The sequence below is a fragment of the Streptomyces sp. NPDC060232 genome, from assembly GCF_042726555.1.
Taxonomy (GTDB): Bacteria; Actinomycetota; Actinomycetes; order Streptomycetales; family Streptomycetaceae; genus Streptomyces.
Genome location: NZ_JBHXAG010000004.1, coordinates 9874 through 65889 on the forward strand (window position 1 = coordinate 9874; position 56016 = coordinate 65889).

Annotated in this window: 51 protein-coding genes, 1 tRNA gene and 1 pseudogene (1 of these 53 only partly in view); 28 read left to right on the forward strand and 25 right to left on the reverse strand. The window is 71.6% G+C overall.

Features of this window, described 5'->3' with window-relative positions; genetic code table 11:
* Positions 1–182: 182 nt before the first annotated feature.
* The 4 genes from ACFWFZ_RS08400 to ACFWFZ_RS08415 all read right to left on the reverse strand — a co-directional run bounded on the left by ACFWFZ_RS08400 (position 183) and on the right by ACFWFZ_RS08415 (position 2546).
* On the reverse strand, positions 183–569 hold the full coding sequence (locus ACFWFZ_RS08400; RefSeq protein ID WP_387118454.1) for a hypothetical protein: 387 nt from the start codon (positions 567–569) through the stop codon (positions 183–185).
* Between the two features lie 137 nt (positions 570–706).
* Positions 707–1351, reverse strand: a complete 645-nt coding sequence (locus ACFWFZ_RS08405; protein ID WP_387118457.1) for a uracil-DNA glycosylase — start codon at positions 1349–1351, stop codon at positions 707–709.
* 177 nt (positions 1352–1528) lie between these two features.
* Positions 1529–2254, reverse strand: coding sequence for a hypothetical protein (locus tag ACFWFZ_RS08410; protein ID WP_387118460.1), 726 nt, complete (start codon positions 2252–2254; stop codon positions 1529–1531).
* Between the two features lie 221 nt (positions 2255–2475).
* Positions 2476–2546, reverse strand: a tRNA-Gly gene (locus tag ACFWFZ_RS08415).
* 180 nt (positions 2547–2726) lie between these two features.
* Here ACFWFZ_RS08415 and ACFWFZ_RS08420 point away from each other — a divergent pair.
* From ACFWFZ_RS08420 to ACFWFZ_RS08430, 3 genes are all read left to right on the forward strand, one after another.
* Positions 2727–2939 (forward strand): hypothetical protein, encoded by a 213-nt coding sequence (locus ACFWFZ_RS08420; RefSeq protein WP_078658298.1) that lies wholly within the window; start codon positions 2727–2729, stop codon positions 2937–2939.
* 85 nt (positions 2940–3024) lie between these two features.
* Complete coding sequence (gene dcd / locus ACFWFZ_RS08425) at positions 3025–3612, forward strand: dCTP deaminase (RefSeq protein ID WP_045321620.1); 588 nt, start codon at positions 3025–3027, stop codon at positions 3610–3612.
* Positions 3609–4109: a phosphoribosyltransferase gene (locus ACFWFZ_RS08430; RefSeq protein ID WP_386189037.1), complete on the forward strand. Its 501-nt coding sequence runs from the start codon at positions 3609–3611 to the stop codon at positions 4107–4109. Before dcd ends, ACFWFZ_RS08430 begins: the two co-directional genes overlap by 4 nt.
* 96 nt (positions 4110–4205) lie before the next feature.
* Here ACFWFZ_RS08430 and ACFWFZ_RS08435 read toward each other — a convergent pair whose 3' ends face one another.
* The 3 genes and pseudogenes from ACFWFZ_RS08435 to ACFWFZ_RS08445 all read right to left on the reverse strand — a co-directional run bounded on the left by ACFWFZ_RS08435 (position 4206) and on the right by ACFWFZ_RS08445 (position 8883).
* Complete coding sequence (locus ACFWFZ_RS08435; RefSeq protein ID WP_387118465.1) at positions 4206–5114, reverse strand: Yip1 family protein; 909 nt, start codon at positions 5112–5114, stop codon at positions 4206–4208.
* Between the two features lie 893 nt (positions 5115–6007).
* Positions 6008–8215 (reverse strand): annotated as a pseudogene (locus ACFWFZ_RS08440) ((Fe-S)-binding protein); the annotation flags it as partial.
* 110 nt (positions 8216–8325) lie between these two features.
* Positions 8326–8883: a sugar transferase gene (locus ACFWFZ_RS08445; protein WP_387118468.1), complete on the reverse strand. Its 558-nt coding sequence runs from the start codon at positions 8881–8883 to the stop codon at positions 8326–8328.
* Positions 8884–9090: 207 nt separating this feature from the next.
* Between ACFWFZ_RS08445 and dnaK the strand changes: the two genes are divergently transcribed.
* The 4 genes from dnaK to ACFWFZ_RS08465 are packed head-to-tail and all read left to right on the forward strand — an operon-like array spanning position 9091 to position 13293.
* Positions 9091–10938 (forward strand): molecular chaperone DnaK, encoded by a 1848-nt coding sequence (gene dnaK / locus ACFWFZ_RS08450; protein ID WP_387118472.1) that lies wholly within the window; start codon positions 9091–9093, stop codon positions 10936–10938.
* A complete protein-coding gene (gene grpE, locus ACFWFZ_RS08455; RefSeq protein ID WP_387118475.1) occupies positions 10938–11597 on the forward strand; it encodes a nucleotide exchange factor GrpE in 660 nt (219 codons plus the stop codon). Before dnaK ends, grpE begins: the two co-directional genes overlap by 1 nt.
* 39 nt (positions 11598–11636) lie before the next feature.
* Positions 11637–12818 (forward strand): molecular chaperone DnaJ, encoded by a 1182-nt coding sequence (gene dnaJ, locus ACFWFZ_RS08460; protein ID WP_387118478.1) that lies wholly within the window; start codon positions 11637–11639, stop codon positions 12816–12818.
* 1 nt (position 12819) lies between these two features.
* Positions 12820–13293 carry a heat shock protein transcriptional repressor HspR gene (locus ACFWFZ_RS08465; protein WP_046777781.1) on the forward strand — a complete coding sequence of 158 codons (474 nt, stop codon included), beginning with the start codon at positions 12820–12822 and terminating at the stop codon, positions 13291–13293.
* 79 nt (positions 13294–13372) lie between these two features.
* On the opposite strand, the gene ACFWFZ_RS08470 is transcribed toward ACFWFZ_RS08465, so the two are convergent.
* Positions 13373–14446 (reverse strand): helix-turn-helix transcriptional regulator, encoded by a 1074-nt coding sequence (locus ACFWFZ_RS08470; RefSeq protein ID WP_387118481.1) that lies wholly within the window; start codon positions 14444–14446, stop codon positions 13373–13375.
* An 84-nt stretch (positions 14447–14530) separates the two neighbouring features.
* On the opposite strand from ACFWFZ_RS08470, the gene ACFWFZ_RS08475 reads away from it, so the two are divergent.
* On the forward strand, positions 14531–14806 hold the full coding sequence (locus ACFWFZ_RS08475) for a hypothetical protein (RefSeq protein WP_030026719.1): 276 nt from the start codon (positions 14531–14533) through the stop codon (positions 14804–14806).
* Entirely contained in the window at positions 14803–15117 is a 315-nt protein-coding gene (locus ACFWFZ_RS08480) for a hypothetical protein (protein WP_030026718.1), read from the forward strand. Before ACFWFZ_RS08475 ends, ACFWFZ_RS08480 begins: the two co-directional genes overlap by 4 nt.
* 134 nt (positions 15118–15251) lie before the next feature.
* Here ACFWFZ_RS08480 and ACFWFZ_RS08485 read toward each other — a convergent pair whose 3' ends face one another.
* A complete protein-coding gene (locus ACFWFZ_RS08485) occupies positions 15252–15665 on the reverse strand; it encodes a pyridoxamine 5'-phosphate oxidase family protein (protein WP_387118485.1) in 414 nt (137 codons plus the stop codon).
* A gap of 178 nt (positions 15666–15843) precedes the next feature.
* Between ACFWFZ_RS08485 and clpB the strand changes: the two genes are divergently transcribed.
* Together clpB and ACFWFZ_RS08495 are read left to right on the forward strand one after the other, a co-directional pair.
* The gene (clpB, locus tag ACFWFZ_RS08490; RefSeq protein WP_387118488.1) at positions 15844–18435 is read left to right on the forward strand and encodes an ATP-dependent chaperone ClpB; all 2592 of its coding nucleotides are present in this window, start codon (positions 15844–15846) and stop codon (positions 18433–18435) included.
* Between the two features lie 152 nt (positions 18436–18587).
* Positions 18588–19127 (forward strand): YbjN domain-containing protein, encoded by a 540-nt coding sequence (locus ACFWFZ_RS08495; protein ID WP_387118491.1) that lies wholly within the window; start codon positions 18588–18590, stop codon positions 19125–19127.
* A 16-nt stretch (positions 19128–19143) separates the two neighbouring features.
* Here the strand turns inward: ACFWFZ_RS08495 and ACFWFZ_RS08500 are convergent, their stop codons facing one another.
* On the reverse strand, positions 19144–20232 hold the full coding sequence (locus ACFWFZ_RS08500; RefSeq protein ID WP_387118494.1) for a hypothetical protein: 1089 nt from the start codon (positions 20230–20232) through the stop codon (positions 19144–19146).
* A 270-nt stretch (positions 20233–20502) separates the two neighbouring features.
* Between ACFWFZ_RS08500 and ACFWFZ_RS08505 the strand changes: the two genes are divergently transcribed.
* Positions 20503–22602: a hypothetical protein gene (locus ACFWFZ_RS08505; RefSeq protein ID WP_387118497.1), complete on the forward strand. Its 2100-nt coding sequence runs from the start codon at positions 20503–20505 to the stop codon at positions 22600–22602.
* Between the two features lie 50 nt (positions 22603–22652).
* On the opposite strand, the gene ACFWFZ_RS08510 is transcribed toward ACFWFZ_RS08505, so the two are convergent.
* The gene (locus tag ACFWFZ_RS08510) at positions 22653–23849 is read right to left on the reverse strand and encodes a pyridoxal phosphate-dependent aminotransferase (protein ID WP_387118500.1); all 1197 of its coding nucleotides are present in this window, start codon (positions 23847–23849) and stop codon (positions 22653–22655) included.
* Positions 23850–24517: 668 nt separating this feature from the next.
* Between ACFWFZ_RS08510 and ACFWFZ_RS08515 the strand changes: the two genes are divergently transcribed.
* The 11 genes from ACFWFZ_RS08515 to ACFWFZ_RS08565 all read left to right on the forward strand — a co-directional run bounded on the left by ACFWFZ_RS08515 (position 24518) and on the right by ACFWFZ_RS08565 (position 36749).
* Complete coding sequence (locus tag ACFWFZ_RS08515) at positions 24518–25063, forward strand: DUF2617 family protein (protein ID WP_387118502.1); 546 nt, start codon at positions 24518–24520, stop codon at positions 25061–25063.
* 157 nt (positions 25064–25220) lie between these two features.
* Positions 25221–26864: a polyamine aminopropyltransferase gene (locus tag ACFWFZ_RS08520; protein ID WP_387118505.1), complete on the forward strand. Its 1644-nt coding sequence runs from the start codon at positions 25221–25223 to the stop codon at positions 26862–26864.
* A 32-nt stretch (positions 26865–26896) separates the two neighbouring features.
* Positions 26897–27736 (forward strand): SRPBCC family protein, encoded by an 840-nt coding sequence (locus ACFWFZ_RS08525; RefSeq protein ID WP_387118508.1) that lies wholly within the window; start codon positions 26897–26899, stop codon positions 27734–27736.
* A 46-nt stretch (positions 27737–27782) separates the two neighbouring features.
* Positions 27783–28565, forward strand: a complete 783-nt coding sequence (locus ACFWFZ_RS08530) for an aldose 1-epimerase (protein WP_387118511.1) — start codon at positions 27783–27785, stop codon at positions 28563–28565.
* Between the two features lie 186 nt (positions 28566–28751).
* Positions 28752–29291: an orotate phosphoribosyltransferase gene (pyrE, locus tag ACFWFZ_RS08535; protein WP_030817422.1), complete on the forward strand. Its 540-nt coding sequence runs from the start codon at positions 28752–28754 to the stop codon at positions 29289–29291.
* 238 nt (positions 29292–29529) lie between these two features.
* Positions 29530–30552, forward strand: a complete 1023-nt coding sequence (fbaA, locus tag ACFWFZ_RS08540; protein ID WP_387118514.1) for a class II fructose-bisphosphate aldolase — start codon at positions 29530–29532, stop codon at positions 30550–30552.
* A gap of 698 nt (positions 30553–31250) precedes the next feature.
* Complete coding sequence (locus tag ACFWFZ_RS08545; protein ID WP_257856221.1) at positions 31251–31664, forward strand: DUF3151 domain-containing protein; 414 nt, start codon at positions 31251–31253, stop codon at positions 31662–31664.
* Positions 31665–31830: 166 nt separating this feature from the next.
* Positions 31831–32676 (forward strand): tryptophan 2,3-dioxygenase family protein, encoded by an 846-nt coding sequence (locus ACFWFZ_RS08550; protein WP_387118517.1) that lies wholly within the window; start codon positions 31831–31833, stop codon positions 32674–32676.
* The gene (gene kynU / locus ACFWFZ_RS08555; protein WP_387118520.1) at positions 32669–33901 is read left to right on the forward strand and encodes a kynureninase; all 1233 of its coding nucleotides are present in this window, start codon (positions 32669–32671) and stop codon (positions 33899–33901) included. Before ACFWFZ_RS08550 ends, kynU begins: the two co-directional genes overlap by 8 nt.
* Positions 33902–34072: 171 nt before the next feature.
* Entirely contained in the window at positions 34073–34951 is an 879-nt protein-coding gene (locus ACFWFZ_RS08560; protein ID WP_387118523.1) for an alpha/beta hydrolase, read from the forward strand.
* Between the two features lie 211 nt (positions 34952–35162).
* The gene (locus ACFWFZ_RS08565) at positions 35163–36749 is read left to right on the forward strand and encodes a PKD domain-containing protein (RefSeq protein WP_387118526.1); all 1587 of its coding nucleotides are present in this window, start codon (positions 35163–35165) and stop codon (positions 36747–36749) included.
* A 55-nt stretch (positions 36750–36804) separates the two neighbouring features.
* Here the strand turns inward: ACFWFZ_RS08565 and ACFWFZ_RS08570 are convergent, their stop codons facing one another.
* From ACFWFZ_RS08570 to ACFWFZ_RS08580, 3 genes are all read right to left on the reverse strand, one after another.
* The gene (locus ACFWFZ_RS08570) at positions 36805–37776 is read right to left on the reverse strand and encodes an MASE1 domain-containing protein (protein WP_387118529.1); all 972 of its coding nucleotides are present in this window, start codon (positions 37774–37776) and stop codon (positions 36805–36807) included.
* A gap of 47 nt (positions 37777–37823) precedes the next feature.
* Positions 37824–38765: a PP2C family protein-serine/threonine phosphatase gene (locus ACFWFZ_RS08575; RefSeq protein WP_387118532.1), complete on the reverse strand. Its 942-nt coding sequence runs from the start codon at positions 38763–38765 to the stop codon at positions 37824–37826.
* Between the two features lie 161 nt (positions 38766–38926).
* Positions 38927–40210 carry an adenylosuccinate synthase gene (locus tag ACFWFZ_RS08580; RefSeq protein WP_030838794.1) on the reverse strand — a complete coding sequence of 428 codons (1284 nt, stop codon included), beginning with the start codon at positions 40208–40210 and terminating at the stop codon, positions 38927–38929.
* Positions 40211–40393: 183 nt separating this feature from the next.
* Here ACFWFZ_RS08580 and ACFWFZ_RS08585 point away from each other — a divergent pair, with 183 nt between their 5' ends.
* Positions 40394–41233: a diacylglycerol kinase gene (locus ACFWFZ_RS08585; RefSeq protein ID WP_387119224.1), complete on the forward strand. Its 840-nt coding sequence runs from the start codon at positions 40394–40396 to the stop codon at positions 41231–41233.
* A gap of 121 nt (positions 41234–41354) precedes the next feature.
* Here the strand turns inward: ACFWFZ_RS08585 and ACFWFZ_RS08590 are convergent, their stop codons facing one another.
* The 7 genes from ACFWFZ_RS08590 to ACFWFZ_RS08620 form a co-directional block, all read right to left on the reverse strand.
* On the reverse strand, positions 41355–42563 hold the full coding sequence (locus ACFWFZ_RS08590; RefSeq protein ID WP_387118535.1) for a cytochrome P450: 1209 nt from the start codon (positions 42561–42563) through the stop codon (positions 41355–41357).
* A gap of 39 nt (positions 42564–42602) precedes the next feature.
* Positions 42603–43262 carry a response regulator transcription factor gene (locus ACFWFZ_RS08595; protein WP_030648014.1) on the reverse strand — a complete coding sequence of 220 codons (660 nt, stop codon included), beginning with the start codon at positions 43260–43262 and terminating at the stop codon, positions 42603–42605.
* Positions 43259–44596: a sensor histidine kinase gene (locus ACFWFZ_RS08600; protein WP_387118539.1), complete on the reverse strand. Its 1338-nt coding sequence runs from the start codon at positions 44594–44596 to the stop codon at positions 43259–43261. The genes ACFWFZ_RS08595 and ACFWFZ_RS08600 overlap by 4 nt, the downstream gene beginning before the upstream one ends.
* A gap of 88 nt (positions 44597–44684) precedes the next feature.
* Positions 44685–45356: a response regulator gene (locus tag ACFWFZ_RS08605; protein ID WP_387118542.1), complete on the reverse strand. Its 672-nt coding sequence runs from the start codon at positions 45354–45356 to the stop codon at positions 44685–44687.
* Positions 45353–46702, reverse strand: coding sequence for a sensor histidine kinase (locus ACFWFZ_RS08610; RefSeq protein ID WP_387118545.1), 1350 nt, complete (start codon positions 46700–46702; stop codon positions 45353–45355). The genes ACFWFZ_RS08605 and ACFWFZ_RS08610 overlap by 4 nt, the downstream gene beginning before the upstream one ends.
* 10 nt (positions 46703–46712) lie before the next feature.
* Complete coding sequence (locus ACFWFZ_RS08615; protein WP_387118549.1) at positions 46713–47903, reverse strand: acyltransferase; 1191 nt, start codon at positions 47901–47903, stop codon at positions 46713–46715.
* Entirely contained in the window at positions 47896–48957 is a 1062-nt protein-coding gene (locus ACFWFZ_RS08620; protein WP_387118552.1) for an alpha/beta hydrolase, read from the reverse strand. The genes ACFWFZ_RS08615 and ACFWFZ_RS08620 overlap by 8 nt, the downstream gene beginning before the upstream one ends.
* Before the next feature lie 227 nt (positions 48958–49184).
* Here ACFWFZ_RS08620 and ACFWFZ_RS08625 point away from each other — a divergent pair, with 227 nt between their 5' ends.
* Complete coding sequence (locus ACFWFZ_RS08625) at positions 49185–49676, forward strand: HIT family protein (protein WP_387118555.1); 492 nt, start codon at positions 49185–49187, stop codon at positions 49674–49676.
* 304 nt (positions 49677–49980) lie between these two features.
* Here the strand turns inward: ACFWFZ_RS08625 and ACFWFZ_RS08630 are convergent, their stop codons facing one another.
* The 4 genes from ACFWFZ_RS08630 to ACFWFZ_RS08645 form a co-directional block, all read right to left on the reverse strand.
* Positions 49981–50109 (reverse strand): hypothetical protein, encoded by a 129-nt coding sequence (locus ACFWFZ_RS08630; RefSeq protein ID WP_387118558.1) that lies wholly within the window; start codon positions 50107–50109, stop codon positions 49981–49983.
* Between the two features lie 88 nt (positions 50110–50197).
* Positions 50198–51787, reverse strand: coding sequence for a serine/threonine-protein kinase (locus ACFWFZ_RS08635; RefSeq protein ID WP_387118560.1), 1590 nt, complete (start codon positions 51785–51787; stop codon positions 50198–50200).
* A gap of 156 nt (positions 51788–51943) precedes the next feature.
* Entirely contained in the window at positions 51944–52447 is a 504-nt protein-coding gene (locus ACFWFZ_RS08640) for a MarR family winged helix-turn-helix transcriptional regulator (RefSeq protein ID WP_387118563.1), read from the reverse strand.
* Positions 52440–53072, reverse strand: coding sequence for a DJ-1/PfpI family protein (locus tag ACFWFZ_RS08645; protein ID WP_387118566.1), 633 nt, complete (start codon positions 53070–53072; stop codon positions 52440–52442). Before ACFWFZ_RS08645 ends, ACFWFZ_RS08640 begins: the two co-directional genes overlap by 8 nt.
* Positions 53073–53370: 298 nt before the next feature.
* On the opposite strand from ACFWFZ_RS08645, the gene ACFWFZ_RS08650 reads away from it, so the two are divergent.
* The 3 genes from ACFWFZ_RS08650 to ACFWFZ_RS08660 all read left to right on the forward strand — a co-directional run.
* The gene (locus ACFWFZ_RS08650; protein ID WP_387118569.1) at positions 53371–54738 is read left to right on the forward strand and encodes an aspartate aminotransferase family protein; all 1368 of its coding nucleotides are present in this window, start codon (positions 53371–53373) and stop codon (positions 54736–54738) included.
* Positions 54739–54950: 212 nt separating this feature from the next.
* Complete coding sequence (locus ACFWFZ_RS08655; RefSeq protein ID WP_387118572.1) at positions 54951–55616, forward strand: GntR family transcriptional regulator; 666 nt, start codon at positions 54951–54953, stop codon at positions 55614–55616.
* A 103-nt stretch (positions 55617–55719) separates the two neighbouring features.
* Positions 55720–56016 carry the beginning of a hypothetical protein gene (locus ACFWFZ_RS08660; RefSeq protein WP_046777816.1) on the forward strand. It continues 354 nt past the right edge of the window, so only the first 297 of its 651 coding nucleotides appear in the window; it begins with the start codon at positions 55720–55722; its stop codon lies off the right edge, out of view.

The following is a 56016-nucleotide window of genomic DNA, read 5'->3' on the forward strand; positions in this document are numbered from 1 at the left end:
CCGCGCCCCCCCGCCCCCGCCCGCGCGCCCCCCCGCCCCCCCCCCGCCCCCGCCCCCCCCCCCCCCCCGCCCCGGCCCGGCCCCCGCGGCCGGGGGGGGGGGGGGGGGGGGGGTGGGTTGGGGGGGGGGGCGGCCCCCCCCCCCGCCCCCCCCCACCCCTGCGTTTCAGCGATCGATCCCAGCTACCTGGCGCCGTCGAGGAGATCTCCGAATCCCGAGCCCGAACAGTAGGTGGCCGCCCGCGCCTCTGCGTCTGCATTGCGGTCTATGACCGCTTTTTCAGTGTCATCGAAGATGTGGCCGGAGGCATGGTCAAGGTTTTCTCGATCAAGGATCTTGGCCGCATTGATTGCCTCGGAACCTGCTTCTTCAGCGCGGTCGTACTCCGGCCATTCGATGTTCCGCCAATCGCTTGCGTGGACGCTGCCAGCGCTCGACAGCATCGCGTTTCTGGCACGCTGCCACACCGCAAGCTTGACGCAGTAGTCCCGCTGCCACGCTGAAGCCTGTGCTGGATCGTACGAGGAGCAACTGGTCGCCAGCGTCGACGCGGCGAGGACGGGGAGCAACGCAGAAATCCTCCGGAGTGCCTTGCTGCATCCGCAGCCGTCCCACCACATAGATCAATTCCCCCCAGAACACCGGCCGATCGTGGAGCACCGATAAGGGCGACGATGACCATAGGCCGCGCGAGTGCGACCGAGCTCTATGACGGCCCGCCCAGGCCACGGAGCACGTCACCGACGCTCTGGCAGGAGTCGACCCTGTGCTGGGCGCGGCGCGCGCGTTCCTCGGGGTCTCGCACGAAGAGCGCCTGGCGCCCTGGGTGGTATGTGCTCACGGCCTTCACGCTCCGCTCACGGACCGCTCCGGGGTGCGTCTTGAGCAGCCGGCGCCACGCGTCCTGGGCTTCGCTGCCCTGCAGAAGCACGACCTCGATCTTCGGCATCAGCTCCAGCAGCTGATTCAGCACCTCGACGCCGGCTTTGAGCTCGGCCGCCTTCGGCGAGCGGTTGATGTACCAGGGGTAGGCGTTCCAGGGAGTGACGTCTCGCGGCGCGATCCCCGCCCCGTCGAAGAGCTGGACCTGCAGCTCCGCAGTCGGGTCGTCGTTCTCCACACAAAGGAATCCGGAGCCGACCCCTTCCTGCGTCTTGGGACCCGGATCCCGCAGGATCGACAGGGCGCGCGCGTCCACTCCCCCGTGCCAGGGGGCGACGTGCGGCATCCAGCCACGCCCGTCCTGGTCGCGCAATGCGTCGACCATCTCATTGATCGGCCGTACGTGGGGGGCGTAGCGCCCCTGTTCCTGCTCTATTCGGAACGCCTCGTCCCGCATTCGTCTCGCCATGTCTCCTCCAGCACCCACTCGCACGATCGCGGGGAAATCGGGAACCTCTGACAACAGCACGGATCGCTCGGCCGATCCCGCAGACAGAGAGAACTACTCGCCGCGCGCCACAGCTCCATGGAGGCAGGGCGCAGGAGGTCCGGGCTGCCGGCGAGGGCAAGCCGCGTCTGGCGGGTCCTATGGGAACAGTGTGCCGCCGGGCACGCGTTCCACGTCGGTGACCTTCAGTTCGGCAATGTCCGCGATGGTGCCGTTGGACACCCCGTTCGGGACGATCAGCTGCTCCGGCTGGCGGTTGGTCTTGTCGGGGCCGAGTCGTTCGGCGTGGGCCTCGGTCTCGCCGAGGAAGTCGCCGTCCTTGTCGTATGCCTCGATGGTGACGCGGTAGTCGGCCGCGTCCTTGCCGAGATTGGTGATCGAGAGGTCGTACAGGTACACCGGCCCGCCACCGAAGTCAGGGTCGGCGTGCCCGTTGGAGATCTTGACATGCTTCAGCAGCTCCTCGCGGGCGCCCGGCTCGATGCCGCACAGCTTGTCCCAGGCGTCCAGGACCTCAGTGAACTGCTCCGGGGTGGCCTTCTGTCCGGTCGGGGAGCTCTTCAACGACCGCTCGCGGTCCTTGCGGCGCCCCGAGCACTCGGTTGCGTACGTCTCCGTCATGGCCTTGAGGTCTTGTGCGGACATCGCGGCTATCTCGGCCCGCTTGGGCGTGTACTTCCACACGACGGCCAGGAATTGCTTCTGCCCCTCGTCCAGCAGCCGGTCGTTGTACGTGGCTGACGGGGACGGCGCCGTGCTGCCAGCGGCAGTGGTCTTGGCTTTGTCGCTGTTGTCGCCGTCGCAGGCGGCCAAGGCCAGAACCAAGCCCGCGGCGAGGACGGTCGCGACGGAAGTGCGATTCAAGCTGCTTCCCCTCACTGGGCTGCCCGGTCGGCCCGCACCTCCGGGTAGGTCCGTGGATCGTACCGGCCGCCGGAGGGTGTACGGCGGGCCATTCCATGGGAAGGAGGGGGCTCAATCTGACGCCCCGTTGGGGCAGTTATGGCACGCGAATGGCAGGCGGGGCCCAGATAGGTCTAGACAACGAAGAAGGCCCAGGTCGCTGACCTGGGCCTTCTTGCAAGAGCGGATGACGGGAATCGAACCCGCGCTATAAGCTTGGGAAGCTCATGTTCTACCATTAAACTACATCCGCGCAGCGGTCCAGCTGACTGGATCTCTACCGTTCCATACTCTACCCCATGATCGACCCCCGGTGTATTTGCCGCGGCGTCGCCGTTGCCTGTCGTGTGCACGGAGGCGTGTGGGGGCGGGAGTTGGGGCGTACCGTGTCGTGCGGAGCGCGGCGGCTGGAGCCGTTGCGGATCATCCCCTAATGTGGCGATTCGTCGCAGAATGGCTCGTTGGGGAAAGGGACTCGATGGAGCACACCGTCGTCCGTTGTGCCGAAGGGCACGTTTTCAGTACCGCCTCCTTCCCGCTGCAGCACCTCGGTGCCGGCCGGATCGGACCCGGGCGGCTGCTGCGGTGTCCGCGGTGCGCGCGCCTGCGGCAGGCCGTGCCCGTGGGCGGTGCGCCCAAGCGCTGAGCGCGGGGTGTGAGACGTACGGCCGGGCGCGCGGGCGTTCCCTCTCGATTGGGGGTGGCCCGCACGCTCTGCGTATCCTCGGGGCGTGCTTCTCTCTGACAAAGACATCCGGGCCGAGATCGACAGCGGACGGGTTCGCATCGACCCGTTCGACGAGGCGATGGTGCAGCCCTCCAGCATCGATGTGCGTCTCGACCGGTTCTTCCGGGTGTTCGAGAACCACCGCTACGCCCACATCGATCCCGCGGTCGAGCAGCCGGACCTGACGCGGATGGTCGAGCCCGAAGGGGACGAGGCGTTCATCCTGCATCCCGGTGAGTTCGTCCTGGCGTCGACCTACGAGGTCATCTCGCTGCCCGACGACATCGCCTCCCGGCTGGAGGGGAAGTCCAGCCTGGGCCGGCTCGGGCTCGTGACGCATTCGACCGCCGGGTTCATCGACCCCGGGTTCTCGGGCCACGTGACCCTTGAGCTGTCGAACCTCGCCACGCTGCCGATCAAGCTCTGGCCCGGCATGAAGATCGGGCAGCTGTGCATGTTCCGGCTCAGCTCGCCCGCGGAGTTCCCGTACGGCAGCGAACGGTACGGCTCCAGGTACCAGGGGCAGCGCGGGCCGACCGCCTCGCGTTCCTTCCAGAACTTCCACCGCACCCAGGTGAGGCACGAGGCATGAGCGACGCAGTACGCGAGAACCTGACCTACGAGGGCTTCGGCGCCGCCGTGCGCGAGTTGGCGCAGACCATCGCCGACGACGGCTACGAGCCGGACATCATCCTGAGCATCGCCCGCGGCGGCGTGTTCGTCGCCGGCGGCCTGGCGTACGCCCTGGACTGCAAGAACATCCACCTGGTGAACGTGGAGTTCTACACCGGCGTCGGCACCACGCTGGAGATGCCGGTCATGCTGGCGCCCGTGCCCGAGGCGATCGACTTCACCGACAAGAAGGTCCTCATCGCCGACGACGTCGCCGACACCGGCAAGACGCTGAAGCTGGTGCACGACTTCTGCCTGGGCCACGTCGCCGAGGTGCGCTCCGCCGTCGTCTACGAGAAGTCCCACTCCCTCGTGAAGTGCGAGTACGTGTGGAAGAAGACCGACGAGTGGATCAACTTCCCGTGGTCGGTCGAGCCGCCGGTCGTCAAGCGAGAGGGCCAGGTCCTCGACGCCTGATCCGCGGCTGTCCGGCGGGACATGCGCGAGGGGCCCCCGGCCGTTGCCGGGGGCCCCTCGCGTCTCTGCGTGTGCGTGCCGTCCGTGCCGTCCGTGCTAGATGGTGCCCAGCTTGATGATCGACAGCAGGGCGATCAGCTGGATCGCGGAGGCGCCGAGCGCCTTCGGCCACGGGAGGTCGTGCGACTTGCTGACCAGCGAGGTGAACAGCGCGCCCGCGGCGACCCACGTGGCCCAGCCCAGCACCTGGACGATCATGTTGTCGCCGCCGAGGAACACGGCGAAGAGCAGGCGCGGCGCGTCCGTGATGGACATGACCAGCATCGACAGGCCCACGGTGGGCTGCCAGTTGCCGTCGCCGCCCATCTGGCGGGCCAGGGTGTGCGTGACCGCGCCCAGGAGCAGACCGCAGATGACGAAGGCCACGCCGGCGGACAGCACGATCGGGACGGCCTTCGACAGGGTCGCGTTGATCACGTCCTCGCGGGCGTCGTCGAGGCCGAAGACCGCGAGGAGCCCGTAGAGGAAGGTCACGATCAGCGCCGGACCCCAGACGGGGTAGTCGCGCATCTGGAGGAAGGTCTGCCCCGGCCGCGTCACGATGCCGCGGAGCAGTTCCTTCCACGGCAGCCGCGGCCCGGACGGCGCCGCCGCGGCAGCGCCCGCGTGGTAGGTCGCGCCCTGGCTGTACGGGTCCTCGCCGACGGCGAAGACCTGCGTGTGCCCGGGGTTGTCGTTGTTGTAGTTCCCGCCGCCTCCGTGGCCGTACGGGGGCTGCTGCGGGTGCGGGTGCTGCTGCCCGTACGGGTCGAAGTACTCCGGCTCGCCGTGGCCCCCGGCGTTCGGCTGCGGCCACTGCTGCTGCGGTGGCGGCCCGCCGACGGGAGGGTAGGGCGGCTGGCCGTACGGCGGCGGTTGCTGCTGACCGTACGACTGCTGCTGCTGCGGGGGTTGTTGCGGAGCGCGGTTGTTGTCCCGGCCGCGTCCGATCCTGAATCCAGCCACGTGATCGAACGTACCTGGTCCGGCGGGATCCGGTGGCCGGGCAGCCGGAACCGGCACCCTTTGCGGCTGACCTGTGACATCCCTTAGGGGATCCCCGGGGGGCTGACCCCACCCCCGGAACCCATGGGCCGCGTGTCCGGTTTACGCAGAGAAGTGCACGGTCGACACGCCGAAGAAGGCGGGCCACCTCCGGGTCGGGGCGAGCGGCGGCGCAGTGGTGGTGGCAGCGGTGGCATGGCGTCGGCGGGTGCCGCCGGGCGCGGCTTCGTTCGTTCTGCCGGCCACCACCCTGCGGGTGGTGGCCGGGGTTGACCCCGGAAAGCCGGAACGGCCGGTCCCCAAGCGGGGACCGGCCGTTCCGGTGCGTGGGCCCTTTGCCTGGCGGCTACCGGCCCGGGTGCCTACGTGGCGTCCTCGGCCTTCGCCTTCGGCTCGGCCGGGCTCGCCTTCTCGGCCTCGCCCGCGGCGTCGGCCTGCGGCGCCGCCTCGGCTTCCGCCTTGGGCTCGGCCGCGGCCGGTGCCTCGGCGCCAGCCTCAGCCGGAGCCTCCGACTCGGCCTCGGCCTTCGCCTCGGTCTTCGCGTCGGTCTTCGCGTCGGCCGCGGCTCCCGCCTCCGGCGCAGCCTCGGCCTTCGGCTCGGACGCTGCCTCGGCCTTCGCGTCAGCCTCCGACTTCACCTCGGCTTCCGCCTCCGCCTTCGCAGCCGCCTCGGCTTCAGCCTCGGCGTCCGCCTTGGCCTTCGCTTCGGCTTCAGCCTCCGCCTTGGCCTTCGCCTCCTCGGCTGCCTTCGCCTTGGCCGCCGCTTCCGCTTCCGCCTTCGCCGCAGCGGCTGCCGCAGCGGCCTCCGCCTCGGCCTCGGCCGCCAGGGCGGCCAGTTCCGCCTCCGTCGGGCCCGGGGTCTTGACCGACTCCAGCAGCAGCTGCGCCACGTCCACGACCTGCACGGACTCCTTCGCCTGGCCCTCATTCTTCTTGCCGTTGACCGAGTCGGTCAGCATGACCAGGCAGAACGGGCAGGCGGTCGAGACGATGTCGGGGTTCAGGGACAGGGCCTCGTCGACGCGCTCGTTGTTGATGCGCTTGCCGATCCGCTCCTCCATCCACATCCGCGCGCCACCGGCGCCACAGCAGAAGCCCCGCTCCTTGTGGCGGTGCATCTCCTGCTGGCGCAGCCCCGGCACGGCCGACATGATCTCGCGCGGCGGCGTGTAGACCTTGTTGTGCCGGCCCAGGTAGCACGGGTCGTGGTAGGTGATCAGGCCGTCGACCGGCGTCACCGGCGTCAGCCGGCCCTCGTCGATCAGGTGCTGGAGCAGCTGCGTGTGGTGGATGACCTCGTACTCGCCGCCGAGCTGCGGGTACTCGTTCGCGATGGTGTTGAAGCAGTGCGGGCAGGTCGAGACGATCCGCTTCGCCGACTTCGGCTTCTTCGTCTCCGGGTCGTCGTCGTCCTCGCCGAACGCCATGTTCAGCATGGCCACGTTCTCCTGGCCCAGCTGCTGGAACAGCGGCTCGTTGCCCAGGCGGCGCGGCGAGTCACCGGTGCACTTCTCGTCGCCGCCCATGATCGCGAACTTGACGCCCGCGATGTTCAGCAGCTCCGCGAAGGCCTTCGTGGTCTTCTTGGCCCGGTCCTCCAGTGCGCCGGCGCAGCCGACCCAGTAGAGGTAGTCGAACTCGGAGAGGTCCTCCGCGTCCTTGCCGATGATCGGGACCTCGAAGTCCACCTCCTTCGTCCACTCGACGCGCTGCTTCTTCGCCAGGCCCCAGGGGTTGCCCTTCTTCTCCAGGTTCTTGAGCATCGTGCCCGCCTCGGACGGGAACGCGGACTCGATCATCACCTGGTAGCGGCGCATGTCGACGATGTGGTCGATGTGCTCGATGTCGACCGGGCACTGCTCCACGCACGCACCGCAGGTCGTGCAGGACCACAGCACGTCCGGGTCGATGACGCCGTTCTCCTCGACGGTGCCGATCAGCGGGCGCTCGGCCTCCGCCAGCGCCGTGGCGGGGACACCGGCGAGCTGCTCCGCCGTGGCCTTCTCGTTGCCCTCCATGTCCTTGCCGCCGCCTGCCAGCAGGTACGGGGCCTTGGCGTGCGCGTGGTCGCGTAGCGACATGATCAGGAGCTTCGGGGAGAGCGGCTTGCCCGTGTTCCAGGCGGGGCACTGCGACTGGCAGCGGCCGCACTCGGTGCACGTGGAGAAGTCGAGGATGCCCTTCCAGGAGAACTGCTCGACCTGCGAGACGCCGAAGTTGTCGTCCTCGCCCGGGTCCTCGAAGTCGATCTCCTTGCCGCCGCTGGTCATCGGCTGGAGCGCACCCAGCGCGGTCGCGCCGTCGGCGTTCCGCTTGAACCAGATGTTCGGGAAGCCGAGGAAGCGGTGCCACGCGACACCCATGTTGGTGTTGAGGGAGACCACGATCATCCAGATCAGCGAGGTGCCGATCTTGATCATCGCGGTGAAGTAGATGGCGTTCTGCAGAGCGCTCGCCGACAGCCCGTCGAAGGCCATGACCAGCGGGTACGAGATGGCGTACGCCGGCTCCCAGCTGTCCACGTGGTGGATCGCGCCCTCAAGGCCGCGCAGGCACAGGATCGCGAGGCCGATGGTGAGGATGATGTACTCGACGAAGTACGCCTGCCAGGCCTTCGACCCGGCGAAGCGCGACTTGCGGCCGGCCCGCGAGGGCAGGCTGAGCAGGCGGATCACGATCAGGACCAGGATGCCGACGACCGTCATCAGGCCGATGAACTCGATGTAGAGCTCGAACGGCAGGAAGCCGCCCAGGACCGGAAGCGTCCAGTCGGCCTGGAAGAGCTGGCCGTAGGCCTGGGCCAGGGTCGGCGGGAGCGTCAGGAAGCCGATCGCGACGAACCAGTGGGCGAAGCCGACGATGCCCCAGCGGTTCATGCGGCTGTGGCCGAGGAACTCCCGGACGAGGGTGAGCGTTCGAGCCTTCGGGTCGTCCGTGCGGCTGCCGGCCGGCACGGGCTGTCCGATCTTCACGAAGCGGTAGATCTGCGCCACGGCTCGTGCGAGCAGCGCGACGCCGACCACGGTCAGGACCAGCGACACGATGATCGCGGCGAGTTGCATGGGAGGGCTCCTCGGGCGGCACTTACTAAGCGGTAACTTATGAAGTCAAGGCTTGAGGTTACCCATTCCCGACGCCGCAATGTAGCTGAGCGTGCGGTGATCTGTGTCGCTCAGGCGAGCCTTTGTCGACAGGCCGCCCGCGGGGTCCGCGCCAGGATTGCCAGGTCCATCCCGAGCCAGTGGTTCTCCACATAATGCCGGTCGAGCAGCGCCATCTCCTCCCAGGGTAGGTCGGAGCGTGCGCTGACCTGCCACAAACCGGTCATTCCGGGGCGTACGAGGAGCCGGTCCGGGCGGTCCGTACGGGCCTCCGGACGCGGGCCGACCAGCGACATCTCGCCGCGGACCACATTGAGCAGCTGGGGGAGCCCGTCGAGGGCGCACCGCTCCAGGAGCGCGCCCGTCCGCCCCGCCGCGGCCGTGTCGAACCGCCAGGTCCGCAGCGGCCGCCCGGCGAGCCCGGCGGCGGCCTCCCGTGCGAAGGGGTGCCCGCGGGTGGCCGCGTACAGCAGTGCGGTGGTCGCGGCCAGGACCGGCGCGAGCAGGGTCAGCAGGATCACCGCCCCGGCGAGGTCGAGCACCCGCTTCGCCGGCGGGGCCGCTGGGAGCTGAATCCGCCGCATCCGCATCCGCGTCCGCGGCCGGGGGGCGGTGGGCGTGAGGGGCATGCCAGCACGCTGCCGCACGGGTGTCGCGGCCCCGGCGCGCCGCGCGGCGCGGGTCCCCCGTCCGGCCGTCCCGTCCCCGGGAAAGGCGAAGGTTGCGCGTAAGTGGCAGCTAAAGGTTGAGCCGACCCGACTCAGTTCTGTTGACGCGAGCGCGGCCGGTACGGCATGGTTGAGTCTGTTCCACTCAAGTCAGCTGGAGGAATCGAAATGGCACGTGCGGTCGGCATCGACCTGGGCACCACTAACTCCGTCGTCAGCGTTCTGGAAGGCGGCGAGCCCACCGTCATCACCAACGCCGAGGGCGCCAGGACCACGCCGTCCGTCGTCGCCTTCGCCAAGAACGGCGAGGTCCTCGTCGGCGAGGTGGCCAAGCGCCAGGCGGTCACGAACGTTGACCGGACCATCCGCTCCGTCAAGCGCCACATGGGCACTGACTGGAAGATCAACCTGGATGGCAAGGACTTCAACCCGCAGCAGATGAGCGCCTTCATCCTGCAGAAGCTGAAGCGCGACGCCGAGGCCTACCTGGGCGAGAAGGTCACGGACGCGGTCATCACCGTCCCGGCCTACTTCAACGACTCCGAGCGCCAGGCGACCAAGGAGGCCGGCGAGATCGCCGGTCTGAACGTCCTGCGCATCGTCAACGAGCCGACGGCCGCCGCCCTGGCCTACGGTCTCGACAAGGACGACCAGACCATTCTCGTCTTCGACCTCGGTGGCGGCACCTTCGACGTGTCGCTCCTGGAGATCGGCGACGGTGTCGTCGAGGTCAAGGCCACCAACGGTGACAACCACCTCGGTGGTGACGACTGGGACCAGCGCGTCGTCGACTACCTGGTGAAGCAGTTCGCCAACGGCCACGGCGTCGACCTGTCCAAGGACAAGATGGCGCTCCAGCGTCTGCGCGAGGCCGCCGAGAAGGCGAAGATCGAGCTGTCCTCCTCCACGGAGACCTCGATCAACCTGCCGTACATCACGGCGTCCGCCGAGGGCCCGCTGCACCTGGACGAGAAGCTCACGCGCTCGCAGTTCCAGCAGCTCACCGCTGACCTGCTCGACCGCTGCAAGACCCCGTTCCACAACGTCATCAAGGACGCCGGCATCCAGCTGTCCGAGATCGACCACGTGGTCCTGGTCGGCGGCTCCACCCGCATGCCGGCCGTCGCCGAGCTCGTCAAGGAGCTCACCGGCGGTCAGGACGCCAACAAGGGCGTCAACCCGGACGAGGTCGTCGCCATCGGCGCCACCCTCCAGGCCGGTGTCCTCAAGGGTGAGGTCAAGGACGTCCTGCTCCTCGACGTGACCCCGCTGTCCCTCGGCATCGAGACCAAGGGCGGCATCATGACCAAGCTCATCGAGCGCAACACCACGATCCCGACCAAGCGGTCCGAGATCTTCACGACGGCCGAGGACAACCAGCCGTCCGTGCAGATCCAGGTCTACCAGGGCGAGCGCGAGATCGCGGCGTACAACAAGAAGCTCGGCATGTTCGAGCTGACCGGCCTGCCGCCGGCCCCGCGTGGCGTCCCGCAGATCGAGGTCTCCTTCGACATCGACGCGAACGGCATCATGCACGTCACGGCCAAGGACCTCGGCACGGGCAAGGAGCAGAAGATGACCGTCACCGGCGGCTCTTCGCTCGGCAAGGACGAGGTCGACCGCATGCGCCAGGAGGCGGAGCAGTACGCGGAGGAGGACCTGCGCCGCAAGGAGGCCGCCGAGTCCCGCAACCAGGGCGAGCAGCTCGTCTACCAGACGGAGAAGTTCGTCAAGGACAACGAGGACAAGGTCCCGGCCGAGGTCAAGACCGAGGTCGAGTCGGCCGTCGCCGAGCTGAAGGAGAAGCTCAAGGGCGAGGACACCGGCGAGATCCGCAGCGCGACCGAGAAGCTCGCCGCGGTCAGCCAGAAGCTCGGCCAGGCGCTCTACGCCGACGCGCAGGCCGCCCAGGGTGCCGCCGGCGCGGCCGGTGACGCGGGCCAGGCCAAGGCCGACGACGACGTCGTCGACGCCGAGATCGTCGACGACGAGAAGCCGAAGGGTGGCGCTGCCTGATGTCGGAGGAGACCCCGGGCTTCGACGAGAAGCCCGAAGTCCCCGCCGACGCCGCTCAGGACGACGCCGAGCCGAAGGCCGCCGACTCCGCCGACACGGCGGAGGGGGCGGCCCCGGCCGGGGACAGCGCACAGGATGTGGCCCTGCTGGCGCAGCTGGACCAGGCCCGTACCGCGCTCGGTGAGCGCACCGCGGACCTCCAGCGGCTCCAGGCGGAGTACCAGAACTACCGCCGCCGGGTGGAGCGGGACCGGATCACCGTCAAGGAGATCGCGGTCGCGTCCCTCCTGACGGAGCTCCTGCCGACGCTCGACGACATCGGCCGGGCGCGGGAGCACGGCGAGCTGGTCGGCGGCTTCAAGTCGGTGGCCGAATCGCTGGAGACGGTCGTCGCCAAGATGGGCCTGCAGCAGTTCGGCAAGGAGGGCGAGCCCTTCGACCCGACGGTCCACGAGGCCCTGATGCACTCGTACGCGCCGGACGTCACCGAGACGACCTGCGTGGCGATCCTGCAGCCGGGGTACCGGATCGGCGAGCGTACGATCCGTCCCGCACGGGTCGCGGTGGCCGAGCCCCAGCCGGGTGCGGCCCCCAAGTCCGAGTCCGCGGAGGGCGACAAGCCGTCCGGCGAGGACGCGGATGCAGCCGACCAGGGCTGACGCAGTACACGTAGAGGCACGGGAGGAGGGACACCGGGGATGAGCACGAAGGACTTCGTGGAGAAGGACTACTACAAGGTCCTCGGTGTCCCGAAGGACGCCACCGAGGCCGAGATCAAGAAGGCGTACCGGAAGCTCGCGCGCGAGTTCCACCCGGACGCCAACAAGGGCGACGCCTCCGCCGAGGCGCGCTTCAAGGAGATCTCCGAGGCGAACGACGTCCTCGGGGACGCCAAGAAGCGCAAGGAGTACGACGAGGCGCGCGCGCTGTTCGGCAACGGCGGCTTCCGCCCCGGGCCGGGCGGCGGCGGCGGATCGTTCAACTTCGACCTGGGCGACCTCTTCGGGGGCACCCAGCAGGGCGGTCAGGCCGGCGGCTTCGGCGGCGGCCTGGGAGACGTCTTCGGCGGGCTCTTCAACCGCGGCGCCGGCCCGGGTGCGGGCACCCGTACCCAGCCGCGCCGCGGCCAGGACATCGAGTCGGAGGTCACCCTCTCCTTCACGGAGGCGGTGGACGGGGCCACGGTCCCGCTCCGGATGTCCTCGCAGGCGCCCTGCAAGGCCTGTTCGGGCACCGGCGACAAGAACGGCACGCCCCGGGTGTGCCCGACCTGCGTCGGCACCGGCCAGGTCTCGCGGGGCAGCGGCGGCGGCTTCTCGCTGACCGATCCCTGCGCGGACTGCAAGGGCCGCGGCCTGATCGCGGAGACCCCCTGCGACGTCTGCAAGGGCAGCGGCCGTGCCCGCAGCTCCCGCACCATGCAGGTCCGGATCCCGGCGGGGGTCCTGGACGGCCAGCGGATCCGGCTGCGCGGCAAGGGCGCTCCCGGCGAGCGCGGCGGCCCCGCCGGCGACCTCTACGTGGTGGTCCACGTCGGGACCCACCCGGTGTTCGGCCGCAAGGACGACAACCTGACCGTGACCGTCCCGGTGACGTTCGCCGAGGCGGCGCTGGGTGCCGACATCAAGGTCCCGACGCTGAACGGCCCCTCGGTGACGCTGAAACTGCCCCCGGGCACCCCGAACGGGCGTACGATGCGGGCCCGCGGCAAGGGAGCGGTCCGCAAGGACGGCACCCGCGGGGACCTGCTGGTCACCGTGGAGGTCGCGGTTCCGACCGAGCTGTCCGACAAGGCACGCGAGGCGCTGGAGATGTACCGCGAGGCGACGGAGTCGCAGGACCCGCGCTCCGCGCTGTTCGAGTCCGCGAAGGGAGCATGACATGGACGGCCGCCGACGACAGTCCTCCCGTCTGGGGAGCGGTGCCTATCCACTCACCGACGAGACCCCGGTCTACGTGATCTCGGTGGCCGCCCAGCTCTCGGGCCTGCATCCGCAGACCCTCCGCCAGTACGACCGTCTCGGCCTGGTCTCCCCGGACCGTACGGCCGGCCGCGGCCGGCGCTACTCCGCCCGGGACATCGAACTGCTCCGCACGGTGCAGACGCTGTCCCAGGACGAGGGCATCAACCTGGCGGGCATCAAGCGGATCATCGAACTGGAGAACCAGGTGGCGGCGCTCCAGCAGCGCGTCGCCGAGCTCTCGGCGGCGGTGGACGGCGCGGCCGCCACGCTGCGGGCCCGCGAGGCCCAGGTGCACGCCTCGTACCGCCGCGACCTGGTCCCCTACCAGCCGCCGCAGCCGGGCAGCGCCCTGGTGGTCTGGCGCCCCAGCCCCAAGCGCCCGATGGACTGACGCGCGCCCGGCACGCCGTCCGGCCCCCGGAAGCACACCTGCAGGCCCCGCCCCTCCCAGGGCGGGGCCTGAGGGCTTTTCAGAGGCCTTCCGGGTCCGGGCGCGGGTCGTGGTCCGGGCCGTGGTCCTCGCACTCCTCGGGGGCCGAGGGGCGGCCCAGGATGCCCGACCGGGCGATGAGGTAGCCGAGCTGGGCGCGGCTGCCGCTGCCCAGGGTGGTGGCGAGCTTGGCGATGTGGGCGCGGCAGGTGCGTACGTTCATACCGAGGCGGCGGGCGATGGCCTCGTCCACGTGCCCCTCGATGAGGAGCTGGGCGATGGTGCGCTGCACGCCGGTGATGCCGCCGGGGGTGCTGCGGTACGTCACCTCCTCGGTGAGCGGCACGGCGCGGTGCCAGAGCTGCTCGAACACCTTGATGAGGTAGTCGACGAGGCCGGGGTGGCGCAGTTCCAGCGCGACGCGGCGGTCGTCGCTCACCGGGATGAAGGCGACGGTGCGGTCGAAGATGATCAGGCGCTCTATCAGCTCTTCGAGGGTGCGGATCTCGACCTTGCCCGTGGAGATCCGGTCCACGTAGGCGAGGGTGCCCTGGCTGTGCCGTGCGGTGTGCTGGTAGAGGGTCCGTATGCTGACCCCGCGGTCGATCAGCGGCTGGTCGCGCTCCAGGGCCTGTGTGAGGGCCTCGGAGGGCCGCGCTCCGCCCGGCTGGACCGTCAGTACCTCGGTGTGGCATTCGGCCGTCGCGAGGTTCAGTGCGGCGTTGATCCGTTCGAAACCCTCCAGCACCGTGATGGCGTGGGTGTTGGCCGGGCTCTGTGCGCTGATGGCCAGGAAAGGCTCGAAAGTGTCGGTGAGATCTACAGCGCTGCGTCGGCGGTCCTGGATCTCGCGTTCAATCGGGTGGAGCCGTTGAGCCAAAGCCACGGACGGGGGAACCGGGCGGAGCTGGTTGGCGTCATCCGGGTCGGGCTGCAGAAGGGCGAGTTCCAGCAGGCAGGGGGCGTTCTGGATCTCTCCCCGGGCTATCCGGCCGGTGCTCAGGGCAGCCGCGTAGAGCCGGGTTCCCTCGGCGCACATGGACGTGACGGGGTGGGGATGTGTCGCCTTTGTCTCTTTTCGCGTCAAATCTCCACCCCCCAGGGTCCTGAACATGCAAGAACATGATGCATCGTCCCTGTGGCATTGACGTGCCTGAATGAGCCATCGTCTGTCACGCGGGGGAGAGGATTCCATCAAGTGAGGACGAAGCCGACCATGTACAAGAGAATGCTTCGCTCGGTGCTTGCCATAGGTTTCTCCGCCGTTGCGGTTTTTGGGGCAGTCAGCGCCGTCGAAAGTGACGCGGGGAGCGCTAGGGACGGTCAGGGCACGAGCCTGACGAGCACGGAGTTCGACACCGGCTGGACCACGGCGCCCGTGGGCAAGTACGCGGACACCGGCTGGACCGCCGCCGAGCTGGGCGGTAAGGACGACACGGGCTGGACCGAGGCTCCTGCGACGGTGTCCGCATGACCCCCGACGACCGCGGCTTCCGCCGCGAGATGGCGTCGGCCTACCGCTCGGGCTGGCAGTTCATCGACCTCGCCACGGCCATCCCCCACCCCGGCGACTCGTTGATGGTCACCCTGTTCGGCCAGCCCATCGTCATCGTGCGCGAGGAGGACGAGGACGTCCGTGCCTACCGGTGCCTGCGCCGCCCGCGCGGCGCGCCGCAGCCCGTCCGCTGCGAGGTGCGCTACGGAATGGTCTTCGTCAATCTCGATCAGCGGGACCACCAGCTCTTCGAGCCCGACATCACCACCGCCACCCCCCGCAGTGCCTGAAGCGATTCCCCCGTCGTTCCAGATCGCTCAGGCGCTACCCCCACACAACGGCGCCGTCGTGGACCTGACCACGATGGCGCCGTTGTGATGCCCGCGTCCAGTGCGTGAACCGGACAAGATGAAGAATCAACGGCTCATGCGCGACCCATGGCCCGGTCCAGGGTGATCTCCATGACCACGCGGTCGGGATTGGGCGACGGGGTCCGCCCGTACCGCTCCGCGTAGCGCGCCACCGCCTCGGCGACCGACGCCTCGTCCGTGCGGATCACCGCACGGCCCTCCAGCGTGGCCCAGCGGCGTCCCTCCATCTGGCAGACCGCCACCCGCGCCCCGCCGCCCTGCGCCGCCTGCGCCGCCAGGACGTTGCGGACCTTCTTGCTGTGCTTGTTGCTGATCACCCGGGCCAGGCCGGCCTCCGGGTCGTACGTCACGCCCACCGGCACCACGTGCGGGGTCCCGTCGGGGCGCGGCGTGGTCAGCGTGCAGACGTGTCGCTCCCGCCAGAAGGCGAGGTACTCGGGCGTCGGGTTGAGTACGTCATGGGACATGGGCCGAAGGCTACGGGGAAAGCGTTCCCCTCAACTGCCTTGAGTGGAATAGACTCAACTTTGCATACGCTGACTCTGTCAGATCCAGACCCCGATGCAGATCCAGGCCCAGATCCAGACACCTGGACCCGGACCCGGGCCGACCTGGTTGTGTTTCCCTCGGAGAGGAGAAGGCGCAGTGGACGCCGAGCTGACCAACAAGAGCCGCGACGCGCTGAACGCGGCCACCGGCAGGGCCGTCAAGGAAGGCCACGCGGACCTGACCCCCGCACACCTGCTGCTGGCCCTGCTCGCCGGCGAGGACAACGAGAACGTGATCGACCTGCTGGTCGCCACGGACGCGGACCAGGCCGCCGTGCGCAGCGGCGCCGAACGCCTGCTCGCCGCACTGCCCAGCGTCACCGGCTCCACGGTCGCACCCCCGCAGCCCACCCGCGAGCTGCTCGCCGTGCTCGCCGAGGCCGACAGTGAGGCCGGCAAGCTCGGCGACGAGTACCTCTCCACCGAACACCTGCTCATCGCCGTCGCCGCCAAGGGCGGCGCGGCCGGTGAGGTCCTTTCCGCCCAGGGCGCGACGGCGAAGAAGCTGCTGGACGCCTTCCAGAACGCACGAGGAGCACGGCGGGTGACCACCCCCGACCCCGAGGGCCAGTACAAGGCCCTGGAGAAGTTCGGCACCGACTTCACGGCGGCCGCCCGCGACGGCAAGCTCGACCCGGTCATCGGCCGCGACCACGAGATCCGGCGCGTCGTGCAGGTCCTGTCGCGCCGTACGAAGAACAACCCGGTGCTCATCGGCGAGCCCGGCGTCGGCAAGACGGCCGTCGTCGAGGGTCTGGCCCAGCGCATCGTCAAGGGCGACGTGCCCGAGTCCCTGAAGAACAAGCGGCTCGTCTCCCTCGACCTCGGCGCCATGGTCGCCGGCGCGAAGTACCGCGGCGAGTTCGAGGAGCGGCTCAAGACCGTCCTCGCGGAGATCAAGTCCAGCGAGGGCCAGATCATCACCTTCATCGACGAGCTGCACACGGTCGTCGGCGCGGGCGCCGGCGGCGACTCCGCGATGGACGCCGGCAACATGCTCAAGCCCATGCTGGCCCGCGGCGAACTCCGCATGGTCGGCGCGACCACCCTCGACGAGTACCGCGAGCGCATCGAGAAGGACCCGGCGCTGGAGCGGCGCTTCCAGCAGGTGCTGGTCGCCGAGCCGTCCGTCGAGGACACGATCGCGATCCTGCGCGGGCTCAAGGGCCGCTACGAGGCCCACCACAAGGTGGTCATCAACGACAGCGCGCTGGTCGCCGCCGCGACCCTCTCCGACCGGTACATCACCTCCCGCTTCCTGCCCGACAAGGCCATCGACCTCGTCGACGAGGCCGCGTCCCGGCTGCGCATGGAGATCGACTCCTCGCCCGTCGAGATCGACGAGCTGCAGCGCTCGGTGGACCGCCTGCGGATGGAGGAGCTGGCGCTGAACAACGAGTCCGACCCCGCCTCGCGCGAGCGCCTCGACAAGATCCGCAAGGACCTCGCCGACCGGGAGGAGGAGCTGCGCGGCCTGACCGCCCGCTGGGAGAAGGAGAAGCAGTCCCTCAACCGGGTCGGTGAGCTCAAGGAGCGCCTGGACGACCTGCGCGGCCAGGCAGAGCGCGCCCAGCGCGACGGCGACTTCGACACCGCCTCCAAGCTCCTCTACGGGGAGATCCCGCAGCTGGAGCGCGAGCTGGCCGAAGCCACCGAGGAGGAGGCCGCGGCCGAGACCGCCAAGAACTCCATGGTCAAGGACGAGGTCGGGCCCGACGACATCGCGGACGTGGTGGGTGCCTGGACCGGCATCCCCGCCGGCCGGCTGCTGGAGGGGGAGACCCAGAAGCTGCTCCGCATGGAGGACGAGCTGGGCCGCCGCCTGATCGGCCAGACCGAGGCCGTACGGGCCGTCTCCGACGCCGTACGCCGCACCCGCGCGGGCATCGCCGACCCGGACCGGCCGACCGGCTCCTTCCTCTTCCTCGGCCCGACGGGCGTGGGCAAGACGGAGCTGGCCAAGGCGCTCGCCGACTTCCTCTTCGACGACGAGCGGGCCATGGTCCGCGTCGACATGTCGGAGTACTCCGAGAAGCACAGCGTGGCCCGGCTCGTCGGCGCCCCGCCCGGCTATGTCGGCTACGAGGAGGGCGGCCAGCTCACCGAGGCCGTCCGCCGCCGCCCGTACAGCGTGGTGCTCCTCGACGAGGTGGAGAAGGCCCACCCCGAGGTCTTCGACATCCTGCTCCAGGTCCTGGACGACGGTCGGCTCACGGACGGCCAGGGCCGGACGGTCGACTTCCGCAATACCATCCTGATCCTGACCTCGAACCTCGGCAGCCAGTTCCTGATGGACCCGGCCACCCCGGCCGACCAGAAGAAGCAGCAGGTCCTGGACGTGGTACGGGCGAGCTTCAAGCCGGAGTTCCTCAACCGCCTGGACGACCTGGTGGTCTTCTCCGCGCTGAGCCGGGACGAGCTGGCGCACATCGCCGAGCTGCAGATCGGCCGCCTCGCCAAGCGCCTGGCCGACCGGCGGCTGACCCTGGACGTCACTCCCGAGGCCCTGGCCTGGGTGGCGGACAAGGGCAACGACCCGGCGTACGGCGCCCGGCCGCTGCGCCGCCTGATCCAGACGGCGATCGGCGACCGCCTGGCCAAGGAGATCCTCTCCGGAGCGGTCCGCGACGGCGACACCGTGCGCGTCGAGGTGGCGGGCGAGGACCTGCTGGTGGGCAAGGCCCTCTGACCCGGCACCCCGTGCACCCCGTGCACCCCGCGTACAGGCACGTGCGCGGGGTGCACTCCTGTCCGCCCGCAGCGGATCCGTGACCGTCGGGCTGGACATGGGGTGGGCGGGATGGGGGAGGATGCAAGTATCCGCACGAAGGGAAGTACACGGTGAGCATCGACCCGGCCTCGATTCCGAACTTCGGAGGGCAGCAGCCCGATCCGCAGGCCACAGGACCGGCGGGCCCCGTCGTCCCCGACCAGGATCTGGTCAAGCAGCTGCTGGAGCAGATGGAGCTCAAGTACGTCGTCGACGACGAGGGTGACCTCGCGGCGCCGTGGGAGGAGTTCCGTACGTACTTCATGTTCCGCGGCGAAGCGGAGCAGCAGGTCTTCTCGGTGCGGACCTTCTACGACCGTCCGCACAAGATCGACGAGAAGCCGCAGCTCCTCGAGTCGATCGACGACTGGAACCGTCGCACCCTGTGGCCGAAGGTCTACAGCCACACGCACGACGACGGCTCCGTCCGCCTGATCGGCGAGGCGCAGATGCTGATCGGCACCGGCGTCAACCTGGAGCACTTCGTGTCCTCCACGGTCAGCTGGGTCCGCGCGTCCATCGAGTTCGACAAGTGGCTCACGGAGCAGCTCGGACTGGAGAAGGACATCGACTCCGCCGACGGCGGGGAAGAGGACGGCGGGGACAGCTGACCCCCCGGCCTCTCCCTCACGGTGGCATCTTGGCGAAGACCAGGAGGTAGACCCCGTAGGCGCAACTGAGCCCGGCCAGCCCCGCGGTCACCACGACCGCGGAGCGCGGCCGGGCTCGTGCCATCACGGCGGCCAGCGGCAGCAGCAGCGGGAACGCCGGCAGCAGGAACCGCGGCTTCGACTCGAAGTAGCCGGCCCCGCCCAGGGTGATCACCAGCAGGACCGCGGTGTAGACGAGCAGGGGCAGCGGCGGCCGGTGGAACAGCAGCAGCACCGCCAGGAGCAGGGCCGCTCCCAGCAGCACCGCCGTGACAGCGGTGGCGAGCGCCACGGGGCCGCCGCTCAGCACCCGCCAGAGGGCGGACATCACGTATCCGCCCCCGTCGAAGCGGGAGCCCCACTGGCGCTGCACGGTGAAGTACCCGGCCGCGTCGTGCCGGCGTACCCCGACGGCCGCCACGTACGCCAGCCAGCCCGCCGGCGCCAGCAGCCCGGCCGCCCACACCTCGGGCGCGCGGGATCTTCGTACGAGCAGCGCGTGCGCCGCCGTGACGGACACGGCCGCGGCGACGGCGATCCCGGTCGGCCGGGTCAGTCCCGCCAGGAGTGCCCCCGCCGCGGCGAGCAGCCAGTGCTCGCGCAGCAGCGCGTACAGCGACCAGGCGGCGAGGGCGACCAGCAGCGGCTCGGTGTAGGCGAGGGTGAGCACCACCGCGTGCGGGACCACCGCCCACAGGGCCACCAGCAGCAGCGCGACGCGCCGCCCGGCCACCAGCTCCCCGACCCGGTACACGCCGACGGCGGCCACGGCGGCCGCGGTCCAGGCGACCAGCAGCGCCCCCCACTCGCCGCCGCCGCACAGGCGCACCAGCACCGGGTACAGCGGGAAGAAGGCGTAGTCGCTCTGCACCAGCCCGGTGACCGGCCACATCTGGGTGCGGCCGTAGCCGCGCTGTGCGAGGGCGAGGTACCAGGCGGAGTCCCAGGAGTGTCCCAGCACCCGGACGGGGCTGCGCCCGGCCCACCACGCGGCCAGGGCCAGCACGGCGGCTCCGGTCACGCGGATCGCGGCGAACACGCCGAGCGCGAGCGCGGCGGTGGGCACGCCGACGGCTCTGACGTCCCGCGGCCGCACGAAAACAGACGTACTGCCCGTCGCCGTCATCTCCCCCGACTTCCTGCGCTGCCTGAGAACGCCCCTCCGTACCGGGAGGAGCCTCGGGCACCTTAAGCGCCCCCGCGGCCCGTCGGGGGTGAATGGCGCGATCAGCCTCGTGAGGCCGAGGTCGCTCGTTCCTCGGCCGAGTCCCCCGGGCGCAGTCCGCCGGTAGTGTGCCGCCGCAAGGACTGCTTGCGGACAGGTGGGGACGGCTAGATGCGGATGAGGTTCGAGCCCGAGGCCGAGGCGGAATTCGAGGCAGCGCGTGGACTGCTCGTCGACCGCCTGGTCCGGTGGGCCGGGGAGCAGGGACTCCCGGTGGACGGGTTCACGGCCGAGACGGTGCTGGACTACCGGCACCGGGCGACGGCCGACGGCCGACTGGGTCTGTGGGAGGCGCGCCATGCGCAGGAGCTTCTGCTCACCTGGCTGCCCTGGAACGTCACCGAACTCCCCGGGGAGGAACGCTGCGACGCTCCGGGCACCCTGCGCACGCTGCTGCGCTATCTGCATGCCGCGCAGCTGGCGGACCCACGCGGCCCCTCGCTCCAGGAGTCCCTCGCCGCGGTCGACAAGGCCGCGGAGCAGTACCCGACAGCGATGGCGGACCGCACTCGCTGGGGTCTGGCGAAGTTCTGGGCGATGACGGCCGCCGAGCAGGGAGTGGACATCCGGGACGGGGCGGCGTTGCAGCGCTTCGCGGACCGGGCGCGACGCGGAGAAGCCACCTACGATGAGCGGGCCCTCGACGCGATCATGGAACGGCGGCTGACCGGCCGCGCGCCCTCTGGCTCGGAGCGCGCCGAGCCGCAGCTGCCCGTCGCACTGCCCGAGGACGACGAACTGCGCCGACGGGCACAGGCGTCGGCGACGGTGGCGCAGTTGCGCGGACTCACCGAGTGGACGGGAGCGGAAGGCCGCCCCGTGACGGCGACGGGACGGCTGCGGATGGCCGATGCCCGAGAGCTGGTGGACGCACTCGGTACCGGAGACACGCTCGACGGGGTGCGCTCCTCGGCCGACCTGCCACGGTTGGGACTGCTGGTCGAGTGGGCGAAGAGGGCGCGGCTGGTCCGGGTGGTCAAGGGGCGTCTGTACGCGGTGGCCAAGGCCCGGCCGGTGCTGGCCGACCCGCTTGTGCTGTGGCTGCGTGCCTTCGACGCGTGCTTCGAGCTGCGGCAGCCCCTGCTCGGGGGCAATGGCCGGCACGCGGAGTCGATGCTCTTCGACGTCTACGAGGACGTGCTGGCGGATGTGCTGAACACGCTCTACAGCCTGCCGTATCCGATGCCCTGGCCGCGGCTGCGCGACACGGTGCACCTGGCCTATCGGACCTCGTTCCGGTTCGACGGCGGGTCGGACCTCTCGCACCGCATGTGGTTCAGGCACGCCGACCGGGACCTGCGCACGGTGCTCGACCTGCTGGACGACCTGGGAGCGATCGAGCGTGACGAGGGGATGGCCGACCCGGTGTTCCTCGACGTCGACCTCTCCGATACCGCACCCGAGCTGCTCGCCGGCATGCCGCCGGAGCTCGGGGAGCTGTTGGGCGTTGCAGGGACGACACCGGACCCTGCGGCGGGTGAGCGTGCCGAGGCGCGGCGCACGGAGCTGACCGCCGGGCCGGTCGAACTCATCCGTCTCACCGAGCTCGGAACCCGGGCCGTACGGCAGCGGCTGCTGGCGGTCGGTCGCCACGCGCCACTGATCGGTGAACTGGCCCGAGCACCGGCGGCCGGCCTGCTGGGAGTGCTGGCAGAGGAATATCCTCCGGATGCCGCCCAGGTGGAGCTGGCCGGCTGGATCACGGCCTGCGGCGAGCGGGTGGACGCACAGCGGGAACTGACAGACGCCCTACGGACCACGCCTTTCCACACCCGTGCGCAGGCGATGCTCGACGTGCTGCTGGTGGCTTCTCCGGACGATGAGAGCGAGCGATTGCTGCGCGCACTGCGCCGCGACAGCCAGCTGGCGCCGCTGGCGCTGAACGCGCTCGCGCAGCGTGACCTGCTGTCTCCCGAGGACATGACCGGTGCCGAGCATCTGCTGCTGCTCGCCGAGAACCTGCTCCAGCTCGTGGAGCTGGCGGGCGGCCCAGGTGGCGCTGAGGAGGCGCTGCGCGCCCAGGGCGCCGAGGTCGGGGACGCGATCGCTGCCGCGTTGGACTCGGCGCACCCTGACAGGGCCGGCCTGGAGGAGCTCAGGCAGCTGGCGGCCCGGGCGCTGCGGGTACCCGCCGCTCGTCTCGGCCGCACCCGCACCACCCGCACCCGCAGGCGCGGCACCGGCGGGAGCGGCCGCAGACGGCACCGCTGACGAGCGGCGGCGCCACCGTAGCGCTCTCGGTGGCGCGGCCCGCCGCGCGTTCAGGAGGTGAGGCGGCGAAGACGGCCGACGGCCTCGGCGAGGACGTCGTCCTTCTTGCAGAAGGCGAAGCGGACCTGGGTGCGGCCGGCGTCGGGGTCGTCGTAGAAGACGGAGCTGGGGATGGCGACGACGCCGCAGCGTTCGGGGAGGGTGCGGCAGAAGGCGTAGGCGTCCTTCTCACCGAGGGGGGTGATGTCGGTGGTGATGAAGTAGGTGCCCTGCGGGCGGAAGACCTCGAAGCCGGCCGACGCGAGGCCGTCGGCGAGGATGTCGCGCTTGGCGGCGAGGTCGCTGCGGAAGGCCTCGTAGTAGGCGTCCGGCAGTTCCAGGGCCTCCGCGATGGCGTACTGGAAGGGGCCGGAGGAGACGTAGGTGAGGAACTGCTTCGCCGTGCGGACCGCGGAGACGAGCTCCGGCGGGGCCGTCAGCCAGCCGACCTTCCAGCCGGTGAACGAGAACGTCTTGCCGGCGCTGCTGATGGTGACCGTGCGCTCGCGCATCCCGGGGAAGCCCGCCAGGGGGGTGTGGGAGCCCTCGAAGACCAGGTGCTCGTACACCTCGTCCGTGACGACCAGCAGATCGCGCTCGACGGCGAGCGCGGCGATCGCCGTGAGCTCCTCCGGGGTGAGGACGGTGCCCGTCGGGTTGTGCGGGGTGTTCAGCAGGAGCAGCCGGGTGCGCGGGGTGACGGCGGCGCGCAGCTCGTCCAGGTCGAGGGCGAAGGTCCCGCCGTGCGGGCGCAGGGTGACCGGGACGCGGGTGGCGCCGGCCATCGCGATGCAGGCCGCGTAGGAGTCGTAGAACGGTTCGAGGGCGATGACCTCGTCACCCGGCTCCAGGAGGGCGAGGAGGGAGGCGGCGATGGCCTCCGTGGCGCCCGCGGTGACCAGGACCTCGGTGTCGGGGTCGTGGCCGAGGCCGTAGAAGCGCTGCTGGTGCGAGGCGATGGCGCGGCGCAGCTCCGGGACGCCGGGCCCGGGCGGGTACTGGTTGCCGAGCCCGGTGAGGACCGCGCGGGAGGCCGCCTCGGCGATCTGCGCCGGGCCGTCGGTGTCGGGGAAGCCCTGGCCGAGGTTGATCGACCCGGTGCGTGCGGCCAGCGCCGACATCTCCGCGAAGATCGTGGTGCCGAAGGGTGCCAGGCGGCGGTTCAGGAAGGGGCGGTCGCTGCTCACGGGTGCGCTCATGGGCGTCATCCTGCGGGCAACCTCTGGACTTGCTCAAGTGCGCTTTGGGCCGTGCGGGCCTTGGGAATCCCCCCTTCACGCGGGACGCGGGGATCCCGCTCCCCGGGAGGACCGGGGCGTGAGAGAGGGGCGGACATGGAGTTCGTCTTGGTAGTGCTCGTGCTGTGTCTGGGGATCGTCCTCCTGTGGAGGCTCGTCCGGCCCAGGCCCGTGCACAGTCCGCGCCCGCGCCGGCAGCGCCGTGGCAGGCGCAGCTGGTGGGCGGGCGACGGGGGTTCGTCGGGCTGCGGCTCGTCGTCCTCGTGCGGTTCGTCCTCGTCGTGCGGGGGCGGGGGGTGTGGCGGCGGCAGCTGACACGGGGCAGCCGGCGCCGCCTTGACGCGGGCGTCCGACGGTCCGTTTCCCGTCGGGCGCGCCGCGCGTTGTCGATGCATCTCGACGCGCGGAACGCAACCTTATGAACACGTGAACTGCCGAGCCCCCGGGGGGATGTAAACCCCGTCAAGTTGGGTAAAAGCGCTGTGAGTGCCGTGCCTTTCATGATTCCCTCGGTTGGGTAGACCAGTCCTCGGACCTCCCTGGACTTCCTGTGGACCCGTGCCGGTTTCCCCCCACCCGTGCTTGCTACCGCTGGCGGGCCCCGGCCCCCCTCCCTCGCGCGTTTGCGGAGCCGACTCATGCTCACGACCCTCCAGACCTCATACACCGACACGCGTGCCGCCGATCTCGCCTGGGCCCTGGGTCGGGACCGGCTGCCCGCCCTGGCCGTGCTGAACCTCGAACTTTCGGGTGCGAAGGTCGAGTTGCGCCTGCTCGGGGCCTCCCATCAGGTTCTGCTGGAGGAGAAGGACGTGCTCTGTTCGGAGACGGTCGCCTGCATGCCCGGCAGCAGTACGCCGCTGCCGCTCGGCGTGGCGAAGCGGGTGGGCGACTGGGAGTACGAGTTCGCCGCGCGGGTCGAGACGCTGTCGCAGGGGTCCTTCGCCGGGCGGGCCCAGGAGCTGCTCGCACTGGTGGCGGACCACCCGAACGGACTAGCGGGGACGTTCCCCGGAAGCCCGCACGCCTTCACCGCCATGCTCGCCCAGCGCTACGAGGGCCAGGTGCGATGGCGTACCTGGCACGCGTACCCGCAGGAAGGGCAGTTGGTGGCCACCCGGACGCGGGTCGGGGTGCGGATGGGCGCCCCGGCGCCGGCCCTGGAGTCGCCCGCCCTGCTGTAGGCCGTACGGGCGAGAGGCGGCTCCGGCCGGGGTGCGGCCGACCGGGCGCGCCGCGGTGCCAGGCGCGATGTGGTTACGCCAACTGGCCGGATCGGCGCACCACTTACACCCATGTGGGTGACCGGATGCGAGTGGGCGGTGACGTACGGTTCGCTTCATGATCGACCGTTCCGTCCCGCGCCGGGTCCTCCCGGCTCCGGAGCCGGGAGGCACCGAGACCGTCACGGCCGCCCTGCCCGTACGGCCCCGGACCGGCCGACTCCTGGTCCTGGCCACCGTGTTCGTCTGCGCCGCCTGCGGGCTCGTGTACGAGCTGGAGCTGCTCGCCCTGGGCACCTACCTCATCGGCGACTCCGTCACCCAGGCGTCGGTCGTGCTGTCCGTCATGGTCTTCGCCATGGGCGTCGGCTCCCTGCTCGCCAAAAGCTTCCGGCACCGGCCCGCCCTCGGCTTCGGCGTCATCGAGGCCGGGCTCGCCCTCCTCGGCGGACTCTCCGCCATGGCGCTGTACGCGAGTTTCGCCTGGCTGGGGGAGTCCCGGCCGGCACTCGTCGCCTTCTCCTTCGCCATCGGCATGCTCGTCGGCGCGGAGATCCCGCTGCTGATGGTCCTCATCCAGCGCATCCGCAGACAGGACGCGGGCGGCGCCGTCGCCGACCTGTTCGCCGCCGACTACGTGGGTGCCCTCGTCGGCGGCCTCGCCTTCCCCTTCCTGCTGCTGCCGATGCTCGGCCAGCTCACCGGCGCCATGCTCACCGGCACCGTCAACGCCGTCGTCGGCGGCGGCCTGGTCCTGTGGCTCTTCCGCCACGACCTCAGCCGCCGCTGCCGCTGGCTGCTCATCGCCGCGAACCTGACCGTCCTCGTCGTGCTCGCCTCAGCGACCGTCCTCGCCGACGACTTCGAGCGTCTCGCCCGGCGCGCCGTCTACGGCTCCGAGGTGCGGGTCGCCGTCCAGACCGGGGTGCAGGAGCTGGTGCTCACCGGCCCCGCGACCGGATCCCCGCGCTCCCTCGACCTGTACCTCGACGGACGACTGCGGGTCAGCGGCTACGACGAGTACCGCTACCACGAGGCCCTGGTCCACCCCGCGATGACCGGCCCGCACGCCCGTGTCCTCGTCCTCGGCGGCGGCGACGGCCTCGCCGCCCGCGAGGTGCTCCGCTACCGGGACGTCGCCTCCGTCACCGTCGTCGAGCTCGACCCCGGCGTGGTCCGCCTCGCCCGCACCGATCCCATGCTCTCCGCGCTCAACGCCGGAGTGTTCGCCGACCCGCGCCTGGCCGTCGTCACCCAGGACGCCTTCCACTGGCTGCGCGGACCCGCCGCGAACGACCGCTTCGACGTGATCGTCTCCGACCTCCCCGACCCGGGCATCACCCCCAGCACGAAGCTGTACTCGCAGGAGTTCTACGGACTGGCGGTGCGGGCCCTGGCCCCCGGCGGCCGGATGGCCGTGCACGCCGGGCCCCTGGCGACGCGCCCCCGTACGTACTGGACCGTCGACTCCACCCTCCGCGCGGCCGGCCTGCGCACCACCCCCTACAGCGCGGGCGGGCGCCTCACCGGATTCGCCGCCGGACCCGACCGCACGCCCCTCGGGGGGACCGGTGCGCCGCCGCGGGACTGGGGGTTCGTCCTGGCCGCCCGCGACCAGGAGCCCGAGTTGCGCGTCGACCGCGAAACGCCCGTGCTGCGCTCGCTGTCGACCGGTTCCCTCCAGGACGCGGCGCGCGACGCCGAGCGCACCCGGGTGAGCGGACTTCCGCCGTCGACGCTGCCGCATCCGCGGTATTCGTGACCCGGTGGGGTCCAGGCCGTAGGCTCGACCGCATGGAGCATCAGGTGTTCGTCCCGGTACCGGCAGACGACCTCCGCGCCGTGCTGCGCGACCCCGCCCGGGTGGCCCGGTGCGTACCGGGACTCCAGCAGGACGCCGACACGGGCGTCGGACCGCTCTCCGGGCGGCTGAAGGTGCGGGCCGGCGGGAGCACCGTGACCTACCGGGGGTCCGCGGCCGTCACCGAGCAGGACCCCGACCACTTCACCTTCGAGGGCGAGGGCACGGAGGTACGCGGCAGCGGCACCGTGAAGTTCTCCCTCGGCCTGCGGCTGACCCCGGCCCCCGACGGGACCCGGCTGGACTTCACCGCCCTGGCCACCGCCGACGGGCGCGCCGCCTCCTTCGCCCCCGAAGCCGCGGCCACCGCCCTGCGCAGGCTCCTCGACCGGGCCGCCGGCCAGCTGGCCGCCGGGGCCGCGATCAGCGACCCCGTCGCCGAGGCCGAAGCCGCCGAGGCCGAAGCGGCGGAGGCCGACGGCCCGGCCGAGCCCGGCGACGAGGTCACCGAGGTCAGTGCCACGGTCTTCGAGACCGAGGTGCCGCCCCCGTCCCTGGATCCCTCTCTGGACCCGTTCCTGGCCGGCGGGTTCGAGGACCTCGACGCGAGCGGAGCCCCGCGGCCCCCGGCCGAAGCCGCCCACGCCCGCCGCACCATGATCGGCCGCAGCGCCGAGGAGGTGGACCACGCGCCCCCGCGCGGCCGGTACGCCCCGGTGCCCGCACCGGCCGCCACCACCACCGGCGACAGCCTGCGCTGGATCGCCCCGGCCGCGGCGCTCGCGCTCGCCTCTGCCGTCGTCATCGGGCGGGCCCTGCGCCGCCGCCGCTGACCTGCGGCTTCCGCGAGCGCGGCATGATCGGCCTAGGGTCGACCGCATGAGTACGCAACTGAGCGTCGGCGGCACCGAAGTGACTGTCGACCAGGAGAGCGGCTGCCGGATCAGCAGTCTGCGCATCGACGGGACCGAGTTGCTGCGCCAGGGACCGCGGTACGGAGCCTTCCCGATGGTCCCGTGGTGCGGCCGCATGAAGGACGGCCGCTTCCACGACGGTGCGACCGTGCACCAGATGCCCCTCGACCATCCGCCGCACGCCCTCCACGGCTTCGGCCGTGACGCGCGGTGGCGGCCGGCCGGCGCCACCGCCACCGAGGCCGCATTCACCTACGACCTCGTCGACCCGTGGCCGACCCCCGGCCGGGTCACCCAGGTCGTCACGCTCGCCGAGGACTCGCTGACCCTCACCATGGGCGTCGAGACGTACGGAGACTCCTTCCCGGCCCAGGCCGGCTGGCACCCCTGGTTCCTGCGCAACCTCGGCGGCCAGGACGTGGAGCTGTCCTTCGACCCCGCCTGGCAGGAGGAGCGCGGCGCCGACCACCTCCCCACCGGCAAGCGCATCGACCGGCGGCCCGGCCCCTGGGACGACTGCTTCGGCATGCCCGACGGCGTCGACGTCACCCTCACCTGGCCCGGCACGCTGGAGCTGCGCATCACCAGCCGGTCCGAATGGGTGGTCGTCTACGACGAGGAGGCCGAAGCCGTCTGCGTCGAGCCGCAGTCCGGCCCGCCGAACGGGATCAACACCGCTCCGCGCCTGGTCACCCCTGTGGACCCGCTGGAGGTCTCCACGACCTGGACATGGCGCCGGCTCGTCTAGTGCTGTGGCCGGAAAGGTTCACCGGGCCCGCGGCGTCCGGCGCGGCACCTCGCCGCGTTGTCGGAGCGCCCGAGTACGTCCAGTACACGGGCGCCCCTCCGCCGTGCGATGCACGGCACCGGACGCCGCGGGCCTGACCGACGCCACTTTGACGACAGGACCTGGCCCGCAACTAAGCTCGTCGCCATGAGTGACGTACGGGATGCGCTTCTGCAGCAGATCAAGGACAAGGCCGTCGTGCACGGCAAGGTGATCCTCTCCTCCGGCCGGGAGGCCGACTACTACATCGACCTCCGCCGGATCACCCTCGACGGCGAGGCCGCCCCGCTGGTCGGCCAGGTCATGCTCGACCTCACCGCCGAGCTCGACTTCGACTGCGTCGGCGGTCTGACCCTCGGCGCCGACCCGGTCGCCACCTCGATGCTGCACGCCTCCGCCGCGCGCGGTCAGCGCCTGGACGCCTTCGTCGTCCGCAAGGCGCAGAAGGCGCACGGCATGCAGCGGCGCATCGAGGGCACCGATGTGAAGGGCAAGCGCTGCCTGGTGGTCGAGGACACCTCGACCACCGGCGGGTCCCCGCTGACCGCCGTCGAGGCCGTCCGCGAGGCCGGCGGCGAGGTCGTCGCCGTCGCCACGATCGTCGACCGCGGCGCGGCCGACGCGATCGCCGAAGCGGGTCTGCCCTACCTCACCGGTTACCGCCTTGAGGACCTCGGGCTGTCCTGACCGGCCACCGCGACAACGGGCGACAAAGGTCCTCGGCCGCCGTTGAGGCCGGTCTGACCTGACCTTTCCCCGAGGCCCGGGATGTTTCACGTGAAACATCCCGGGCCGTTCGCCCACCACGTGAGACCGGCGGGCTGGACCCCTGCGCGGAGTCTGGAAAGATAGGCGCGACGATGACGTCGCCCCCAGGTCAGGGCCCGCAATAAGCACACTCCCCGCACACCCAAGGAGCGGACAGATGCCCATCGCAACCCCCGAGGTCTACAACGAGATGCTCGACCGGGCGAAGGCAGGCAAGTTCGCCTACCCGGCCATCAACGTGACGTCGTCCCAGACCCTGCACGCCGCGCTGCGGGGCTTCGCGGAGGCCGAGAGCGACGGCATCATCCAGATTTCCACCGGTGGTGCGGAGTTCCTGGGTGGCCAGTACAACAAGGACATGGTCACCGGCGCCGTCGCCCTGGCCGAGTTCGCGCACATCGTCGCCGCCAAGTACGACATCACCGTCGCCCTGCACACGGACCACTGCCCCAAGGACAAGCTGGACGGCTACGTACGTCCGCTCCTGGACATCTCCGCCGAGCGCGTCGCCCGCGGTCTGAACCCGCTCTTCCAGTCGCACATGTGGGACGGCTCCGCCGAGACCCTGGCCGACAACCTGGCCATCGGCCAGGAGCTGCTCGCCAAGGCCGTGGCGGCGAAGATCATCCTTGAGGTCGAGATCACCCCGACCGGAGGCGAGGAGGACGGTGTCAGCCACGAGATCAACGACGAGCTCTACACCACCGTCGAGGACGCTATCCGTACCGCCGAGGCCCTGGGCCTGGGCGAGAAGGGCCGCTACCTGCTGGCCGCCTCCTTCGGCAACGTCCACGGCGTCTACAAGCCGGGCAACGTCGTCCTGCGCCCCGAGCTCCTCAAGGACCTCCAGGCCGGTGTCGCCGAGAAGTTCGGCAAGGCCTCGCCGTTCGACTTCGTCTTCCACGGCGGTTCGGGCTCCACGGCTGAGGAGATCGCCACGGCGCTGGAGAACGGCGTCGTGAAGATGAACCTGGACACCGACACCCAGTACGCCTTCACCCGCCCGGTCGTGGACCACATGTTCAGCAACTACGCCGGTGTCCTGAAGGTCGACGGTGAGGTCGGCACCAAGTCGAAGTACGACCCGCGCACCTGGGGCAAGGCCGCCGAGGCGGGCATGGCCGCGCGCGTCGCCGAGGCGTGCGCGAACCTGCGCTCCAGCGGTACCAAGCTGAAGTAGCCGACCGCCGCCGCCGGAGCCGCCGCCGCGGCAGCAGTCGCACAGGAGGCCCGGCCCCCGTCCCAGGACGGAGGCCGGGCCTTACGCCTGTGTGAAGCAGCCCGTGCGGTGCGCACCCGCCCGGCGATCCAGGACGCCGCACTGGCGTCCGAGGACCGGGACCGCGGCTACGACGCGGCCGAGCACTGACCCCGCGCCCGCAGGAGTCCAAGGCGCGGGAGTCCGTCGACGCCGGCATGGGTCCACGCTCACCGCGTCGGCTACGACGTACCGCTGCGCGGCAGCCCGCGGGCGCGGATCCGGGAGGTGGCCCGACTGCACACCACCCTGCCGCCGGGGGCGGGGAACCCGCTGAACCGCCCCGCCGCCCCGCCGCTGCCCCGCGGGGCGGCCCTCGGCGGCGCGGCACCGCCGAAGGGGCATGGGCCCCGGACCCGCCGCATCCGGCGGGGCCGTGGCGCCGCCCGGGGGCGCGCGTGGCTTCCCGCATCCGGTGGGGCGGGGGTGCCGAGGCGCGCGCGGCCTCCGCACCCGGCGTGCCGCCGACACCGAGGTCCCGCGCGCTCTCCTCACCCGGCGTGCCGCGGCACTGAGGTCCCGCGTGGCCTCCGCATCCAGCGGGCCTCCGCATCCAGCGGGAGGGGGGTGCCCAGGGGACGGCGGGTTCTGCGGATCACCGCACCCGGCAGACTGGGGGCATGTCCATTCACCAGAACCTGCTCGGGGGCCCCGCCCCCACCCACCTCCCCGACGAGCCCGGCCGTGAGGCCATCGCCGCCGGCACCCCGGCCGTCGAGGTGGCCGCCGCGCACCCCACCTCCTCCCTCGCCTGGGCGGTCCTCGCCGACGAGGCCTTCGCCGCCGGCAGCACGGTGGAGTCGTACGCCTACGCCCGTACGGGCTACCACCGCGGTCTCGACGCGCTGCGCCGCGCCGGGTGGAAGGGCCACGGCCCGGTCCCGTGGGAGCACGAGCCGAACCGTGGCTTCCTGCGCGCCCTGCACGCCCTGGCCCGCGCGGCCGGAGCGATCGGCGAGAAGGAGGAGTACGAGCGCTGCACGACCTTCCTGCGTGACTCGTCCCCGACGGCCGCGGACACGCTGAGCGCCTGAAGCGGTACAGCGGGGAGTGGCACACGGGCGTGTTGTGTGGTCTGTGTCACTCCCCGCTGGAGCGCCGGCGTGACGGGGTCCTATGATGCGGGCAGGGGACCGGGGCTCCACTCACCTCACGGAAGGAGCGGACCGCTACCCGGAAGCACGTGTCGAGGAGACAGCGATGTCGAACACCCTTGATGCCTCCGGAGTCGGCGGGGACACCCCGAACCTCGACTTCGACGGCACGACCCCGTACGAGGACTACGTCCAGGCGGACGTCCTCACCCATCTCCAGCAGCTCCGCTCGGACGACCCGGGCGAGATGGTCTTCCTGGTCACGACCCAGGTCATGGAGCTGTGGTTCACGGTCATCGTCCACGAGTGGGAAACCGCCGCGAAGGCTCTGCGCGAGGACCGCATCCCGGTCGCGATGGACGCGCTGAAACGTTCCCTTCGTGAGCTGGAGGCCCTCAACGCCTCCTGGCGCCCGCTCGCCCAGCTCACCCCGGCGCAGTTCAACTCCTACCGCGGCGCCCTCGGCGAGGGTTCCGGTTTCCAGTCGGCGATGTACCGCCGGATGGAGTTCCTGCTCGGCGACAAGTCCGCCTCCATGCTCGTCCCGCACCGGGGCGCACCGCGCGTCCACGCGGAGCTGGAGAAGGCCCTGCAGGAGCCCAGCCTCTACGACGAGGTGCTGCGCCTCCTGGCCCGCCGCGGCCTGCCGGTCCCGGAGTCCGTCCTGAACCGCGACCTGTCGCTGCGCTACGAGGCCTCCCCCGAGGTCGAGGCCGTCTGGACCGGCCTGTACGCCTCCCCGGACGAGAACCTGGACCTCCACCGCCTCGGCGAGGTCCTCACCGATGTCGCCGAGCTCGTCTGGCGCTGGCGCAACGACCACCTGGTCGCCACCCGCCGCGCGATGGGCGCGAAGACCGGCACGGGCGGTTCCGCCGGCGTGGCCTGGCTGGAGAAGCGCGCGGCGAAGAACGTCTTCCCTGAGCTCTGGACGGCGCGCAGCCATGTCTGAGACCTCCACGGACCGCGCGGCCGAGCTGCACGGCCGCGCCGCCGAGCTGCGCGACCGCGCGGCCGCTCTGGACGCCGCCGACGAGCTCGCGAAGCTGCGCGGGCGCTTCACCCTGCCCGACGGCGTCGTCTACCTGGACGGCAACTCCCTCGGCGCACTCCCGGCCGGTGTCGCCGCGACCACCGCGGACGTCGTCGCCCGGCAGTGGGGCGAGCTCCTGATCCGCTCGTGGGACGAGAGCGGCTGGTGGACCGCGCCCGAGCGGATAGGCGACAAGATCGCCCCGCTGATCGGCGCCGCCGCCGGCCAGGTGGTCGTCGGCGACTCCACCAGCGTCAACCTCTTCAAGGCACTGGTCGGCGCCGCCCGCCTCGCGGCTCCCGGCCGGACGAAGCTGCTGGTCGACTCCGCGACCTTCCCCACCGACGGCTACATCGCGCAGTCGGCGGCCCGGCTGACGGGGCTGACCGTCGTCCCGGTCGACCCCTCGCAGGCGGCGGAGGCGATGGACGCGGACACCGCCGTGGTCCTCCTCAACCACGTCGACTACCGCAGCGGTCGGCTCCACGACCTGCCGGCCCTCACCCGCGCGGCCCGCGCCGCCGGGGCGGTCGCGGTGTGGGACCTCTGCCACTCCGCGGGCGCCCTGCCCGTGGGACTCGACGCGCACGACGTCGACCTGGCGGTCGGCTGCACGTACAAGTACCTCAACGGAGGCCCCGGCGCTCCCGCGTACCTGTACATAGCCGCCCGTCACCAGGACGCCTTCGACTCCCCCCTCCCCGGCTGGAACGGCCACGCGGACCCCTTCGCGATGACCCCGGCCTACGAGGCGGCGCGGGGCGCGACCCGCGGCCGCGTCGGCACCCCGGACATCCTGTCCATGCTGGCGCTGGAGGCGGCGCTCGACGCCTGGGACGGCGTCCGCGTCGAGGCGGTGCGCGCCAAGTCCCTCGCCCTGACCGACTTCTTCCTCGAATGCGTGGCGGCGTACGTCCCGCAGGGCCTGGTCGAATCGGTCACCCCGGCCGAGCACGAGCGCCGCGGCAGCCAGGTCTCGCTGCGCACCGAGAACGCCCGTGAGGTCATGGGGGAGCTCATCTCCCGCGGCGTCATCGGCGACTTCCGCGCACCGGACGTCCTGCGCTTCGGCTTCACCCCGCTCTACGTCGGATTCGCCGACGCGGAGCGCGCCGCGCGCACGCTGGGTCACATTTTCGGGTGACTCGGTAGCGAAACGTCACATCGCAGGGCGGGCGGGGCCATGGCTCCGTCCGCCCTGTCGTATTCCGGGCCCCGCACGAAACCGCCTGTTCCAGACTGATACGGTCCCGCTCTGCCGGAACACCGGAACATCTGTCCCCGCTGTCCCACGCGTTACCGAGAGGTTGAGCCGATGACGGACCCCGCCGCCGTGGAACGGGACGCCGCCGAGGCCGCCTCGGCCTTCGCGCACCCGGCGGTCGCACCGGACGCGACGGCCGCGTACGGCGAACACCCCGACCACGTCGTCGACTTCTACGCCCCCCGAGACGAGACCGCGGGCCCGGTCCCGCTGGTGGTGGTCCTGCACGGCGGAGCGTGGCGGGCGCCCTACGACAGGCAGCACACCACCCCCCTCGCGGACTTCCTGGCCCGGCGCGGTTTCGCCGTCGCCAACGTCGAGTACCGGCGTGGCAGTTCTCTGCCGCACCAGAACGCCGAGGCGCCGGTCGCAGGGCGCTGGCCGGAGACCTTCGACGACGTCGCCGCCGCGATGGACGCCCTTCCGGGCCTCGCCGCGACCGCCCTGCCGCAGGCCGACGTCCGCCGCCTGGTCGTCACCGGCCACTCGGCGGGCGGCCACCTTGCGCTGTGGGCCGCGGCCCGGCACATGCTTCCGTACGGCTCCCCGTGGCGGCTGCCCGCCCCGCCGATGCTGCGCGGGGTGGTGGCTCTGGCGCCGATCGCGGACTTCGCGGTGGCGGAGGAGCTGGGCGTGTGCGGCGGTGCGAGCGCGCAGCTGCTGGGCGGCGCGGACCACTGGGACGAGCGGCTGCCCTCCGCCGACCCGGCGTCCCTGCTGCCGACGGGCATCGCAACAGCCGTCGTCCAGGGGCGGGACGACATCGTGGTCCCGCAGCAGGTGGCCGAGGCGTACGTGGCGGCGGCCGCGAAGGCGGGCGAGATGGTGGGGCTGACCCTGCTCGACGGGGTGGGGCACTTCCCGCTGATCGACCCGGCGGCGGACGCCTGCGCGGTGGTGGCGGAGGAGATCTCCCAGCTGGCCTGGTAGCGGCCGCCGCGCAGGCGGGCATAGGGATCAGTTCGGGACAGAAACGCGCCAACTCCCCTGGGTCGCACAGGTATTCGCCATCCGCGGGCGAAGATCTATGTACTCTGGAGCCCAGACCTGAGCACGTTCAAAAATGGGGGGATCGGTGCGCTGTCGCCGTCTCGTAATTTCTGTCGCCGTCATCGCGGCAACCGTCGGTCTCGCGCCGGGCATGGCCCAGGCCGTGGAGCCGGTCGCGCCGGGGGTGAGCGCGCCCGCCGTGGACCTGGCCAAGGCCGCGGCACCGAACCTGAACACCTTCAAGAGCCCCGCGGAACGCTCCGTACGCACGACCCTGCCCGGCGCCAAGGGCGGGGTCTCCGCCCAGCAGGCGGCCGGCAACCCCGACCTGGCCCTCGTCCTGAACGCCGCGGCCACCACGGCCCACGCGTTCGACCTGGAGACCACCGTCATCAGCGCCGACTCCACACTGAAGGTCACCGTCGACTGGGGTGACGGCAGCACCGACGGCCTGGACGCGTACGGATCGACCGTCCTGAAGAGCAGCCACACCTACGTGGAACTCGGCGAGTACACCGTCAAGGTCACCGTCACGGACCCGGCGAACCAGGCCGAGGTCGTCAACACCTTCCAGCTCATGACCGCCGGCTCGGACTTCGTCCCGTACGCCCCGACCCGTCTGCTGGACACCCGCGACGGGACCGGCGCGGCCCAGGGCAAGGTCGCCCCGTACGGCTCGACCCGGGTGAAGGTCGGCGGCAACGGCGGGATACCGGAGGGGGTCACCGCCGTCGCCCTCAACGTGACCGTCACCAACACCACCAGCGCCGGCCACATCACGGCCTTCGCCGAGGGCACCGAGCAGCCGACCACCTCGAACGTGAACTTCGAGGCGGGCCAGACCGTCCCGAACCTGGTGATCGTGCCGGTCGGCAAGAACGGCTACGTCGAGCTGGCCAACCGCGGCCCGCAGTCGGTCGACCTGATCGCGGACGTCACCGGCTACTTCACCCGGACCGAGGCCGGCGGCTACACCCCCGTCACCCCGGTCCGCTTCGTCGACACCCGCGAGGGCCTCGGCACCACCCGCGGCCAGCTGCCCGGACAGAAGACCTTCGGCACCCGGATCAGCGGCCTGCGCGGTGTTCCGGAGGGCGTCACGGCCGTGGCGCTGAACGTGACGGTGACCAACCCGAAGGAGGCCGGCCACCTGTCCGTCTTCCCGAGCGGCGGCAGCGTCCCGATCACGTCCAACGTGAACTTCACCGCGGGCCAGACGATCGCCAACGCGGTGATCGTGCCCGTCGGTTCCGACGGCAGCATCAACGTCCGCAACGGCGCCTGGGCCGGCACGGACGTGATCGTCGATGTCGTCGGCTTCTACAGCCGCGACAGCAAGGCCGCCTACATGCCGATCAAGTCGGTCCGGCTCCTCGACACCCGCGACCCCCGCTGGCCCCACGGTCCGATGCAGGGCCGCGGCTACGTCTGGCAGGCGCTGTCCGCGGGCGAGCCCGGCATCGCCGGGTACGTGCTGAACACCACCGTCACCAACACCGCCGGTACGGGCTTCCTGTCGGTCGCCCCGGACCCGAACACACGGGACCAGTACCGGGACGGCAAGCAGGTCTTCCCGGCGCGTCCCACCGCTTCGACCCTGAACTGGACGGCCGGCAAGACCGTCCCGAACCTGGTCCAGGCGGGCGCCGGGAACAACGGCATCGTCGACTACTGGAACCAGGGCTGGGACAACACCGACCTCGTCGTCGACATCTTCGGCTACTACGAGACCAACTGACCCACCGCCGAGCGCCCCGGTGACGGCCCCCCCAGGGACGGCCTCCCCGGGGCGCTCAGTGCTCGGGTGGTCTTGGCCTGCCGCCCGGCGCCAGGTGCTCCACCAGGTCGGCCAGGTCCTCACAGACCTGCTCGATCCTCAGCCGTACGTTGTTCTGCTCGGTGACCAGCGCGGAGAGCAGCAGCCCGGTCAGGGCGGCCGCTCCGTTGAGGGCCTGCAGGTTGACCATGAGCTCCAGCAGGCCGTAGTCGACGAACGGTCCGGCGTGGTCGTTCGCGGCCGAGATCGCCAGGACCGAGATCAGCAGGGCGACCGGCGCGCTCCCGGCGAACTGGAAGCGTACGGCCGCCCAGATCAGCAGCGGGAAGACGAGGAAGAGCACGGACAGGTGGCTGCGGGTGGCCACGAGGGAGACGATCACGGACGTGACCGCCAGGGCCGTCACCTCGACCAGCCGGTAGTCGTCCCGGGGCAGCCGGGCCCGGCGCAGGACGAGCAGCAGCGGGGTCAGTACGAGCACCCCCATGGCGTCCCCGGCCCACCAGGCCGACCACACCGGCCAGAAGCTGCTCCACGGCAGGTCGCCGGTGAGGACGAGGGTGCAGGTCCCGGCCGTCGCGCTGATCAGCATCGGCAGCAGGCCGCCCAGGAAGACCAGCGCGAGCGCGTCCCGCAGCCGGTCCATCTCCAGCCGGAAGTCCACCCGGCGCAGCAGCAGGTACGCGCACAACGGCGCGAGGGTGTTCCCCGCGACGATGCCGATGTCGCTGAGGTCGAAGTCGCTGATGCGTTCGATGGCGAGATAGGTGCCGAGGGAGATCCCCGGCCAGACCCGCGGGCCCAGCCAGAGCAGGGCGGTCAGTGCGATACCGGTGGGCGGCCACAGGGGGGTGACCTGGGCGTCGTCGACGGTCACGCTCTGGCGCAGGCCGATCCGCCCACCGAGGTAGTAGGCGACGGCGACGGCGAGGATCAGCACGAGTACTTCGGCCGGCCGCCGCCATCGTCGCCATCGCTCGGTGCGCACTACAGCATCAGACAACAGCCCAGGGCCGGGGTGGGGCGTGACACGCGCTATGCGGGGTCATGGGGTGCCGCGGGCGCTGCCGGTGCCGGTGCCGGTCCTGGTCCACGCTCCGGTCCACGCTCCGGTTCCGGACCGGTGGCCGGGGCGGTCGCCGGGGCGGTCGCCTGAGCGGGTCCGGCCGCGTCGTGGCTGAGGACGAGCACCGCGGCGTCGTCGGCGTGGCCCGTCGAATCGGCCACCTTCATCACCTCGGCGGCGAGCTCGGCGGGGTCGGTGCCCGCCGCCTCCCGTACGACCCGGAGCACCCGCTCCAGCCCCACCTCCAGCGGAAACCGCGGTCCCTCGACCACGCCGTCGGTGAGCAGGACGATCGATCCCGCCTGCGTCAGCCGCCGCCGGGTCACCGCGTACGCCGACCCGGGCACGAGGTTCAGCGGCAGCCCGCCGTTGTCCTCGGCTATGCCGTACCGGCCGTCGACCGTGGCCCACACCGCGGGGACGTGACCGGCCCGGGCGCTCTCCAGCTCCCAGGTGTCCGGGTCGAAGCGGAGCAGGCTGCAGGTCGCGAAGAGGTCGCGGTTCATCGAGAGCAGCACCTCATTGGCCCGGCTCAGCACCTCCCCGGGGTCGACGACCACCGCCGCCACGGCACGCAGGCAGATCCTGACCTGCCCCATGAAGGCGGCCGCGTCGACATCGTGCCCCTGTACGTCGCCGATGCAGAAGGCGAGGGCGCCCTCCGGCAGCCGGAACCCGTCGTACCAGTCGCCGCCAATGTCCAGGCCGTGCCGGGCGGGCGAGTACTGGGCAGCCGTACGCAGCCCCGGCAGGCAGGGCAGCGTGGTGGGCAGCATCTCGCGCTGCAGGGCCTCGGCCAGTTCCACCCGGGCCTGCTGGAGTTCCACGCCCTGCCGCGCCTGCGCGGTCAGCCGGCCGAGCATGCTCAGCAAATCGGCGCTGGCCACCCGAGGGGGACGGCGCCGGCTCATGGAAGGCTCCGACGATGGTGCATCCATCCCTGCTTCCGCCGCCCGAAAGGACGTGCCCATCATATTTCCGCAGACCCGGACCCCGCCCGCCGAGCCCGACGGCCGACGCGCAGAAGGGGCGGTGCGCCGTACGGCGCACCGCCCCTTCGTGCCGCTGCTACCTAGAGGAACGAGTTGATCTCGATCGTCTCGGTGCGGCCGGGGCCCACGCCGATCGCGGAGATCGGGGCGCCCGACATCTCCTCCAGGGCCTTGACGTAGGCCTGGGCGTTCGCCGGCAGGTCCTCGAAGGTCTTGGCCTTGGTGATGTCCTCGGACCAGCCGGGGAGGTATTCGTAGATCGGCTTCGCGTGGTGGAAGTCGGTCTGCGAGTAGGGGAGCTCCTCGACGCGCTTGCCGTCGATCTCGTACGCGACGCAGACCGGGATCTGCTCCCAGCCGGTCAGCACGTCCAGCTTGGTGAGGAAGAAGTCGGTGAGGCCGTTCACGCGGGTGGCGTAACGTGCGATCGGCGCGTCGAACCAGCCGCAGCGACGGTCACGGCCGGTGGTCACACCGCGCTCGCCGCCGATGCGGCGCAGGTCCTCGCCGTCCTGGTCGAACAGCTCGGTCGGGAACGGGCCCGCGCCGACGCGGGTCGTGTAGGCCTTGAGGATGCCGATGACACGGCTGATCTTCGTCGGGCCCACGCCGGTACCGGTGCAGGCGCCGCCCGCGGTCGGGTTCGACGAGGTGACGAAGGGGTAGGTGCCGTGGTCGACATCGAGCAGGGTGCCCTGGCCGCCCTCGAAGAGCACGACCTTGTCCTCGTCCAGCGCGTTGTTGAGGATCAGGGTGGTGTCGGCGACGTACGGCTTGATCTGCTCCGCGTACTGGAGCATCTCCTCGACGATCGCGGCGGCGTCGATCGCGCGGCGGTTGTAGAGCTTCGCGAGGAGCTGGTTCTTGCCCTCCAGCGCCGCCTCGACCTTCTGGGTGAGGATCGACTCGTCGTAGAGGTCCTGGACCCGGATGCCGATGCGGTTGATCTTGTCCGCGTACGTCGGGCCGATACCGCGACCGGTGGTGCCGATCTTGCGCTTGCCGAGGAAGCGCTCGCCGACCTTGTCGAGGGTGACGTTGTACGGCGTGATCAGGTGCGCGTTGCCGCTGATGAGCAGCTTGGAGGTGTCGATGCCGCGCTCGTTGAGACCGCGCAGCTCGGAGAGCAGGACGGCCGGGTCGACGACGACGCCGTTACCGATGACCGGTGTGCATCCGGGGGAGAGGATGCCGGAAGGGAGAAGGTGCAGTGCGTACTTCTGGTCGCCGACGACGACCGTGTGGCCGGCGTTGTTGCCGCCCTGGTAGCGCACTACATAGTCAACGGATCCACCGAGCAGGTCGGTGGCCTTTCCCTTGCCCTCGTCACCCCACTGAGCTCCGAGCAGCACAAGAGCGGGCACAGGCGTACACCTCTTCCGGATGGGGCATGTCCAAGGTCAGGGGGACGTACGACGATGTACGCGGGCTGAGCCGTCGGACGGGTTGCCCCGGAATAGACGAAGGCCCTGGCGCAATAGCGCAAGGGCCTCTTGCACAAAGATGCTACCCGAGGAAGGACCGAGGTGTCGGCTCCAGAGCCCACCATGAGCGAAGCGGGCGCGCCGGTAGGCGGTCTGCTGGTGCTCGTCGACCCGGTCGCCCGCCGTCTTGACGGCGAGTCCGTGCGGATCGCGAAAGATGTGTTGTCAGCGGGCGCGGCAGCGAAGATCTGCCTCCCGGATTCGCAGGAGGAATTCGCGCGGGCACTCGCCCGCCGGGGCCATCGGCAGCCGGTGATCGTGGGCGACGACCGGGCGCTGGTGCGGGCCGTGGGGCTGCTGCACCGGGAGCGGGGGCTGGGTGAGGGCGCGCTGGCGCTGGTCCCGGTGGGGCCGGTGGGGTCCCTGGCGCTGGCGAGGTCGCTGGGTGTGCCCGAGTCGGCGGTGGCGGCGGCCCGCGCCGTGCTCGACGGCTCGGCGCGGATGTGCGACCTGCTGGTCGACGACAGTGACGGGGTGGTGCTGGGCGGGCTGCGGATTCCGCCGCTGCGGGGGCCGGAGCGGGGGGTCCCCAGGCCGGCCGGGCCGTCGGTGTGGAGCGCGTACCGCTCGCTGGTGCGGACGCTGGTCCGCCCGGTGGCGGCGGGCGGCGGGGGCGGCGGGCACCACCGGTTGCGGGTGGAGGCCGACGGGGTGCTGCTGGCCGATGTGGACCAGCCTGTGGCGGACGTCTCGGTACGCACGCGGGGCGACGGGGAACCGGCGGAGGTCGCGGTGCGCACGGGCGTCGGCTTCGGCGGCTCGACGGTGACGGCCCGGGCGAAGACGGTGACGGTGTCCGGCGCGGACTTCCGCTACCGCGCCGACGGCGCGATGACCGGCCCGGTCCGCCGTCGCACGTGGACGCTGCGCCCCGGGGCGTGGACGCTGACCCTGCCCCGCTGACGGCGCCCTTCGCCCACCCGCCCGGGCTTGCCGGATGCGCAACCGCTGCCGCGGGCCCCGCTCCCGGCCCTGACCGCCCTGGCGGGGGCCTGACGGTGGCCGGCGGCCTGGCGGATGCGCGCTAGAACTCCACGAGCAGGCTCTTCAGCCCGCGGATGACGTACCCGTCCTGCCACTGCGGCTCCTCCACGAGCCGCAGGGGCGGGATCCCGTCCGCCAGCAGCGCCCCGAACGAGGCCTCCAGCTCCCGCCGCGCCAGCGGCGCCCCAAGGCAGTAGTGGATCCCGGCCCCGAAGGTCAGGTGCGGATTGTCGGCCCGTTCGAGGTCCAGCGCGTCGGGGTCCTCGAAGCGTGCGGGATCCCGGTTCGCAGAACCGAACAACAGTGCGATCTCGGCCCCGCGGGGGATCTCGGTGTCGCCGACGCGGATGTCGTCCAGCACCCAGCGCTCGAACATCTGCAGAGGAGTGTCGTACCGCATGAGTTCATCCACAGCTGTGGACAACTTTTCGGGGTCGTGGCCGGCGCGGAGCGCGGCGAGCTGATCGGGGTTGCGGAACAGCGCCCACCACCCGTTGACCGTGGTGTTGACGGTGGCCTCGTGCCCGGCGTTCAGCAGGAGGACGCAAGTGGAGATCATTTCCTGCTCGCTGAGCCGTCCCTCGTCGTCGTGGGCGGCGATCAGTCCGGAGATCAAATCCTCCCCGGGGCGCGTGCGCCGCTCGGCGATCAGCCCCCGCAGGTACGCGCTGAAGTCGATGCTCGCCCGCACCGCGCGCCGCGCCGTTTCCTCGTCCGGCCGGAGCTCGAACATCCCGCAGATGTCCGCCGACCAGGGCCGCAGCAGCCCCCGGTCCGACTCGGGCACACCCAGCAGCTCCGCGATCACGGCCACCGGCAGCGGTTCCGCGACGGTGGCGAGCAGGTCTCCGCCCCCGTCCGCGAGCAGCCGTCCCACCAGTTCCCCGGCCATCCGCCGCACGGAGGGCACCAGCCGCTCCACCGTCCGCGGGGTGAATGCCTTCGCCACCAGCCTGCGCACCCGGGCGTGCGCGGGATCCTCCAGGTCCAGCAGGCCGTTGCCGTTGAGCACGTGGAACGGCTCGTGCTCGGGCGGCGGCGCCTCCCGCCCGAACTCCTCGTGCGAGAACCGGTGGAGGTAGGTCCGCCCCAGCCGCCGGTCCCGCAGCAGCGCACTCACATCGGCGTAGTGCGGCACCAGCCACTGCCCGGTGGCCTCCCACCAGATGGCCCGCCCCCGCTCCCGCAACTCCCGGTACGCCGGGTACGGATCGGCGACGAACGCGGCATCCCACGGATCAAAGCCCATCCCCGCAGACTAAGGGCTCTTCCTGCCCCACCCTACGGATCAAGCCGGTGTCACCAGCCGGGTCTCGTAGGCGAATACCGCCGCCTGCGTGCGGTCCCGCAGGCCCAGCTTGACCAGGATCCGGCTCACATGGGTCTTGATGGTCGACTCCGCGACGATCAGCCGGTCGGCTATCTCCGCGTTGGACAACCCCTGCGCGATCAGGATCAGCACCTCCGTCTCCCGCTCCGTCAGCTCACCCACCCCCGCCGGATCCGCCAGCTTGCGCGCCTCGGAGATCTTCGAGAACTCCGCGATCAGCCGCTTCGTCACCGAAGGCGCCAGCAGCGCCTCGCCGGCCGCCACCACCCTTACCCCGTCGGCCAGCTGACGGGCCGAAGCGTCCTTCAGCAGGAACCCGGAAGCCCCCGCCCGCAGCGCCTGGTACACGTACTCGTCGAGGTCGAAGGTCGTCAGGACCAGAACCTTCGCGTCCGTGTCCGCGGCCACGATCTCCCGCGTCGCCTCCAGGCCGTTCATCTGCGGCATCCGGATGTCCATCAGCACCACGTCCGGCCGCAGCGCCGCCACCTGCGCGATGGCCTCCCGGCCGTCGACCGCCTCGCCCACCACCTCGATGCCGTCCATGGCGTTCAGCAGAACCGAGAACCCCTCACGGACCATCATCTGGTCGTCGACGATCAGCACCTTGATCGTCATGCCGTCCCTTCCCGCGGCTCCGGCACCGGCTCGGACCGGTTGCGCACCGGTATGAACACCGCGACCTCGTACCCGCCGGACTCCGTCCGCGCGGCCGTCATCTCCCCCTCCAGCATGGCCACCCGCTCCCGCATCCCGGTGATCCCGTGGCCGGCCCCCGGCGAGGGCCGCACATCCCCGGTCGGCGCCTCGTTGACGACCCGTATCCCCAGACCGCCCAGCACGTACGACACCTCCACCCCGGCCGCCGCGCCCGGCGCGTGCCGCAGAGCGTTGCTCAGGGCCTCCTGGATGATCCGGTACGCCGACAGCTCCACGCCCTGCGGCAGCTCCCGCACCGCACCCGTGACCGTCTTCTCCACGCTCAGCCCCGCCTCGCGTACATTCGCCAGCAGCCCGTCCAGCGAGGCCAGCGTCGGCTGCGGGGCGTCCGGAGCCTCGTAGTCCGCCGAGCGCACCACACCCAGCACCCGCCGCAGCTCCGTCAGGGCCGCCACCGCGTTCTCCCGGATGGTGACGAACGCCGCCTCCAGCTCCGGCGGCGGGTTCTTCACCCGGTACGGGGCGGCCTCCGCCTGGATCGCCACCACCGACATGTGGTGCGCCACCACGTCGTGCAACTCCCGCGCGATGGTGGTCCGCTCCTCCAGCAGCGTCCGCTTGTCCCGCTCGACGGCCGTGACCTCCTGCTGCGCGCTGACCTCCGCCTTGGCGTGCCGGCGTATCTGGATGCTGCCCGCGATCACCAGGGCGAACGCCGAGGTCACCGCCATCTCCGGCATGTTCGACCCCCACTCGCCGTTGAACACCACGGACAACGCGGTGCCCAGCGCGAGGGTGAGCGCCCACATCCAGGCCCCCACCCGCGGGCCGGTCCGCAGCGTGACGAGGACCATGACCACGATGTAGGAGAAGAAGGCGCCCGGGGTCCAGGGCCAGCTGTCGCCGCCGCCGAGTGCGGCCAGCACCACCGTCATCGCGACGGCCGCCCACCAGGCGCCCACCGGCCGCACCAGCGTCATCAGGACCGGAACCGCGGCTATCAGACCCATGACCAGCCGGCCCAGATCGCCCAGGTAGCTCGACTGCCCGCCCATCGTGAACAGCACGGCGACAAAGGCCAGCGCGCCCACCGCCGCGTGCTGCCGCCACGGCGCATACCGGCGTATCCCCTTGGGGAGCCGTCGCGAGAAGCGTCCCGGAGCCACCGCGAGGGGCAGCGGACGGTAGGCGAAGGCATCGGTGACGAGGTCCTGGCGCAGGGTCGCGATCACCTCCGATGCCAGTCGGAATTCAGGCGTCCGGGCTGTCCCCCCGGTGGTCGTCTCGGTCATACGCACAACCGTAGGTCTGTACCGCCGTCGTCCGCGTCGCCGCTGATGGGGATTTCCCCGGGTCCCTCTCAAGTACTACACGGGTCCGTCAGTAGCCCGTCGGACGGACCAGACCGCTCTCGTACGCGAACACCGCCGCCTGCGTACGGTCCCGCAGCCCCAGCTTCACCAGGATCCGGCTCACATGGGTCTTCACCGTCTGCTCGGCCAGGACCAGGTGCTCGGAGATCTCCGCGTTCGACAGGCCCTGGGCGATCAGCGACAGCACCTCGGTCTCCCGCTCGGTCAGCACGTCGATCCGGGCCCGCGACGGCGCGCGCGGCGCCCCCAGCCGGGAGAACTCCGTGATCAGCCGCTTCGTGATGTTGGGCGAGAGCAGCGCCTCACCGGCCGCCACCACCCGTACCGCCTCCGCGAGCTGATCGGCCGAGGCGTCCTTCAGCAGGAACCCCGAAGCGCCGGCCCGCAGCGCCTCGTACACGTACTCGTCGAGGTCGAAGGTGGTCAGCACGAGCACCTTCACCGCGGCGTCGGGAACGCGGGTGATCACGGACGTGGCCTCGATGCCGCCCATGCCGGGCATGCGGATGTCCATCAGCACCACGTCCGGGGCCAGCTCGGCGACCTTCGCGACGGCGTCCGCCCCGTCCACGGCCTGCCCCACGACCTCTATGTCGGGCTGGGCGTTGAGAAGCACGGTGAAGCCCTGCCGCACCATCATCTGGTCATCGGCGATCATCACCTTGATCGGGGTGCTCATGGGGCCTTCTTCGTCTCGGGGCCGGCGGCGGCGCCGGGGCCGGCGGGCGGGTTCTGGGGGTCTGTCGGGAGCACTGCGCTGACCTCGTACCCGCCGTCGGGGCGTGGGCCCGCGGCCAGTTCGCCACCCAGCATGCCCGCCCGCTCCCGCATCCCCAGCAGCCCGTGCCCCGCTCCCTGCGAGGGCGGGGCCGGCCGGGTCGGCGCGCTGTTGGCGACGCACAGGTGCAGCTCGCGCGGCCCGTACGCGACACCGACCTCCACCTGCGAACCGGGCGCGTGGCGGAGGCAGTTGCTCAACGCCTCCTGCACGATCCGGTACGCGGTGAGCTCCACGCCGGGCGCCAGCGCCCGGCGGATGCCCGCGACCGCGGTGGTGACGTCCAGCCCCGCCCCGCGCACGTTGTCCACGAGGCCGTCCAACTCGGCCAGGGTCGGCTGCGGATGCTGAGGGGCCGCGGGATCACCGGGCTGTTCGGAGCGCAGCACGCCCAGTACCCGCCGCAACTCGGTGAGGGCGTCCAACGCGTTCTCCCGGATGCCCGCCAGGTTCTCCTTGAGTTCTTCGGAGGGGTTGTCCACGAGGTGCGGGGCGACCTGCGCCTGGATGGAGATCACCGACATGTGGTGCGCGACGACGTCGTGCAGCTCGCGGGCGATGCGGCTGCGCTCCTCCAGCACGGTGCGCCGGGCGCGCTCCTCCGCGGTGAGGGTCTCCTGCTCGACCAGTTCGCCGCGGGCCAGCCGCAGGGCGCGCAGCGCGTAGCCGAGGAGCCCGACGAAGCCGAAGAGGACGACGGCTCCCAGGGAGGTGATCTGGCTCCCGTCGGGATGGAGGACCAGCTCCGCCGCCCCGGTGAGGGCGACCGAGATGCCGACGACCCATATGGTCACCCGCGGTGGCACCCGGAGGGCGACCAGCAGCAGCACCGGAGCGAACGCGAACATCCCGCCGGGCGTCCAGGGCCAGGTCTGGCCCTGCCCGACGTGGTCGTGGATCATCCAGGCGATCCAGCCCGCCGCGAGCAGGGCGAGCCACCAGGCGGCGATAGGGCGGAACATCGCCAGCCAGATGGACAGCGCCGTCAACAGCGCGACAGCCAGCGGGGAGCCGCCCTTGACGTGGTAGTGGTCCATGAGCTGCTCGGTGGTGAGGAACCCGAAGAACACCGCGGCATAGGCGACGAGTACGTGCGGCAGCCGGGCGAGCCACCGCGGCCGCCCCACCCTGGGGAGCGGATCGCGCCGCAGCGTGGTCAGCTCCAGGGCCAACGACAGACGCGGTCCGGCTCCCGCGGCGGCTTCGGAGGTCTTCGGCTCGGCCAGGGGCACGCGCTGATCGTTCACGTCGGTCAGCCTAGGCATGCGTGGCCTCCCTGGCGGACGCCCCCGGAACACGGCGGGCGGCGGTGACCGTGGCCGGGCGGGGGCGCCGGGCCCGTTCGTGGACGCGGAACGCCGCCCAGCAGAGTCCCAGCGCGGCCGTGAACACCGGCAGCCACGCCACCCGGGCCGCTATCCAGCCCACCGAGTCGGGCACGGTGTGCAGCCCGGGCAGGTCGGCCGACACCAGCAGCCCGAGGGCGGTGACGGCCATCATGGCGGTCTGGTGCCACAGGAAGACCGTCATGGCGGACAGGTTCACCAGTGCCACCTTCGCCCAGGCCGCCGGCCGCGTCATGAGCCGGGCCAGCCGGTCGCGGACCAGCAGCGCCAGCCCGCACTGGGCCAGCCCGAACGCGACCGCGGCGAGGGTCGGCGGGTTCAGGTTCGAGATCGCCGCTCCCGGCACGCCCACCATGGACGCCGGATACCCGCCCCACAGGATCAGCGCTGGGGTGGCCGTGGCACCGGTGCCGACCAGGAGCCAGAGCCGGCCGCGCCGGACGAGGGCTCCGCGCGCCCACGCAGCGCCCAGCGTGAAGGGCACGAGCCAGCCCGCGGCCACATTGACCCAGCCGATCCACTCGGGCCCGCCCAGTCCGAAGCGCCCCAGGTCGACACCCGCCACCACGGCGGCCGGCCACAGTGGGCCGAGCCGGGCCACGACCGGGGTCGCGGCGGTGAGCGCGGCGAACACCAGCAGGAACCACAGCGGCGACAGGACCAGCTTGACCAGCGTCCGCACCGTGTCGAATCCCACCCCGCCGATGAGCATCCCGCCCGCCACGACCGTCCACAGGACGAGCACCGCGGGGACCGGCCGGAACAGCCGTCCCAGCCGCTGCCCCACCCAGGCCCCGTACGAGACGCCCCGCTCGCGCGCCGAGGCGTACCCGAGGGCGGCGACATGGCCGCCGACCAGGAAGAAGACGGCCAGCGTCTGGAACACCCAGGACACCGGTGCCAGCCAGGGCAGGTGCACCAGTGGGCTGGTGCCGTGCAGAGCGCCGTCGGTGGCGGTCAGGGAGGTGACCAGCCAGTGACCGAGCACCACCCCGAGGATCGCGAGGGCCCGCAGCGCGTCCACGGTACGGTCCCGGCCGGCCGGCGTGGCCGCGTCGATGCCCGCCGCCAGAGCGGACCAGCGGGCGCGGAGCTCATGCATGGGAGGCCCCCTGGGAGGGAGCGGTACCGAGGACGATGGCGGCCAGGGCGTCGAGAGAACGGCTCCCCGCCTTCAGGTAGTCGCTGTGGCCCCCGGCTCCGGCGGCGAAGGCCCGCGCACCGAAGGCGGGGTCGACCGGGTCGGTGCCGAAGCCGACCCCGCCGAGCCGGACGTGCGGCACGCCGGCTATCCAGTCGGCGCCGCCGCGCCCGGCCCAGACCCGGGCCGCGGTCGGCAGCTCCCGGACGGATCCGGCCCCCGTGCCCGGGCTGCCGTAGAAGACCATGTCGCCGACCGCGGGGCCCGTCCGAGTCCGGGCGCAGACGACGGAGCCGTAGGAGTGGCAGAGCAGCGACAGCCGGGATCCGGGCGCAGCCATGTCCCGCAACCAGTCCAGGAACGCCGCCAGTTCGGCCGCGGCCTCGTCGGCCCGGCCGGCGGTCAGCACGGTCGTGCTGACCGTGCCCGGGGTGTCGTACCCGAGCCAGGCGACCACGGCGGAGCGGGGATTCCCGGCCTGGAGGCGCTGCTGGAGGGCCACCGCCCCGGACCGGAACCTCTCGTACGTGTCGAGGGTGGTGTCGGAGCCGGGCACCAGGACAGCGATCCGGTCGGCGGTCTCCAACTCGCCGAACACCTCGACCAACCGGCCCCGGCTGCGGCCGTCGAAGGCGAGGAATTGCGCCGTGCCGCCCGCCGCCATGGCCCGCAGCCGGCCGGCGCGGGCGGAGCGGCCGGCGCCCTGGGCTATCCGGACCGCCTCGGCGAGGTTGTCGCGGTTGGCGGCATAACGGTCCTGGGGTGGGACGTCCCTGGCGAACACGGTGGGCGTTGGGGCGGGAGCCTGCGCGGAGGCGGCGGCGGACACCGGGACGACCACGGCTGCCGCGACCAGAGAGGCCAGCAGCGTACGGCGCAGCCGCCCACCCCGCGCCTGAGCCCGCGCCCTCCCGGAGCCGCACGCCACCCCGCCCGCGCCGACTCCGCCAGCCGCCCCCGCAGCCCGTGCCGTGCCCGTTCCCGTTCCCGTCGCCGTCGCCGTCGCCCTCGTCATGGTCTGTTCCCTCGGTCGCCCGGAAGGGCCGTCAGCGCCCCTCTCCACTCCTGAAGTTAGGAATCCGGGCCCCTCGTCGGCGTCCCGCCGCGGAGCTGTGTTCGCGCCTAGCTCTCAGGTATGACGGGGGATACTTCGGAGGCACGGCACGGCACGGCACGGCGCGCCGCGGTGCACACCGTCAGGCACCCGACACCCGCCCGGCGCAGGCGACATGGAGGTCACCAGTGAGTGACGACGACTGGCGCAGCGACCGCATCGGCAGCGCGCACCGCGGGGCGAACCCCACCGTCCTGCGCCGCCTCGACGCCGGTTTCGCGGTCATCGGGGACCGGCAGTTCCTCCCCGGCTACTCGGTACTGCTGACCGACGACCCGGCCGTGACCCGGCTCTCGGACCTGCCCCGACCGCGCAGGGGCGCCTACCTCGCGGACGCCGAGCGGCTGGCCGAGGCCGTCGAGCGGGCCTGCGCGCGGCTCGACCCGGCCTTCCGCCGGGTGAACATCGAGATCCTCGGCAACACCGACCCCTACCTCCACACCCACGTCTGGCCCCGCTACGACTGGGAACCCGACGACCGTGTCAGGCGGCCCGTGTGGCTCTACGAGGAGGAGTGCTGGCGCGACGAGCGGTACGCGCTGGGACCACGCCACGACACGCTGCGGGCCGCGATCGGTGAGGAGTTGGACCGGCTCGGAGCGGCCGGGCCGACGGCCTGACCGACCGCTCCCGGGCCGTCACGTCGCCGCGCCCGCACACCGTTGCCGATCAGGACGACCCCCGTCGCCCGGTCCAGCCCCCGCCGCACGCGCGGCGGCGCGAAGAACCGCCGGGCCCGCGAGGGGGCGTACACGTATGCGCCCGGCCCGGCCGCGGTCAGCAGCACGCGGACCACGAGCGCAAGGACCCCGGTCGCGCCGAGGAGAGCGGTGAGCGCGCGGCTCAGACTGCCACCAGGGGTTCGACGTATCCGGCCCGCCAGCTCGGGGCGGGGTCCTGGCCGGGGCTGGTCCGCTGGTTCCGTTACTTCCGCGCCTCCACGATCTCCCCGTCGCGCCCGGGCAACAGGGAGACGGCCCGGTAGACGACGTGTTCCTGGGGCATCTCGACCTCGGTGAAGGCGTGGTCCCCGTCGGTCAGGATGCGGAGCACGCGCACGGGCTCCTCGTCCGAGTAACCGTCGTCGCGCGGACAACAAGCTTTCCTGCAGGCTCATTGACCTCGACACAAGCCGTGCCGGTCACTGCCTGCGGTAGTCGAGCGGGGGACTGTCACCGCCCGCGAGCTCCCTGCGCAGGGCGCCGTCGGGCAGCAGCCGGAGCCGGCTACGGCTGCCCGCCGTGCAGGTCGGCGGCGCGCCCGAGGTGACGGTGGAGGCATCCAGCTCCACGGGATCGGGGGCGCTGCGCAGTGCCGCGGTCCAGGCGCAGGCGAAACCGGGGTCCTGGACGGCCAGGGACATCACCTGTTCGCCGACGCCGCCGGGCGCGAGAATGAGCCGCCAGGTCTGGCTGCCGCGGACGGCCTGCCAGGTGCCGACGTAGGCCTCGGGCAGGCCGTCGGCCGCCGGGGCCGAGGACGGCGCGGACCCCATGGCGGAAGCAGACGGTGAAGCAGAAGCAGAAGCAGAAGCAGAAGCAGAAGTGGAATCGGAACCCGAAGCGGCGGCCGGTCCCGAGCCGGTCGTCGCCTGCGTACGGGGGCTCGTGACGGGCGGTCGCGGATCCTCCGCCCCGCTCATGACCGCGTACACGGTGCCGGCCGACAGGACCGCGACGACAGCGGCGACCGCGAGGAGCAGGGCGGTGGACGCCGTCCAGGGCCGGGGCAGAGGTTCCGGTTCCGGCAGCGGGCACGCGGAGTAGGAGGGCGGCAGCGTCGGCAGCGCCGGCATCGCACGGTCCGGCCCGGCGTCCTCACGGTCCAGCAGCTGTACGGCGTGCCGCCCGAGCCGCGCCACCAGAGGGGCTGGCAGCCAGGGTTCCAGCGCCCTCCCGTCGGCCACGGTGTCGTCGCCGCCGACCCGGGCCAGTACCTCGGCAGGCCCGGGCCGCGCACCGGGATCCGGGTGCAGGCAGTCCCGTACGAGGTCGAGCAGCTCGGCCGGTACGCCGGCCAGGTCGGGTTCCGCTTCGGTGCTGCGCAGCAGGAGCGCCGGAAGGCCGCCCGGCTGCGCCGCGTCCCCGAAGGGCAGCCGCCCGGTGGCCGCGTACGCCAGGACCGCGCCCAGGCAGAAGACGTCGCACGCGGCGGTCACCGGCTCGCCGCGGATCTGCTCGGGGGCCATGAAGCCGGGGGAGCCGATGGCTTCGCCGGCCCGGGGCAGGCCGGCGGCGTACCCGGTGGGGGCGCGGGCGATGCCGAAGTCGACGACACGGGGCCCGTCGAGGGTGATCAGCACGTTCGAGGGCTTCAGGTCGCGGTGGACGATGCCGGCGCGGTGGATGTCCTGGAGGGCGTGCGCCAGGCCCGCGGCCAGGATCCGCAACGATCGGTCCGGCAGCGGGCCGAAGTCGTGGGCCACGACCCGGCGCAGGCTCGGCCCGGCGACGTAGCCGGTGGCGAACCAGGGGGCCGGCGCCTCGGTGTCGGCGTCGAGGACCGGGGCGGTCCACTCGCCGCCGACCCGACGGGCCGCGTCGACTTCCTGGCGGAACCGGATGCGGAACTCCTCGCGGGCGGCGAGCCCGAGGTGGACGAGCTTGACCGCGACGGTGCGGCCGCGGTCGGATCGGGCGAGGTAGACCTGGCCCATCCCTCCGGCGCCGAGCCGTGAGAGCAGGCGGTAGGGGCCGATGCGGTGCGGGTCGTGCGGATGCAGTTGTTCCATGGCCGGGTGGTCCTCCCCCTGCTGGCCGAACAGCTCCGCTGGGAAGGACGGCGGGCGGCGCCCGCCGGTTGCCTCCCGGCGGGCGCCGCCGAGGCCCGAACCCAAGAGGGCCGGGAACCCAGGAGGGCCGGGTCCGGCAAGCCCCGAACGCCGCCCCTAAGCCTGATCCGCCTGATCCGCCGGATCGCGCGGCGCGGGCAGCGTGTCCAGCGCCGCGGCGAGGCGCTCCAGGACCCGGACCGTCTCCGCGAAGGCCGTGTCACCCAGCTCCGCCGCGAGGCGGGCGGCCATCGCCGCGTGCCCCGGGCCGATCCGGTCCACCGCCGCGCGGCCCTCCTCCGTCGGCCGCAGCAGCTTCGCCCGCCGGTGGGCGGGGTTCGGCGTGTACTCCGCGAGGCCCTTGGCGACGAGCAGGTCCGCGATGCGCTGGACGCTCTGCCGGGTGATCCCCATGTTCCGGGCGATCCCCGCGACGGGCAGCGGCTCCCGCAGCACCGCTCCCAGCACCTGCCACCAGGCGGCGGTGAGTCCGGCGGGACGTGCCAGCTCCTCGGAGAGGGAGAGGAACTGGCCGTTCAGCCGGAACACCCCGAGCGCGGTGCGGCTCAGCAGGTCCTGCCGGGTCCGGGCCGACCCGGCAGGCGCCGGCGGCTCAAGCATCGCCCGCCGCCGATGCCGCCATCAGGACCGGGTACGCGCTCTCGTCCGAGTCGTGGAAGAGCCCGTACCAGGCGTCCAGTACGTCCGGCTTGTAGACGCCCAGGCGGGCGAAGACCTCGCGGGCGAAGGCGACCGGCTCCGTCGGGCCCGCCGTGATCAGGTCCCCGTCGGTCACCGCGTCGGCCTCGACGTAGTTCTCGGCGCCGCCGTAGCCCGGCTGCTCCGCCAGGTAGAAGGAGACCCCGCTGGTGTGGGCGCGGTCGTCCAGCAGGCCCTCGCGGGCGAGGCCGGCGGTGGCCCCGCAGATCGCCGCGACCGGCACCCCGGCGGCCAGGAACTCGCGGGCCTTCGCCGCGAAGGGTGCCAGCTCGTCGCCCGTGTCCCACAGGGAGGCGCCGGTGAGGATCAGCAAGGAGGAGTCCTCCGGTCGCAGATCGGCGAGCCCCAGGTCAGGCTGGATGCGGATGCCGCCCATGGTGGTGACGGGCGCTTCGGCGGCGAAGCCGACCGTCCGCACGACGTGGCCCCGCTGGGTGAGGTGCGCGGTGGTGTGGCCGGTCTCCCAGTCCGCGTAGGTGTCGTAGACCGCGAGGTGGACGGGCTTGTGTGCTGCGGTCTCGCTCATGGTGTGTCGCCTCCAGCGTCGGTGGTGCCAGGTGCCTGCGGCGCTCGCAGTGGGTCCGAGTGGGCCCGGAGTGGTCCAGGGGTGGCCGGCCGCGGGGTGCTTGCGGTGCGTGGCGCGAGCCGTCCGTGCCGGCCCTTCCGCGAAAAGCGCCTATGACAAGAGACTGTCATAACGACAGGATGCTGTCAATACGGGGAGCGGGTGACCCGGAGGCGCAGACAGACTGCCGAGACCGGCCCGCCACCCTCAGACAGTCCGCCGATATCCCTCCCCACCTGCACACTTCTAGCGTGTCGCCATGACCCCTCATGTCGCCCCGCACGCCCCGCACGCTCTTGCCGCCGTGAAGGACGCGGACCGGAAGCACGTCTTCCATTCATGGTCCGCCCAGGCCCTGATCGACCCGCTCGCCGTCGCGGGGGCCGAGGGCTCCTACTTCTGGGACTACGAGGGCAAGCGCTACCTCGACTTCTCCTCACAGCTGGTGAACACCAACATCGGCCACCAGCACCCCAAGATCGTCGCCGCGATCCAGGAGCAGGCCGCCCGGCTCTGCACCCTCGCGCCCGGCTTCGCCGTCGACGTCCGCTCCGAGGCCGCACGCCTCATCGCCGAGCGGACCCCCGGCGACCTGGACAAGATCTTCTTCACCAACGGCGGCGCCGAGGCCGTCGAGAACGCCGTCCGCATGGCCCGTCTGCACACGGGCCGCGCCAAGGTGCTCTCCACCTACCGCTCCTACCACGGCGCCACCGCCGCCGCGATCAACCTGACCGGCGACCCGCGCCGCTGGCCGTCCGACACGGCCGCCGCCGGCGTCGTGCACTTCTGGGGCCCGTACCTCTACCGCTCCGCCTTCCACGCGACCACGGAGGCCGAGGAGTGCGAGCGCGCCCTCACCCACCTCGCCGACACGATCGCCTTCGAGGGCCCGCAGTCGATCGCGGCGATCATCCTGGAGAGCGTCCCCGGCACCGCCGGGATCATGGTGCCGCCCGCCGGCTACCTCGCGGGCGTCCGCGAGCTCTGCGACCGCCACGGCATCGTCTTCATCCTCGACGAGGTCATGGCCGGATTCGGCCGTACCGGCAAGTGGTTCGCCGTCGAGCACTGGGACGTCACCCCCGACCTGATCACCTTCGCCAAGGGCGTCAACAGCGGCTACGTGCCGCTCGGCGGCGTGGCCATCTCGGCCGCCATCGCCGAGACCTTCGCCACGCGCCCCTACCCGGGCGGACTGACGTACTCCGGCCACCCCCTGGCCTGCGCCGCCGCGGTCGCGACGATCACCGCGATGGAGGAGGAGGGCGTCGTCGAGCACGCCGCCCACCTCGGCGAGAACGTGATCGGCCCGGCGCTCGCCGAACTCGCCGCGCGCCACCCCTCGGTCGGCGAGGTCCGCGGCCTCGGCGCCTTCTGGGCCCTGGAGCTCGTACGCGACAAGGAGACGCGCGAGCCGCTCGTCCCGTACAACGCGGCCGGTGCGGACAACGCCCCGATGGCCGAGTTCGCGGCGGCCTGCAAGGCGTCCGGGCTGTGGCCCTTCGTCAACATGAACCGCACCCACGTGGTCCCCCCGTGCACCGTCACGGAGGCGGAGGCGAAGGAGGGCCTGGCCCTGCTGGACGAGGCGCTGACGGTCGCCGACCGCCACACCACCGCGTAGCCGGGCGCCGGGCGGCGCGGCCGGACGGCGCGCCGCACGGCGCGGCCAGCCGACGGCGGGACGACGGCTGGATCTCGGTGGCCGGTTCACGCCGGTGTGATTCTCGTCTTCACAGCAGGTCGGATCCACACATAACCACCACCAACCGTCCGGTTTCGGCCTCGCTGTCTGGCCTATGGTGTCCGGAGCTCTACGACAGGAGACGGACCCCTATGCCAGGCAGCGGCGCTGTCACCCGCAACACACTTCGCCAGCAGATCGCGGACGCGCTGCGTGACGAGGTGCTCGCGGGACGCCTGCCTCCGGGGACCGAGTTCACCGTCAAGCAGATAGCCGAGCAGTACGAGGTCTCCGCGACCCCGGTGCGCGAGGCGCTCGTGGACCTCTCGGCCCAGGGTCTGCTCGAACTGGTCCAGCACCGCGGCTTCCGCGTGCGGATCTTCTCGGTCGACGACTTCCGCGGAATGATCGAGGCCCGTGCGCTGGTCGTGGACGGCATCTTCCGCCGCCTCGCCGAGCGGGGCACCGCCCCCGGCTCCGGCGAGATGCTGGTGTCGGTGCGGCGCCGGGGCGAGGAGGCGCGCAGGGCGGCCGAGAGCGGCTCCCTGGAAGTGCTGATCGGCTACGACCTGCGCTTCTGGCGGGAGCTGAGCGGGCTGGTGGCCAACACCTACATCACCGAGTTCCTGCACCGCATCCGCGTGCAGTGCTGGGTCTTCGCCGTCCCCCACCTCCAGCGCGAGGAGCAGCTGCGGGAAGCGCTCTGGGACGGGCACAGCGCTCTGGTCGACGCCGTGACGCTGGCGGACGCCGACGCGGTACGCCGCATCGTGCAGGGCTACAACGAGCACGCGCTGGCCTGGGCCGCCCGGCTCTGACCCCGGGGGCGTTCCGCATCCTGTAGTTCTGCGCACCCCTTCGCGGAGGGTGTTCGGCACACTACGCTGACCGCATCGGCGACAACGACTGATCGGAGCCCGAGTGGCCTGTGACCTGTGGCTGGTCCCCCTTGTCGACGTGCTGTGCCACAGCCCCGACAACCCCTTCGCGGAAGAGATCGCCTCGTACGACAAGGCGCTGGGTGAGGCCGGACTCCCGTCCGTGCCCGTGTTCGCGTACATGCCGGGTCTGAGCGGGGACGTCGCCCCGGTCGCCGGTTTCGACTACGACGCCCTGCATTTCCTGAGACGGGCCTATCTGCTCCAGCTCTGCGGTCTGCCGGTGACCCCGGTGGACGAGCTGGGCGGGGACTACGAACAGCTGCTGGAGATGTTCGAG

Bases quoted from the DNA above. Each gene is read 5' to 3' on its own strand.
- ACFWFZ_RS08565 (WP_387118526.1), top strand. From the start codon at position 35,163: ATGGCCCAGGCCGTGGAGCCGGTCGCGCCGGGGGTGAGCGCGCCCGCC.
- dnaJ (WP_387118478.1), top strand. From the start codon at position 11,637: ATGAGCACGAAGGACTTCGTGGAGAAGGACTACTACAAGGTCCTCGGT.
- ACFWFZ_RS08590 (WP_387118535.1), bottom strand. From the start codon at position 42,563: ATGGGCTTTGATCCGTGGGATGCCGCGTTCGTCGCCGATCCGTACCCG.
- ACFWFZ_RS08600 (WP_387118539.1), bottom strand. From the start codon at position 44,596: ATGACCGAGACGACCACCGGGGGGACAGCCCGGACGCCTGAATTCCGA.
- ACFWFZ_RS08515 (WP_387118502.1), top strand. From the start codon at position 24,518: ATGCTCACGACCCTCCAGACCTCATACACCGACACGCGTGCCGCCGAT.
- ACFWFZ_RS08620 (WP_387118552.1), bottom strand. From the start codon at position 48,957: ATGACGAGGGCGACGGCGACGGCGACGGGAACGGGAACGGGCACGGCA.
- ACFWFZ_RS08470 (WP_387118481.1), bottom strand. From the start codon at position 14,446: ATGTTCAGGACCCTGGGGGGTGGAGATTTGACGCGAAAAGAGACAAAG.
- ACFWFZ_RS08575 (WP_387118532.1), bottom strand. From the start codon at position 38,765: ATGAGCCGGCGCCGTCCCCCTCGGGTGGCCAGCGCCGATTTGCTGAGC.
- ACFWFZ_RS08650 (WP_387118569.1), top strand. From the start codon at position 53,371: ATGACCCCTCATGTCGCCCCGCACGCCCCGCACGCTCTTGCCGCCGTG.
- ACFWFZ_RS08485 (WP_387118485.1), bottom strand. From the start codon at position 15,665: ATGTCCCATGACGTACTCAACCCGACGCCCGAGTACCTCGCCTTCTGG.
- grpE (WP_387118475.1), top strand. From the start codon at position 10,938: ATGTCGGAGGAGACCCCGGGCTTCGACGAGAAGCCCGAAGTCCCCGCC.
- ACFWFZ_RS08635 (WP_387118560.1), bottom strand. From the start codon at position 51,787: ATGGAACAACTGCATCCGCACGACCCGCACCGCATCGGCCCCTACCGC.
- ACFWFZ_RS08595 (WP_030648014.1), bottom strand. From the start codon at position 43,262: ATGACGATCAAGGTGCTGATCGTCGACGACCAGATGATGGTCCGTGAG.
- ACFWFZ_RS08525 (WP_387118508.1), top strand. From the start codon at position 26,897: ATGGAGCATCAGGTGTTCGTCCCGGTACCGGCAGACGACCTCCGCGCC.
- ACFWFZ_RS08550 (WP_387118517.1), top strand. From the start codon at position 31,831: ATGTCGAACACCCTTGATGCCTCCGGAGTCGGCGGGGACACCCCGAAC.
- ACFWFZ_RS08640 (WP_387118563.1), bottom strand. From the start codon at position 52,447: ATGCTTGAGCCGCCGGCGCCTGCCGGGTCGGCCCGGACCCGGCAGGAC.
- fbaA (WP_387118514.1), top strand. From the start codon at position 29,530: ATGCCCATCGCAACCCCCGAGGTCTACAACGAGATGCTCGACCGGGCG.
- ACFWFZ_RS08645 (WP_387118566.1), bottom strand. From the start codon at position 53,072: ATGAGCGAGACCGCAGCACACAAGCCCGTCCACCTCGCGGTCTACGAC.
- ACFWFZ_RS08510 (WP_387118500.1), bottom strand. From the start codon at position 23,849: ATGACGCCCATGAGCGCACCCGTGAGCAGCGACCGCCCCTTCCTGAAC.
- ACFWFZ_RS08505 (WP_387118497.1), top strand. From the start codon at position 20,503: ATGCGGATGAGGTTCGAGCCCGAGGCCGAGGCGGAATTCGAGGCAGCG.
- ACFWFZ_RS08530 (WP_387118511.1), top strand. From the start codon at position 27,783: ATGAGTACGCAACTGAGCGTCGGCGGCACCGAAGTGACTGTCGACCAG.
- ACFWFZ_RS08615 (WP_387118549.1), bottom strand. From the start codon at position 47,903: ATGCATGAGCTCCGCGCCCGCTGGTCCGCTCTGGCGGCGGGCATCGAC.
- ACFWFZ_RS08655 (WP_387118572.1), top strand. From the start codon at position 54,951: ATGCCAGGCAGCGGCGCTGTCACCCGCAACACACTTCGCCAGCAGATC.
- ACFWFZ_RS08585 (WP_387119224.1), top strand. From the start codon at position 40,394: ATGAGCGAAGCGGGCGCGCCGGTAGGCGGTCTGCTGGTGCTCGTCGAC.
- kynU (WP_387118520.1), top strand. From the start codon at position 32,669: ATGTCTGAGACCTCCACGGACCGCGCGGCCGAGCTGCACGGCCGCGCC.
- ACFWFZ_RS08480 (WP_030026718.1), top strand. From the start codon at position 14,803: ATGACCCCCGACGACCGCGGCTTCCGCCGCGAGATGGCGTCGGCCTAC.
- ACFWFZ_RS08430 (WP_386189037.1), top strand. From the start codon at position 3,609: ATGAGCGACGCAGTACGCGAGAACCTGACCTACGAGGGCTTCGGCGCC.
- ACFWFZ_RS08605 (WP_387118542.1), bottom strand. From the start codon at position 45,356: ATGAGCACCCCGATCAAGGTGATGATCGCCGATGACCAGATGATGGTG.
- pyrE (WP_030817422.1), top strand. From the start codon at position 28,752: ATGAGTGACGTACGGGATGCGCTTCTGCAGCAGATCAAGGACAAGGCC.
- ACFWFZ_RS08560 (WP_387118523.1), top strand. From the start codon at position 34,073: ATGACGGACCCCGCCGCCGTGGAACGGGACGCCGCCGAGGCCGCCTCG.
- ACFWFZ_RS08405 (WP_387118457.1), bottom strand. From the start codon at position 1,351: ATGGCGAGACGAATGCGGGACGAGGCGTTCCGAATAGAGCAGGAACAG.
- ACFWFZ_RS08520 (WP_387118505.1), top strand. From the start codon at position 25,221: ATGATCGACCGTTCCGTCCCGCGCCGGGTCCTCCCGGCTCCGGAGCCG.
- ACFWFZ_RS08420 (WP_078658298.1), top strand. From the start codon at position 2,727: ATGTGGCGATTCGTCGCAGAATGGCTCGTTGGGGAAAGGGACTCGATG.
- ACFWFZ_RS08545 (WP_257856221.1), top strand. From the start codon at position 31,251: ATGTCCATTCACCAGAACCTGCTCGGGGGCCCCGCCCCCACCCACCTC.
- dnaK (WP_387118472.1), top strand. From the start codon at position 9,091: ATGGCACGTGCGGTCGGCATCGACCTGGGCACCACTAACTCCGTCGTC.
- ACFWFZ_RS08445 (WP_387118468.1), bottom strand. From the start codon at position 8,883: ATGCCCCTCACGCCCACCGCCCCCCGGCCGCGGACGCGGATGCGGATG.
- ACFWFZ_RS08465 (WP_046777781.1), top strand. From the start codon at position 12,820: ATGGACGGCCGCCGACGACAGTCCTCCCGTCTGGGGAGCGGTGCCTAT.